Source organism: Umezakia ovalisporum Ak1311, assembly GCF_029891685.1.
Taxonomy (GTDB): Bacteria; Cyanobacteriota; Cyanobacteriia; order Cyanobacteriales; family Nostocaceae; genus Umezakia; species Umezakia ovalisporum.
Window position 1 is genome coordinate 1 of record NZ_JANQDJ010000027.1, and the last position, 57671, is coordinate 57671.

Annotated in this window: 45 protein-coding genes, 1 rRNA gene and 2 pseudogenes (1 of these 48 running past the window's edge); 26 read left to right on the forward strand and 22 right to left on the reverse strand. The window is 41.5% G+C overall.

Annotated elements, in window-relative coordinates; all coding sequences use genetic code 11:
- Positions 1–104 precede the first annotated feature (104 nt).
- Positions 105–222, forward strand: a 5S ribosomal RNA gene (gene rrf / locus NWP25_RS03825).
- 464 nt (positions 223–686) lie between these two features.
- On the forward strand, positions 687–1583 hold the full coding sequence (locus NWP25_RS03830; RefSeq protein ID WP_280649568.1) for a hypothetical protein: 897 nt from the start codon (positions 687–689) through the stop codon (positions 1581–1583).
- 271 nt (positions 1584–1854) lie between these two features.
- Here the strand turns inward: NWP25_RS03830 and NWP25_RS03835 are convergent, their stop codons facing one another.
- The 4 genes from NWP25_RS03835 to NWP25_RS03850 form a co-directional block, all read right to left on the reverse strand.
- Complete coding sequence (locus tag NWP25_RS03835) at positions 1855–3402, reverse strand: mercuric reductase (protein WP_280649569.1); 1548 nt, start codon at positions 3400–3402, stop codon at positions 1855–1857.
- Between the two features lie 68 nt (positions 3403–3470).
- The gene (locus NWP25_RS03840; protein WP_374913240.1) at positions 3471–4172 is read right to left on the reverse strand and encodes a TVP38/TMEM64 family protein; all 702 of its coding nucleotides are present in this window, start codon (positions 4170–4172) and stop codon (positions 3471–3473) included.
- Positions 4173–4629: 457 nt separating this feature from the next.
- Complete coding sequence (locus NWP25_RS03845) at positions 4630–5403, reverse strand: SDR family oxidoreductase (protein ID WP_280649571.1); 774 nt, start codon at positions 5401–5403, stop codon at positions 4630–4632.
- A gap of 69 nt (positions 5404–5472) precedes the next feature.
- Positions 5473–6402 (reverse strand): nuclear transport factor 2 family protein, encoded by a 930-nt coding sequence (locus tag NWP25_RS03850; RefSeq protein ID WP_280649572.1) that lies wholly within the window; start codon positions 6400–6402, stop codon positions 5473–5475.
- Positions 6403–6486: 84 nt separating this feature from the next.
- Between NWP25_RS03850 and murG the strand changes: the two genes are divergently transcribed.
- The 3 genes from murG to NWP25_RS03865 all read left to right on the forward strand — a co-directional run bounded on the left by murG (position 6487) and on the right by NWP25_RS03865 (position 9665).
- On the forward strand, positions 6487–7566 hold the full coding sequence (gene murG / locus NWP25_RS03855; RefSeq protein ID WP_280649573.1) for an undecaprenyldiphospho-muramoylpentapeptide beta-N-acetylglucosaminyltransferase: 1080 nt from the start codon (positions 6487–6489) through the stop codon (positions 7564–7566).
- A gap of 380 nt (positions 7567–7946) precedes the next feature.
- Positions 7947–8396 carry a hypothetical protein gene (locus NWP25_RS03860; RefSeq protein WP_280649574.1) on the forward strand — a complete coding sequence of 150 codons (450 nt, stop codon included), beginning with the start codon at positions 7947–7949 and terminating at the stop codon, positions 8394–8396.
- Between the two features lie 342 nt (positions 8397–8738).
- The gene (locus NWP25_RS03865) at positions 8739–9665 is read left to right on the forward strand and encodes a cobalamin-binding protein (protein WP_280649575.1); all 927 of its coding nucleotides are present in this window, start codon (positions 8739–8741) and stop codon (positions 9663–9665) included.
- A gap of 35 nt (positions 9666–9700) precedes the next feature.
- Here NWP25_RS03865 and NWP25_RS03870 read toward each other — a convergent pair whose 3' ends face one another.
- A complete protein-coding gene (locus NWP25_RS03870; protein ID WP_280649576.1) occupies positions 9701–10417 on the reverse strand; it encodes a class I SAM-dependent methyltransferase in 717 nt (238 codons plus the stop codon).
- Between the two features lie 246 nt (positions 10418–10663).
- Between NWP25_RS03870 and NWP25_RS03875 the strand changes: the two genes are divergently transcribed.
- On the forward strand, positions 10664–11713 hold the full coding sequence (locus NWP25_RS03875; RefSeq protein WP_280649577.1) for a hemolysin family protein: 1050 nt from the start codon (positions 10664–10666) through the stop codon (positions 11711–11713).
- Positions 11714–11998: 285 nt separating this feature from the next.
- Here NWP25_RS03875 and NWP25_RS03880 read toward each other — a convergent pair whose 3' ends face one another.
- Positions 11999–14272: a RelA/SpoT family protein gene (locus NWP25_RS03880; protein WP_280649578.1), complete on the reverse strand. Its 2274-nt coding sequence runs from the start codon at positions 14270–14272 to the stop codon at positions 11999–12001.
- A 454-nt stretch (positions 14273–14726) separates the two neighbouring features.
- Between NWP25_RS03880 and patD the strand changes: the two genes are divergently transcribed.
- The 5 genes and pseudogenes from patD (at position 14727) to NWP25_RS03905 (ending at position 19776) form a co-directional block, all read left to right on the forward strand.
- Positions 14727–15080: a heterocyst frequency control protein PatD gene (gene patD, locus NWP25_RS03885; RefSeq protein ID WP_280649579.1), complete on the forward strand. Its 354-nt coding sequence runs from the start codon at positions 14727–14729 to the stop codon at positions 15078–15080.
- Positions 15081–15279: 199 nt separating this feature from the next.
- Positions 15280–16935 carry a dipeptide ABC transporter ATP-binding protein gene (locus tag NWP25_RS03890; protein WP_280649580.1) on the forward strand — a complete coding sequence of 552 codons (1656 nt, stop codon included), beginning with the start codon at positions 15280–15282 and terminating at the stop codon, positions 16933–16935.
- 346 nt (positions 16936–17281) lie between these two features.
- Positions 17282–17815 (forward strand): annotated as a pseudogene (locus NWP25_RS18785) (IS701 family transposase); the annotation flags it as partial.
- Between the two features lie 457 nt (positions 17816–18272).
- Positions 18273–19409 (forward strand): ParM/StbA family protein, encoded by a 1137-nt coding sequence (locus tag NWP25_RS03900; protein ID WP_280649582.1) that lies wholly within the window; start codon positions 18273–18275, stop codon positions 19407–19409.
- A gap of 1 nt (position 19410) precedes the next feature.
- A complete protein-coding gene (locus tag NWP25_RS03905; RefSeq protein WP_280649583.1) occupies positions 19411–19776 on the forward strand; it encodes a hypothetical protein in 366 nt (121 codons plus the stop codon).
- A 280-nt stretch (positions 19777–20056) separates the two neighbouring features.
- Here NWP25_RS03905 and NWP25_RS03910 read toward each other — a convergent pair whose 3' ends face one another.
- A complete protein-coding gene (locus tag NWP25_RS03910) occupies positions 20057–20956 on the reverse strand; it encodes a hypothetical protein (RefSeq protein ID WP_280649584.1) in 900 nt (299 codons plus the stop codon).
- 825 nt (positions 20957–21781) lie between these two features.
- On the opposite strand from NWP25_RS03910, the gene NWP25_RS03915 reads away from it, so the two are divergent.
- Positions 21782–22270 carry a GNAT family N-acetyltransferase gene (locus NWP25_RS03915; protein ID WP_280649632.1) on the forward strand — a complete coding sequence of 163 codons (489 nt, stop codon included), beginning with the start codon at positions 21782–21784 and terminating at the stop codon, positions 22268–22270.
- A gap of 5 nt (positions 22271–22275) precedes the next feature.
- On the opposite strand, the gene NWP25_RS03920 is transcribed toward NWP25_RS03915, so the two are convergent.
- The 6 genes from NWP25_RS03920 to NWP25_RS03945 form a co-directional block, all read right to left on the reverse strand.
- A complete protein-coding gene (locus NWP25_RS03920) occupies positions 22276–23472 on the reverse strand; it encodes an FtsW/RodA/SpoVE family cell cycle protein (RefSeq protein ID WP_280649633.1) in 1197 nt (398 codons plus the stop codon).
- A 313-nt stretch (positions 23473–23785) separates the two neighbouring features.
- Complete coding sequence (locus NWP25_RS03925; RefSeq protein WP_280649585.1) at positions 23786–23992, reverse strand: phycobilisome linker polypeptide; 207 nt, start codon at positions 23990–23992, stop codon at positions 23786–23788.
- A gap of 228 nt (positions 23993–24220) precedes the next feature.
- Entirely contained in the window at positions 24221–24706 is a 486-nt protein-coding gene (gene apcB, locus NWP25_RS03930; protein ID WP_280649586.1) for an allophycocyanin subunit beta, read from the reverse strand.
- A gap of 68 nt (positions 24707–24774) precedes the next feature.
- Positions 24775–25260: an allophycocyanin subunit alpha gene (gene apcA / locus NWP25_RS03935; RefSeq protein WP_280649587.1), complete on the reverse strand. Its 486-nt coding sequence runs from the start codon at positions 25258–25260 to the stop codon at positions 24775–24777.
- Between the two features lie 353 nt (positions 25261–25613).
- A complete protein-coding gene (locus NWP25_RS03940) occupies positions 25614–29021 on the reverse strand; it encodes a phycobilisome rod-core linker polypeptide (RefSeq protein ID WP_280649588.1) in 3408 nt (1135 codons plus the stop codon).
- 591 nt (positions 29022–29612) lie between these two features.
- On the reverse strand, positions 29613–30752 hold the full coding sequence (locus tag NWP25_RS03945) for a WD40 repeat domain-containing protein (protein ID WP_280698903.1): 1140 nt from the start codon (positions 30750–30752) through the stop codon (positions 29613–29615).
- A gap of 565 nt (positions 30753–31317) precedes the next feature.
- Between NWP25_RS03945 and NWP25_RS03950 the strand changes: the two genes are divergently transcribed.
- The 13 genes from NWP25_RS03950 to NWP25_RS04010 all read left to right on the forward strand — a co-directional run bounded on the left by NWP25_RS03950 (position 31318) and on the right by NWP25_RS04010 (position 45672).
- Positions 31318–32499 carry a class I SAM-dependent methyltransferase gene (locus tag NWP25_RS03950; RefSeq protein ID WP_280698905.1) on the forward strand — a complete coding sequence of 394 codons (1182 nt, stop codon included), beginning with the start codon at positions 31318–31320 and terminating at the stop codon, positions 32497–32499.
- 326 nt (positions 32500–32825) lie between these two features.
- Positions 32826–33266 (forward strand): ATP synthase subunit I, encoded by a 441-nt coding sequence (locus NWP25_RS03955; RefSeq protein WP_280649591.1) that lies wholly within the window; start codon positions 32826–32828, stop codon positions 33264–33266.
- A 116-nt stretch (positions 33267–33382) separates the two neighbouring features.
- Complete coding sequence (gene atpB / locus NWP25_RS03960) at positions 33383–34135, forward strand: F0F1 ATP synthase subunit A (protein WP_280649592.1); 753 nt, start codon at positions 33383–33385, stop codon at positions 34133–34135.
- A gap of 135 nt (positions 34136–34270) precedes the next feature.
- Entirely contained in the window at positions 34271–34516 is a 246-nt protein-coding gene (atpE, locus tag NWP25_RS03965; protein WP_200988381.1) for an ATP synthase F0 subunit C, read from the forward strand.
- Positions 34517–34760: 244 nt separating this feature from the next.
- Positions 34761–35252, forward strand: coding sequence for a F0F1 ATP synthase subunit B' (locus NWP25_RS03970; protein ID WP_280649593.1), 492 nt, complete (start codon positions 34761–34763; stop codon positions 35250–35252).
- Positions 35253–35376: 124 nt separating this feature from the next.
- The gene (locus NWP25_RS03975; protein ID WP_280649634.1) at positions 35377–35940 is read left to right on the forward strand and encodes a F0F1 ATP synthase subunit B; all 564 of its coding nucleotides are present in this window, start codon (positions 35377–35379) and stop codon (positions 35938–35940) included.
- Positions 35937–36494, forward strand: coding sequence for an ATP synthase F1 subunit delta (atpH, locus tag NWP25_RS03980; RefSeq protein WP_280649594.1), 558 nt, complete (start codon positions 35937–35939; stop codon positions 36492–36494). Before NWP25_RS03975 ends, atpH begins: the two co-directional genes overlap by 4 nt.
- Positions 36495–36649: 155 nt before the next feature.
- Complete coding sequence (gene atpA / locus NWP25_RS03985) at positions 36650–38170, forward strand: F0F1 ATP synthase subunit alpha (protein ID WP_280649595.1); 1521 nt, start codon at positions 36650–36652, stop codon at positions 38168–38170.
- A gap of 97 nt (positions 38171–38267) precedes the next feature.
- Positions 38268–39215 (forward strand): F0F1 ATP synthase subunit gamma, encoded by a 948-nt coding sequence (locus tag NWP25_RS03990; protein WP_280649596.1) that lies wholly within the window; start codon positions 38268–38270, stop codon positions 39213–39215.
- Positions 39216–39503: 288 nt separating this feature from the next.
- Positions 39504–40721: an RNA-guided endonuclease InsQ/TnpB family protein gene (locus NWP25_RS03995; protein WP_280649597.1), complete on the forward strand. Its 1218-nt coding sequence runs from the start codon at positions 39504–39506 to the stop codon at positions 40719–40721.
- Positions 40722–40938: 217 nt separating this feature from the next.
- Positions 40939–43134: a PP2C family protein-serine/threonine phosphatase gene (locus tag NWP25_RS04000; RefSeq protein ID WP_280649598.1), complete on the forward strand. Its 2196-nt coding sequence runs from the start codon at positions 40939–40941 to the stop codon at positions 43132–43134.
- 102 nt (positions 43135–43236) lie between these two features.
- Positions 43237–44802, forward strand: a complete 1566-nt coding sequence (locus NWP25_RS04005) for a CHAT domain-containing protein (RefSeq protein WP_280698907.1) — start codon at positions 43237–43239, stop codon at positions 44800–44802.
- A gap of 222 nt (positions 44803–45024) precedes the next feature.
- Complete coding sequence (locus NWP25_RS04010) at positions 45025–45672, forward strand: hypothetical protein (protein WP_280649600.1); 648 nt, start codon at positions 45025–45027, stop codon at positions 45670–45672.
- Between the two features lie 300 nt (positions 45673–45972).
- Here the strand turns inward: NWP25_RS04010 and NWP25_RS04015 are convergent, their stop codons facing one another.
- From NWP25_RS04015 to NWP25_RS04035, 5 genes and pseudogenes are all read right to left on the reverse strand, one after another.
- On the reverse strand, positions 45973–47340 hold the full coding sequence (locus NWP25_RS04015; RefSeq protein ID WP_280649601.1) for a PrsW family glutamic-type intramembrane protease: 1368 nt from the start codon (positions 47338–47340) through the stop codon (positions 45973–45975).
- A gap of 456 nt (positions 47341–47796) precedes the next feature.
- A pseudogene (locus NWP25_RS04020) lies at positions 47797–48342 on the reverse strand (DJ-1/PfpI family protein).
- A 135-nt stretch (positions 48343–48477) separates the two neighbouring features.
- Entirely contained in the window at positions 48478–48933 is a 456-nt protein-coding gene (locus tag NWP25_RS04025) for a nitrate reductase associated protein (protein WP_280649602.1), read from the reverse strand.
- Positions 48934–48982: 49 nt separating this feature from the next.
- On the reverse strand, positions 48983–49435 hold the full coding sequence (locus tag NWP25_RS04030) for a phosphate-starvation-inducible PsiE family protein (protein WP_280649603.1): 453 nt from the start codon (positions 49433–49435) through the stop codon (positions 48983–48985).
- A gap of 546 nt (positions 49436–49981) precedes the next feature.
- On the reverse strand, positions 49982–50962 hold the full coding sequence (locus NWP25_RS04035; RefSeq protein ID WP_280698909.1) for an alpha/beta fold hydrolase: 981 nt from the start codon (positions 50960–50962) through the stop codon (positions 49982–49984).
- A 232-nt stretch (positions 50963–51194) separates the two neighbouring features.
- Here NWP25_RS04035 and trxB point away from each other — a divergent pair, with 232 nt between their 5' ends.
- Entirely contained in the window at positions 51195–52190 is a 996-nt protein-coding gene (gene trxB, locus NWP25_RS04040; protein WP_280649605.1) for a thioredoxin-disulfide reductase, read from the forward strand.
- A gap of 31 nt (positions 52191–52221) precedes the next feature.
- Here the strand turns inward: trxB and NWP25_RS04045 are convergent, their stop codons facing one another.
- The 4 genes from NWP25_RS04045 to ntrB form a co-directional block, all read right to left on the reverse strand.
- Positions 52222–54426, reverse strand: a complete 2205-nt coding sequence (locus NWP25_RS04045; RefSeq protein WP_280649606.1) for a molybdopterin oxidoreductase family protein — start codon at positions 54424–54426, stop codon at positions 52222–52224.
- An 85-nt stretch (positions 54427–54511) separates the two neighbouring features.
- Positions 54512–55351, reverse strand: coding sequence for a nitrate ABC transporter ATP-binding protein (locus NWP25_RS04050; protein ID WP_280649607.1), 840 nt, complete (start codon positions 55349–55351; stop codon positions 54512–54514).
- A gap of 158 nt (positions 55352–55509) precedes the next feature.
- On the reverse strand, positions 55510–57501 hold the full coding sequence (locus NWP25_RS04055) for an ABC transporter ATP-binding/substrate-binding protein (protein WP_280649608.1): 1992 nt from the start codon (positions 57499–57501) through the stop codon (positions 55510–55512).
- Positions 57502–57578: 77 nt separating this feature from the next.
- Positions 57579–57671: the final stretch of a nitrate ABC transporter permease gene (gene ntrB, locus NWP25_RS04060; RefSeq protein ID WP_280649609.1), read on the reverse strand. It continues 747 nt past the right edge of the window; only the last 93 of its 840 coding nucleotides appear in the window; the start codon falls outside the window, past its right edge; its stop codon occupies positions 57579–57581.

Here is a 57671-nt window from a genome sequence, read left to right on the forward strand (position 1 = left end):
CAGTAATGTATGCAGCTGAGGTGTACTAACAGACCGAGGGCTTGACCTCTCATTACATTTTCGCGTTACTTGCAGTCTTCAGGGTCTCTGACTCTACAATCTTTCCTGGTGTCTATGGCACGGTGGAACCACACTGATACCTTCCCGAACTCAGAGGTGAAACGCCGCCGCGGCAACGATAGTTTAGGGGTCGCCCTCTGCAACAATAGCTCGATGCCAGGTCTATTTTTATACGAAAGCCTCTTCTTCTATTGAAGGGGCTTTTGTTTTGGCTGAGTTTTAGCCGACTTAGTAACTGTAACTGACTTGAGGCTTTTGTCGCATAAGCTCTGAAAAAAGCCTGAAAAAAGAAAGAAAGATTAGCAAACCAACAAGCCCAATGATTAGCGGTAAGCTTGAAGAAGCACTTAAGGTCCCTCGGTTTTAAACCTGATCATACTTAGTCAAATTCTCTGATCGCATCACTCATTTACCTGCGTTGAGATAACGACAGGCGATCGCTAAGGGGACAAAATATCATCTTAAATAGGTAAATTGTACACCAACGTGAGTTTTAGCAAATAGTGATAAAACTTGCTGATTAACCAAAAAAAGCCTTAATTTTTATGATTTTATTTGGCAAATCATATTTTTATTTGTAAAATCGAAGACAAAGTTAAAATCAGTAAAATAGAGTCTTTAAATTAATGAGTCAGCTAATAAGTCAGGGTGGAACAACTCGCACCAAATTTGAAACGCTGGATCGGATAAATGATATTGCTTGGCAGGCTCACCAAGGTAGTGTAGCTGCAATCATTCAACTATTGAACGAAAAACTAGCTAAGTTCGGGGTTAGAACCAGAGCTATTTTTGCTGATGGTGTTTTACAAATTCTCTGTGAAGCCCCCAAAGAAGAGGAACTTGAGCAATCTATTCTAGTGGAACAAATCCAGCAAATCCTGAATTCCATCTCACCCCGTAATATTCGTCGAGTGAATATTAATAGTCGAATTGTTCGGGAACAACAACTACTTTGGCTCAAGGAAATTTATCGGGATCATCAATTGCTTTGGTCACAGGAAATTACATTAGTTCAGCCACATATCCTGAAGCAGGTGATTACAGATTTGAAAGAAGCGCAAACTGAATTAGTAAAAATAAATTTACCTAAAACAAAACTTTCTCGTTCTTCAGTATTTGTTAAAAATTCATCCAAAAAAAGAATACTAACAGCAGTTGGTTTATGCTCACTTTTGCTAGTTGCTTTGGTTGTATATGCTCAGTTAGGCAATAAATTAATTAATTTTATGCCATTACAAACCTTTAACTCTTTGATGACACCAACAGAAGAAAGTCCACTTCCTGCTGCTAATGACCCTTTTGCAGAAGCTGTGCGAATTGCCAACCAAGCTTCAAGTAGAGGGAAAATAGCTACAACCTCAACTCAGTGGTTAGAATTAGCTGCTCAGTGGCAAAGAGCTGCTGATTTAATGAGTATGGTAGCACCTGACCACAGCCGCTATCAGGAAGCGAAAATCCGTACACAACTGTATCGAAACTATAGTGAGACAGCACAACAACAGGCAGCAATTACCAAACAGTAAGTTATGTCAACCGCATAAATTTCCTAAAGAATATAAGTAATTGTTACTTGATATAGCTTAAGTAACACAGAATATTTTTGCGTGTAAAAACCCTGCATACTCTATCTGCACAGTCAAGGCGTGATTCATCGGGATATCTCTCTAAATAATATTATTCTCACTAGCAAAACAGGACTCAGTGTATTAATTGACGTGGAGGCGGTTAGATCAGTAATTGTTAATATTGCAACGTCAGGTTTCTTACAACAACCCTCCACTTCTAAAACATTGTCTAAGAGAATTTTGTGAGCAACCCTAGCAGTCGTTTTGAGGTGGGTGTCAGTAGTGTGCGGCGATAAGTATCTGCTGCTTTTTTAATCGCTTCTGATTGAGTTGGGTAGGGATGTATGACCCTAGATAGTTTATTCAAACCAACCTTATTCACAATCGCTGTAGTTAATTCACTGATGGTTTCTCCTGCATGACGAGAAACGATTGTTGCCCCCAAGATTGTATCAGCACCCTTTTTGTAATGGATTTTGACAAAACCATCTTCTTCACCATCTGCCATCGCTCGGTCTACGGTACTCAAGGGAATCTTAATTGTATTGACATCAATACCCTGTTCCCGAGCTTCATGTTCATACATTCCCACATGGGCAATTTCTGGGTCAGTATAAGTTACCCAAGGCATAACTAAATTACTGAGTTTATGTCGCCCCCAACCAAACGGTGAAAAGAAAGTATTTTTAATCACAATCCGCGCTGCTGCATCAGCTGCGTGAGTAAATTTCCAATTCATGCAGATATCACCAGCTGCATAAATCTTTGGGTTAGTTGTTTGCAGGTAGTCATCGACTTTCACTCCCTGAAGGTGATCATACTCTACTCCTACCACTTCTAAATTTAAACCTTCCACATTCGGTGCCCGTCCTACACCAACAAAAATTTCATCAACTGTAATCGACGTTTGTGAGCCATTACTGACAAAGTGGATGACCTTTCCTGTGCTGGTCTTTTCTACATTTTTTACTTGACTATTTAAAATTAAATGTATTTTTTCTTTAATAAAAGTATTTTGTATAATTTGTGCGGCTTCCCCATCTTCTTTATTTAAAATATGGGAATCTTTATGAAATAAAATTACGTCAGATCCCAAACGCTGGAAAGTTTGCGCCAGTTCACAACCAATGGGTCCGCCACCAATTACAGCCAAACGTTGAGGAAGTTCAGTCAGTGAAAATACTGTTTCATTAGTGAGAAAACCAGCTTCTGCCAATCCCTGAATTGATGGACGCACAGGTCTAGCACCTGTAGCAATCACAGCTTTTTTAAAACGCAGTTTTTGATTACCAACTTCAACGGTATTCTGACTCGCAAAACAAGCGTTTCCTAAAAAAACATCAACCCCAAAATTTTGAAAACGCGCCGCAGAGTCATGATGGCTGATATCAGATCTAACCTTCCGCATCCGTTCCATAACTTGAGCAAAATCCACTTCTATCCGTTCTGGGGGATGAATACCAAAAGCTTTTGCGCCCCAAATTTCCCCAATTACACGGGAAGAACGAATCATACATTTTGAGGGAACACAACCAACATTTAAACAATCTCCCCCCATTAAATGCTTTTCAATTAAAGCAACTTTTAGTCCCACATCTAAACCTGCGGCTCCTGCTGCTACAACTAATCCAGCTGTCCCAGCACCAATTACTACTAAGTCGTAACAATGAACAGGTTGAGGATTTACCCAATCAAGAGGATGAACATAAGAAACGAGTTTCTGATTATGCTTATCCATTGGTGAAACATTGACTTTTGGCGGTGTTGAATTTGACACGAATAACTCTACCATTAAGATATTTAACTTGCAGCTATGACTAATAATTTGGTTGTCTTAGCCATAAATTACTTGAAAACTTCATTCTCTAAAGCTTTACGAGCAACTTGAGTTACATAAACCGTTACAGCCACCGTGGACAGGAAGCCAATAATGCGAATTCCCCACTGTAAACCAGGGTGATCAAGTTGAGACTCAGTTCCAATTGTGGCAATATTACCAGCCAAGGAACCAATGTAAACGTACATAATTGTTCCAGGAATCATGCCAATAGAACCAACAATGTAATCTTTCAGTGAAACTCTCGTCACACCATAGGCATAATTCAAGAAATTGAAAGGGAATACAGGAGAAAGTCTGGTTAAAAATACAATTTTCAGTCCTTCTCTACCCACTGCTTCATCAATGGCCCGAAATTTGTTGTTATTCGCAATTTTTTTGGCAGCCCAACCCCTAGCCAAATAACGTCCTATTAAAAAAGCAACTGTAGCCCCTATCGTTGCACCAATGAATACATAAAACGAACCCATCACTACCCCAAACAAAACACCACCACCGAGAGTCAGAATTGAACCTGGCAAAAAAGCGACTGTGGCCACAATATAGAGTAGGATAAACGCCAATCCTCCCAGAGCACCAAGACTATGAATCCACTGCAAACCATTTCGCAACCACAGTTGGGGATTAAGTCCTGAAGCATTTTCAGCCAGTTCATGTGCCCAAGCTGGTCTAGATGCCAATGCTAGGGAAAGGCCAAATGTCAGCCCCATCAAAACAACAACTCTCAAAAGCTTGTACCAGTTTTCTATCAAAATATTTATCTTGGTTTGATGGTAGCTGTGGGGAACTATTAAATTAATGTTTTTTATTGCTAGCATAGTTGACCTTCTAATTGTATTATTTATTAGCTAACAATTATTTTTCTTCCCAATCCAATAGTTTTGGCTTACAGTGAAATTCGCCGAAAAAATCACCTCTAAGCTAGCTATAGCCTAAACTAAAAATAAGTAAATCACCAGGGCGCAGGAAACTACTCATCATCCTTATTGGGGTGATTCCTAATCGCTCTGGTGGTTCTTGAGCGGATAAATCCGCTGTAAGGGTATAAGTAAAGGGTTTTAAAAGACTATAATAGCCTTTGGAAGATTATTGTATCAACCCACACATTTTCATTGTCATTTAACAATTTAGGTGGGTGATTATTCAGCAATGTCCCATTGATGCTTCTTAGCTTTGTCGATGAACCAAAGTAGCGCTAGCTTGGTCAACAGGCATAAGTATCAGTTCGTTAATATTGACATGGGGCGATCGCGTAACGCAGAAAAATATCACATCAGCGACATCATCACCTGTGAGAGGAGTTAAGCCTTGGTAAACTTTGTCAGATCGTTTATGGTCACCATAAAAGCGCACATTGCTAAATTCAGTTTCCACCATCCCAGGATCAATAGAAGTCACCCGTACACGAGTTCCCAACAAATCCTGTTTTAAACCTTCAGAAATTGCCCGCACAGCAGCTTTAGTAGCACAATATACGTTACCACCCGGATAAGTTTGATGTCCAGCAATAGAACCTAAATTCACAATATGACCGCGATCGCGTTTCACCATACCAGGAACAACATAGCGGCTGAGATACAGCAACCCATTAATATTAGTATCAATCATTTCCTCCCACCCTTGAATGTCGCCCTCATACAACTTATCTAAACCGCGACTTAAACCAGCATTATTAATGAGAATATCAATATCACTCCAGCCGGGAGGTAAGTTAGCAATAGCATATTCAACCGCCGAGCGATCGCGCACATCTAAATGTAACAAATAAATCTCAACTCCAAACTCTTCCTTGAGATTATTCGCTAGTTCCTGCAAGCGTTCCCACCGTCGCGCCGCTAAAATTAATTTTGCACCCGCACCGGCAAAAATTCTGGCACAAGCAGCACCAATACCACTACTCGCACCAGTAATTAAAATAATTTGATTTTGTAGAGAAATCATGATTCAAACAAAATATTCTAGAGACAAGGGGAGGAGACAACAGTCCCCAATCCTCATTGTCGCTGATTCCTACTTCACAACTTGCATACGCTGAGTCACCATAGTCATTCCATCGCCCCGGAGAATTACTGCAGAAACCCAGAGGTTACCGGGGGTAGATGGTGCGCGTCCCACTTTAAAGAGTCCGCCAGATGTCAACAAGTTCAACTCTACAGATGTGGGATTGAGATATTTACTGACTTGGACTGGTTCTTCTAGTGCCGTTCCTAACAGAAAATCATCCCCCAATGGTTCTTGGACAATGGCATCAAAATTATACTCCTGACCTACTTTAACCTGCTGTGGTAAAACCACATTAACTTGTGGCGGCTTCTTACCAGAGGTCAATAGGCTACGTTCTGACAAAATTTCTTGATACACTATTTTGCCATCTTCAATCCGTTGTCGAGATTTAATAGTGGCATTAAGACTCAAATTATTACTATTAGCGGAAGGTAAACCAGTAATATTAGTTACCGTTTCGGCAATAATAGCTTTGCCTTGAGTTTTCCAAGATTGCAACTGCGTACTGTATTGCACCCGTGGATATCTTTTCCAGAGTGCGATCAAAGATTTTTCTAGAGATGGGAAATTTAATCCATCTTTACTTGTAAACTTGGGACTATATAACTGCATCAGTGCTTTAAGATCCCCCAAGGTTGCTGCTGCGTCTATTTCCGATAACAGATTTTTTAACTCAGTAGGTGCATTGTTGAGGACACTTTTATCTGTTGACATGGGGAAATAAAAATTATGGGAACGGGATTCGCGAAGTCTTTGCCTTAAAGACATCTGAGAGTCTTTGACAGCAGCAGAAACAGGTTGCACTTGTCCTGGTGTCTTGGCTGCAACTGGTTGCAAATTACTAGTTACACCAAGCATCAGCAGAGATAAAAGCAACCAAATACTATGGGGAAATTTCTGTTGGTGTTTGAGTAGCAAGGCAGTAATGTTAATCATTGGGTAAGAGTTTGCTGATTTGAGTAAGAATGTCAGGAAATTGTTTTATCTTAGATAAGCTAGGCGCTAAACGGTAGAGTTTTGATGGCAAACGCACCGATAAAATTATTAATAGCTGCCAGTGGTACTGGTGGGCACTTGTTTCCGGCGATCGCACTGGCTGAGAAACTGCCAGATTATAAAATAGAATGGCTCGGGGTCTCAAATCGTTTAGAAACTCAACTTGTCCCCAAAGAGTATCCTTTGAATACTATTGCAGTTGAAGGGTTTCAGCAAGGATTTGGATTGTCAACACTACGGATCTTGGGTGGGCTGATAGCTGGGATTCAGAAGGTGAGACATATCCTCAAACAAGGGAATTTTCAGGGTGTAGTCACTACTGGTGGTTATATCGCTGGACCCAGCGTGATTGCGGCGCGTTCCCTGGGTTTACCTGTAATTTTTCATGAATCTAACGCCTTACCCGGTAAAGTCACCCGATTTTTTGGACCTTGGTGCAGTGTGGTTGCTTTAGGATTTGCCGAGGCTGGTAAATATTTACCTCGTGCTAAAAAGGCCTATGTGGGTACTCCCGTACGTTCCCAATTCCTTGACCTGGGAATTGATCCATCACTGGATTTACCCATTCCTGAACATGCGCCTTTAATTGTTGTCTTTGGTGGAAGTCAAGGTGCCGTGGCTGTAAATCAGTTAGTGCGTCAGTCATGTCCTGCTTGGCTTGATGCAGGTGCTTATGTGGTACATTTAACGGGCGATCGCGATCCCGAAACCGATAGTCTTAAACATCCCCAGTACACAGCATTACCATTCTATGACAAAATGGCCGCATTGCTCAGACGAGCCAATTTAGCCATTAGTCGGGCTGGTGCTGGTAGCTTAACAGAATTGGCTGTATGTGGAACGCCAGCTATATTAATACCTTACCCCTTTGCTGCCGAAAATCATCAAACATACAATGCAGACGTATTTACTAAAGCTGGTGCAGCTTTAACTTTTGAGCAATCAAAATTAACAACAAACATATTGCAAACTCAGGTTTTAAATTTATTACAATCCCCCACAGAGTTAGCCAAAATGTCAGAAAATGCCAAAGCGATCGCCATTCCTGATAGTGCCGAAAAGTTAGCTTGTTTAGTACGTGAGATAATTGAGATTTATGGATAGTTAAAAACTACCCGCTCACTAAGATGCGAATCACAATGAATAAAACCCCGCGCATACCTCTTGCCAATCCAGTACATTAGGTATGTCGTAAAAAAACGCGTATCTCCTATGTTGCGGTTCGCGTCAGTATACCATCAGCACAAGTTACCATAATGCTGACTAATGATAAATCTACTAGCTGTGTAGAGACAATAATCCGCCCTGTTGTTAGGTTATTCCGAACAATTAAATTACGCAAAAACTTTAATCAAACTTATTACAGAAAAAACGTGACAAATTGACTTTAACGTTGATTTTGTTACAATTACTACATACACTGATTTATCTTCGTCTAATTTTGTTTTACAATTTGTTACTAATCAATCCTGAGGGTTAGCTTTATGAGGAAATTAATCTGGTTTCCCATCATGGGGACTGTGCTCATAGGATGTGCAGAGAAGTTAACCATTAGCAACAGTTCCCAAAACTATATACAGATGGAGCCAGAGGAATTAGAATCTCTTGCTAGCATCCAAGTTGCCCAAACCGCCAACCAAATTGATGAAAAAACAGCATTCAACCTAGTTTGGCAGCTACCATTAGTACAAAGAAAAGCGCGAGAAATTCAACGACTATCCAAAGGAACTATAAGGGTTGCAGCAATTGTTTATGCTTATCCTGTGGCAAATGATCCCTACTACAAAGTTAGAGTATTCGAGGGTGAACCCAAACACGACAACACAATTTATTGGTTCCGTGTTTTGAACACAGGTGAAGTCATTGAAGTGCTAGATGTTATAGATAACAAATACATTACCTTGGAAGAATGGAGAGTGCAATTAAAACCATAGCCATGGTTATCAAAAAATTGGCTTCAAAAGCTGATCCCTTGTGTGGTTGTGTTCCATTTGTGTAAAATGATGCGTGAACTTTTGTCAGAGCAGCATGGAATAGTAAATTTTGAACCGTCGGTGTCATGACCTATTAATCTGCTTCCTGCCAAAAAATAACAGAGAACAAGCTGCTGAAATCTGTTGTCCAAAAAATTAGACTTATATCTAAGAATAAATGATTACTACTTATCAGTGTAAATACTAACTACCAGAACTCTCGGGCATTCACCTAGAGAAAGATACCCTAATTGTTAAAGTTTGTAAGAATTGGAATAATAACAGACTTATTGAGGTATTTCAATGGCAAATAACAGTGTGAGGATTGTTTCTTTGATTCCCGGTGGAACTGAAATTTTAGCCTCCTTGGGATTGACTAATCAAATTGTTGGACGCTCCCATGAATGTGACCACCCTCCAGAAATTCAAAATCGCCCCGTTTGTACCCAAGCACGCTTAGACTCTCATAGACAAAGCCGCGAAATTCACGATGATGTCAACCATTTGATACAATCAGCCTTAAGCATATATGAAATCAAAACCGATATTTTAGAGAAATTAGAACCTACCCACATTGTCACTCAAGACCAGTGTGATGTCTGTGCAGTCAGCCTGGCAGAAGTGGAAAAAGCTGTTGCTACTCTCGTTCACAGCTCACCTCAAATTATTTCCCTAAAACCCACCATTCTTGAGGATGTTTGGCAAGATATTGAGCGAGTCAGTAATATCTTTAGTGTAGACTCAGTTAAGGTTTTAGAAAATTTAGAAGCTCGTGTGACAATTTGTCGGCGCAAAATCCAAGGGCTTTCCTTAACAGAGTTACCCAGGGTTGCTTGTTTGGAATGGACAGACCCTTTAATGACAGCTGCGAATTGGATTCCCGAACTAGTTAATTTGGCAGGAGGTCAAGCACAGTTTAGTGTGACAGGTCAGCCCTCTAGTACCCTGCAGTGGGAAACACTGTTAAAGAACAATCCAGATATCATCATTTTTATGCCCTGTGGCTTTGATTTAAATCGGACTCGTCAAGAAGCTCAATTATTCAGTCAACGTCCAGATTGGCAAAAACTTCACGCCACCCAAAGTGGCAGAGTTTACATTACTGATGGTAATGCCTACTTTAACCGTCCAGGGCCACGACTAGCAGATTCTCTAGAAATTTTGGCAGAAATTTTGCATCCGGAAATTTTTGATTATGGATATAGAGGAACCGCCTGGGATACTATTTGATATTTTGATTTATGGCTTTTGCCCAGGCGCGCTTTTCAAAGCCAACCAGCAAACACAGCTAAACCGTAATATTTCCAAGGTACTACCACGATCTTAAATCCAGATATGGTCAGCATTTGCAAATGAGCATCTAAAGTAGCAAGTTGGTCTTGGCTAGAGTGTCCTTTTTGACTGCTACTGCCAAGTTTAGCCCGAACCTGTGTTAAAGTAATTCCTTGTTCCATTGCCCATTCCTCTCGTACTGTCTGGTAAACTTCTTTGAGGAGAGGCGATTCCGGTAATATCGGGTCTGCATTGCAAAAATAACCGCCTTGGTTCAGACTCGCAGCAATTCTTTGAAATAACTTCAGCTTCATTTCATCATTGAGGTGATGAATGGCTAAAGATGACACACAAGCATCAAATTCGCCACCAATATCAAACTTGTCTGGAGTTTCTGCCCATTCACCAAAGTCTGCTTGTATACCAGTCCACTGTTGTCGATATCCAGCAGATGTAACTTTTTTACAGGCATGTTCTAACATTCGCGGTGAATAATCTACACTCATAATTTGGGCATGGGGAAAGCGTTGGAAGATTTTGAGAGTCAGTTCTCCTGTGCCGCAGCCTAGTTCTAAAACCCGGCGAGTTGTGGTAGAAAGACATCGGGTAATTGCCTCTAACATTTCATCATATCGGGGTAAAAGTTGACGAATGCCCTTGTCGAAATCCACAGTGTTGGCGAATACTTCTCCGGGAAATATTTCCTGCATAGGAATTGAATAAATAAAATAATTGACATACCTCTAAAGCATAGCTTTAGTGGCTTGTTCCCAGATATTGCTAAAATGGCATAATCGTATATTTTTGTTATCACTAATGCAAGACGGCGGAAGTAAACCACCATAAAAAACTACTCAACAATCGACAAGAGGATTCTTTTGACTTTTGATTTTTGACTTTTAACTTCCATTTAGCCGTACTAACCCAAAATTTTCTTCCCAAATTTGGGAACCTATATGTTTCAGCTTCTGATAATTGTTTTTGTTGTTATCTTAGGTTCAGCGATTTGTTCTAGTACAGAAACAGCTTTATTTTCTGTTTCTCCCGTCAGAGTTAGACAATTAGCCCAATCAAATCACCCCGCAGCCCTTGCACTCTTGGCTATTCGGGAAAATATGAATCGACCTATTGCAACCATTGTAATTATTAACAATATTTTTAATATTGTTGGTAGTATTGTCACAGGCAGTATTGCTAGTCAAGTATTAGGAGATACTTGGCTTGGTATCTTTTCGGGAATGTTTACGTTTTTAATTATCATCTTTGCAGAAATCATTCCTAAAACAGTGGGAGAGCGCTATTCTGAACGAATCGCCATGTTGACGGCTTTACCTGTTACTGGACTTTCTATTGTTTTCACACCCTTAGTTTGGATTATAGAAAACTTGACTGCGCGGTTTTTTAAGACCAAAAAACGACCAACAACTAATGAGGCTGAAATTAAGCTGCTGGCGAACATTGGTCAGCAAGAAGGGATTATTGAAACCGATGAAGCCGAAATGATTCAACGGGTGTTTAGATTAAACGATGTCACAGCAGCAGATTTGATGACACCGCGCATCATGGTAACATATCTACGTGGTAACTTGACTCTCGATGAAGCAAAAAAAGATATTATCTCCTCCCAACATACACGAATCATAGTAGTTGATGAATCCATTGATCAAGTAATTGGATTCGCCTTAAAGCAGAATTTACTCACTGCAATGGTTGAAGGCAAAAATCAAGAAAAAATTGCTAATTTAGCTCGCAAAGTTCACTTTGTTCCGGAGATAATTCGGGCAGATAAATTAATGAAAAACTTCATTGCGGCTCGTGAACATCTAGCTGTAGTAGTTGATGAATATGGCGATGTGGCCGGTGTTATCACCTTGGAAGACGTACTGGAAGTGATCACCGGTGAAATTGTCGATGAAACCGATAGAACAGTTGATTTACAAGAAATTGCCAGGAAAAAGCGAGAAAAAATGTTGCAGTCTATTAGTAATGTTGTTAATACTGGTTGACTAGGGTTTGCTGAAAAAGTCGTTAAAAAACAACGGAAGAGTTGAATAGGCAGTGAGGGAGAAGTAAAGACAAGTTTTGGTTGTTTAAAGTTAACCAAAACATCTCTCTCATCTACAGCACAATCTCAGCTTCAGCGGTATGGTAGCATACCGTGAAGTAGATTAGTAAAGATTTCACTATAAATCTTTAGATGTTCTGTTTACAGATTAAACCCTTGTACAGACGTTCCGAACGTCTCCTACCCCCTCACCCTACCAAAACAGAAACACCGTATTTATCTTTGCCTAGGATTCTTCATCAAGTTGACCAACACGACGGATATTTAAAATGTCACTCATTTTTTTTATTTGAGTAAACACTTGCTCCAATTGCAAGCGATCGCGTATATCTACTCCCAAATCAATCAACGCAGGTTGACCAATAGAAGTTTTCACCTGAGCATGACGCACATTGATCCCCTGGTCACTCAACCGAGATAAAATATCCTTCAATACCCCCACCCGGTCAAGGGCTTCGATTTGCACATTCACCGGGTAAGTCAGAGGACGGCTGATATGTTCTGTGGCTGGGTTCCAACTAACAGGTACTAGGCGCTCAAACTCCACACTTTCTAAGTTATGGCACCCTTGGCGATGGATGGAAATCCCCCTCCCCCGGGTGACCACACCAATAATTGGTTCACCAGGTATGGGAGTACAACACCCAGCTAAGTGGTACACCAATCCTTCCACACCAATAATCGGTGAATCACAAGGACGCAAACTAGCGGGATTTCCATCTCGCAAAACTTTTGATGTAGGTGCTTCTTTCGGGCTAAATAGTGGTATCACATTCGTTGGTTGTTGTTCCTTAGCTACTTCTCGCCAACGATTTAGTACCAAATTGAGAGTAATTTCACCGTAACCCAAATTAGCCAGTAAGTCTTCTACGCCGTGATAATTACATTTTTCCGCTACAGTTTGCATTGCTTCGGATTTCAGCAAATTATCAAAACCAGTTTTACCCAGTTCCTTTTCTAATAACTCTCGTCCACGAGCCACATTTTCATCTCGGCGCGATCGCTTGTACCATTGTTTAATCCGATATTTCGCCGCAGAAGTCCTGGCAAAATTCAACCAATCCAAACTAGGATGGCTATTCTTTTGGGTAAGAATCTCTACAATGGCGCCATTTTGCAACCGAGTTGATAACGGTACCATACGACCATTGACCCGGGCCCCTGCACAGTGGTTACCCACTTCAGTATGAATATGATAAGCAAAATCTATACAGGTAGCACCGGGACTCAAAGGTACAACATCCCCCTTAGGGGTGAAGACATAAACATCATCTTCAAATAAATTATCTTTGACACTATCAAGATACTCTTGAGCGTCCTTGAGATCACTTTGCCATTCCAGTAGATGCCTTAACCAAGTAAATTTTTCATCTGTAGTGGTAAATTGACTAGTAGAACCACCTGTTTCCTTGTACTTCCAATGGGCTGCAATCCCATATTCAGCTACATGATGCATTTCTACAGTACGAATTTGGATCTCCAAAGGACGACCACTCAGCCCAATCACTCCAGTATGCAAGGACTGGTAACGATTAGGCTTGGGCAATCCAATATAATCCTTAAATCTAGAAGGAATCGGGCGAAAAGCATCATGAACCACTGCCAAAGCCCGGTAACATTCCTCATTAGTTTGGACAATAATCCGCAGAGCCGCCAAATCGTAAATTTCATGAAATTCTTTTTGCTGCCTTTGCATTTTTTGATAAATGCTATAAAGGTGCTTGGGGCGACCACTAATATCCTGACAGTGAATCCCCGCTTGCTGCAAACGTTCCCGCAGCATTTCTGTCGTTTTGGCCAATTTTTCTTCCCGCGCCGCCCGCTTTTCAGAAACATACTCTTGTATTTGGCGGAAAGCCTCTGGTTCCAAGTATTTAAAAGACAAATCTTCCAATTCCCACTTTATCCGCCACATTCCCAAGCGGTTTGCTAACGGGGCAAAAATATCCCTAGTTTCCTGGGCGGTGCGGCGGCGGCTAGACTCAGACATATATTGTAGAGTTCGCATATTATGCAAACGATCTGCCAATTTCACCACAATCACCCGAATATCCTGGGCCATGGCCAAAAACATCCGTCGGAAGTTTTCCGCTTGGCTTTCAGTTTTACTAGTGAAATTTATTTTAGACAGCTTGGTAACACCTTCAACCAATTGCCGGACTTCAGCCCCAAAATGTGCTTCTATTTCTTCCCCTGTGACATCTGTATCTTCAATCACATCATGAAGAAATCCAGCTGCTATCATAGCAGGACTCCCTCCCAAATCTCGCAGCAATCCAGCCACCGCCACGGGATGACTAACAAACAATTCTCCCGATTTGCGGTATTGACCCTCATGCAGTTGATAAGCAAATTCAAAGGCCTTACCAATTAATACTTCATCATCGTACCCTCGGTTTTCTTCGGGTTCGCCCTTATAGGCTAATGATTCACGTAAACATTTCTGAAGCCATTCCGGAAGGGCGAGATCAGTTGTGGAATTTACAAGTATGCTGCTCATACAATAGCGATTACAGGTGATTGGTAAATAAGTTAATGATCAAGGGAATAGAGAGCGTCGCGGGCATAAAATCCTACCTGCAAGACACGAGTAAGAAATGAAAATGATTTTATAATTGCCTATGGTAACTATGCATACCAAGATTAAAAAATCATATTATGTTCAGTAAATTACTTGTGATCTGTCAAAAACGAATGGAACAAGGCAGAAATTTCCCCTAGGGTGCCCCAGAGCTTCTAGCAATCGCAATGACTTTGAGATTACTTCACCCTGCTATGGCTAGGTTGGTAATGACAAGTATTTAATCGAACATGATATCATAAGGCGGAAAATCCATTTATTTAAAATTAAACTCCAAACTATGATTTGAGGCTTATGCTTTGAATAAGGAGTTGGGAAAATTTATTGTAAAAGATAATTTTCTTGACATCAATACTATCTTAACTAGTACCGGATGTGTTTAAATCTTGAGAAATATCAGGCTCTAGCGACTTTGCTAGAGCAACTCCATTTTGATCTCAACACTACCGCAGTCAATACACCTGAACTACGAAAAGCTGTAGCCTTCTTGCAGCAATTCTTTCGCGAGCAGATTGTCCCTTTGCCTGATGTAAGTTCCCGTATACAGTCTTATCAGACAGAAATCAGTAAGCATCTACGTTTGTTGGAAATTGATGTCATGTTTCTCCAAGGTTCGCGGCAAGCATCCACTGCCAAACAAAGACTCAAAACCATCAGCCATCGCCTCACAACTCTTATTCAATACTGTCAAGGTATTCTTGAAGAAGAGCCAAAGAACGAAAAATAACAATTGTTACGTTTTGCGTTACTGCTGAGATTGTCTCATTGTTGTCCAGGGAAAACTGTTATTTTTGTAACAACTAAAGCTACAGTATTGAAGCCGCGAGGAAATAGAAATTATGCCGAATTTACCTGTAACATTTTCCTGTCTTTACCAAGGAAAAAATTTAAGGGCGAAGTTCTGATCACAACTAGGCAAATAACATATGAGTCAAGCTTTATTTTGTATAGAGAATCTGCGTGTTGCTTATCCTCAGCCTCACAACGAAACCACAACTTGGGCAATCAATGATGTATCTTTCACCTTACAACCAGGCGAAACAATGGGTTTAGTGGGAGAGTCTGGTTGTGGTAAATCCACCTTAGGAAGAGCTGCTATGCGCTTGTTACCTCCCTTCAGTCGCGTGGAGGGGCAAGTGACATTTCAGGGAGAATCAGTGTTAGATTTAATGCCTCACCAGTTGCGTAAATTTAGAGGGGAAGCCATCGCCTTAATTTTTCAAGATCCCATGACACGCCTTGACCCTTTGATGACTATTGGTCAACACTGCATCGAAACCCTGCAAGCACACTTACCAAAATTATCAACTAAGGAAGCCAAAGTACAAGCGATCGCCACTTTAGAAAAAGTTAATATTCCTGCTAGTCGTTGGTATCAGTATCCTCATGAATTTAGCGGTGGAATGCGCCAACGAGTAGCCATCGCCTTAGCTTTACTTCTCAACCCTAAATTAATCATCGCTGATGAACCCACCACCAGTTTAGATGTCACTGTTTCGGCCCAAATTCTCCAAGAATTAACCCGCCTATGCAGTGAAGAAAATATGGCGCTGCTGTTAATTTCTCACGATTTAGCCATGGTGGGCGAGTATTGCCATCGCATCGGTGTTATGCATCAAGGGAAAATAGTAGAAATGGGTGCAACTAAAACTGTATTGAGACAACCTCAACATGAATACACCCGCTCCCTGTTAAAAGCAGCTTTGCATATTCAAACAGTAGATGAAAAAATTACAGAGTTGGCAGTGGATAATCAGGAACAAAGGTCTTTGTCGCCAATCTTGCGGATTACAGAACTACGACAACACTACACGATAGAAGCGAACTTTATTCAAAAAATCCGGAACAGACAACAGCAAACAATTAAAGCCGTAGATGGCATTAACCTAGAACTGTATCCGGGAGAAATTTTTGGATTAGTTGGCGAATCAGGTTGTGGCAAAAGTACACTTTCCAAAACAATATTACAACTCATTCGTCCCACTGCTGGCAAAGTTGAATTTTTAGGACAAGATTTAACGACTTTATCGCGTCCAGAAATTCGTTCTTGGCGGCGACAAATGCAAATGATTTTTCAAGATCCCCATGCTTGTCTTAACCCTGTGATGACAGTGGGACAAAGTATCGCTGACCCATTATTTATCCATAATCTTGCCGATGCAGAAAAAGCCAAATCAGAAGTTTCGTGGATGCTGGAAAAAGTCGGACTAACACCGCCACAAATTTATTATCAACGGTATCCATCGGATTTATCTGGGGGACAACAGCAACGAGTAGCCATCGCCCGCGCCTTAATTACTCGTCCCAAACTTTTAATCTGCGATGAACCTGTGAGTATGTTGGATGCTAGTGTGCAGTCACAAGTAATTGATTTAATGTTAGCCTTGAAGACGGAATTTGAGTTAACATATCTTTTTATTACCCATGACTTGTGGTTAGCGCGGTTCTTATGCCATCGTATTGCCGTGATGCATAGTGGCAAAATTGTGGAACTAGGTAACACAAAACAAATTTTTACCCATCCTCAACACCCCTACACAAAAACCTTATTAGCAGCAGCCCCCCTACTGGCGCGTGTTTAGAAAATTAATCAACAGATATCTTGCAAAAGTCAGTTAGGCAGATCCAGTTTTGTGCGGATTTATACGAATATGTAATATTTTTCCAGAAGTTAGGACTTACGGAACTGGCACAGGCGATGGAAAAATTAAGGTACATTTGTATTATATAAGTGACGGAAGTAGCACAGGGCAATACCTAGTTTAGTTGATAGTACAAAAGTATGAATAAAACGGGATTCCGATAGCATAGCGTGGAGTTAGGCATAAGCTTTGTCTTGGTAATAGAACGTCGCTGTCTGGAAAAAAGGATTGAAATATTGATGAGAAAATGGGTAGAGGTTGTATGAGATAAATGTTAGTAATAAGCATGAGATTTACAAAATTGAACTACTGCCAATATTTGTTAAGCAGTCAAATTAATTATACAATTACCAATTTAGCAGAGCATTTAGAGCAGATTAGCCATGATGCAATTAATTATTATTTGAGGAGAGAAAACTTAACACCTCGGTTAGTATGGGAAAATGTGAAAGAAATGGTTGAACCAGATGCTAATGGTTACATCATATTTGATGATAGCGTTTTAGACAAAAGATATTCTCAAGAGATAGAGATAGTGAGGAGACAATATAGTGGTAACGAACATGGCCTACTCGAAGAAATTGGTATAGTTAGTCGTGTGTGTGTAAATCCTAAATTTAAAAGATTTTAGGTAATAGATTACCGCATTTTTAATCCTGATGTGGATGGTAAAAACAAGATACATCATGTGAAAGATATGCTGGAAAACCTGGTGTATCAAAAGCTTTTACCGTTCGATACTGTTTTGATGGACACATGGTATGCGGTACACAGTTTAATGATTTATATTAATAGTTTAGAGAAAGTCTATTATTGTCCTTTTATGTAATTATTTAATTCAGCAACTTAAACGACCAAATATTCCCATGTGCTTGGTTTGATTTAAATTTTCGCGTCGCGGGGATATATATGCCCGCTCCCTATTTGTACGAGTTGAGTAAGTCCTGCGGAAGTATATGTATATATATACAATATAGATACATATATATTCACTGAAGCGCATAAGGTAAAAAACCCGATTTGCCTTGACTTGGGTAAGGTAATATGTATTACTGAGAAGGATAGTTACCCAAATATTACCGGGCTCTATTAAAGTATTTGCCAATCCAACTAACCATATTAGATTTGTTTAACTCATGCTAATTTAGGCTTTAGTTGATAGAATTAACGCGGTTAGTAAGGTTACTGATATGCCTTAATTCTGAAATTTAGTTAAGGTTGTTTAAATTTATTGTTTTTTTGCCAACCCGTACAAATATTGAGGTATAAATTAACACATGGCTAGAGATGTCAGCTTCCAAAAGTTCAAACTAGATGAACTTAACGACCAACTTCCTGCAGAATCTGAGTTAGAAGTGCAAACGGAGGCGAATACACGGGCTTCCATTCAAAGTGGCTTGTCAAAAGAAACGGAATTTTTAACCGCTCCTGCTCAAAAAACAGCCATTGAAGTCGTTTTTGACCCTGGTAACCGCTCAATCCTTCTGTTCGATGGTAAGAATATCATCAAGCTAGCATCTTTATATGCTTGGCTATCTGGGAATCGTAAACCAACACGCATGAATGATCAGTCATCTTTTGTAGAGATTCACACATCAGAGGGTAGCCCTGAATACAACGGAATTCGCTATGTTATCGGCGAGGCTGCATCAAGACAACCCAGGTATGAAAGGGTATACAATCGGCCTAAATTTGATGAATGCTTGCTTTATTTGCTGCCATGCATCGGTAAACTTTTTCCCAATGAGAAACAAGTGACCCTAGTAGTGAAAGTCAATGCCACAGAAGCGGAACTTTATCAAAATCTTCTAGAGCGAAAGCTCAAGGGAACTACAGAAGCTACCATTGACGGGCAGGATATCTCAATAAAAGTGCAGTCTGTTACTGTTTTTGAGGAAGGTTTGGGAGCTTGGTATCTGCTCAATGATCGTGAACCTCAAATTAAAGGTCAGTATACGGGAGTTCTGAATTTAGGGGGAGCCACCATTGATTCCATTTTGGTGGAGTATGATGGCTATGTGTTAGCAGAAGCAAGTTTGAGAAGTCCTAAAGGGGGTACATTTGACCTCGCCACAGAAATTAGACGGGTTATTACGGCTGACAGAGCAGATATGGCTTACTTAGAAGCAGATGCCATTATGAATTGCCTAGAGTTTAGGGACTATATCATTGATGGGTATGACTTTTCTGCCATTGTGCGAGATGAAATAGACAATTGGTTTAAGTCGGTGATGGGCAAAACTCAGGCTGTGTGGTCTAGCTACTTTCATAAAATTTCTCGCTATATTCTCACTGGGGGTAGTGCTTATCTAGTTGTTGATAAAGCGTCTCGTTCGTCCAAGTTCCATGTTACTCCTAACCCTGTATATGATAATGTTATAGGTCTGTATGGAAGACAAAAGATTAATAATTAACATGGATTTGGTAAGACAAAAAATTTCCCGGCGTAGGCTGCAAAAACGCCGGGGTTCTAAAAATGTCTGGAGTATGACTGCTACAATCAAGGAAGAAAATTATGAGCTAGTACTAACCGAAGGTGACAGAACCGAAACGGATAGTGTATCCAAAGTCGTTAATCGTGCATTAGTCCTGATGCAGAGACTAATGGACTCCACGCAAACTGATACATTTTCCGCAGCTATGGATAGCGCTCTTCATCTGGTTAAACACGCTAATTTACATACTGTAAAAGAGCCTGAGAAGGTTTTACCTCAACCAAATAACAATTCCCAGGCAAACAGTGATTTTATTGACCCTGATTTTATGAATGTTATGGAGTAGTTTATCACTTAATTCTCACTAATTAGCCAGACTTAATAAGACTACTTATCTGCCGTCACACCTCCTAATTTGGCAAACTTCAAGGAAATAGTTAAAAATAGTGAATGTAGGTGAGCATTACGTTCCAATACATAAGTAAAACTAATTACTAAAATATATTTTAGAAATGACCTTTTCATCACATTTCGTCAAAGGTAAATTGCTGATATTATTTCGACCATCACGGCATAGGCTGAAGTGAGGTTTTATCCAACTTAACAGGTCGCAAATTAACACAAAATTAATTTTTGTCTTCAATTAGGTTAGTTGAATTTCCACTTGTGCCATACAGTTCTACAAATCTTTTAAAGAGTAGCAGACTTGCATTATTAGAAAACTTGCTTAATTTGAATAAACGCTCAATATTTTTGTTAGCTAAATTGCGTAAATAAGGTAAATCTTCAAGCAAAGTCAAACAACAAGCAAAATGTAATACTATTTGCAGCAGTGGTTTAGGCCAATTTAAATCGCTGTAAATATCTATAAATAACTGATGTTCTTTATCAGTTAAAGGAAAAGCTTGAAATATTACAATTATTCTTTTATTATTGTAAACTGGTATACTTAACTCAATGGTATAAGGCGTATGTAAGATTAAATCCACCTCTACAATCGGTTTTCTCCAAATTCTCAAAGGATTAGCCGGAGAATTCAAAATTGTTTTAAATTTAATGATTCCACCAATATTTGTAGGTTGAAAATAACTCACATTGACAACTTTTAAATTATTCAAGCTAAAGTTATGAACTGTTTCTAAATGTTTTAAATTCAACAAATGATAAATTTGGCAAAGGTAAGGAAAAGGTAAAATATACTCTTGGCTGATCATGTGTCGTTTTTTTAAACCAAGTTTATTAACGTGGAATTGATTATCTTTAATTTCAGGTTTTAAATACAGCCAACTCAAAAAAAACAAACTGTTAGTCAAGACATGAAAAACTTCTAAACTAGATAAATATCCATCAGCAAATGCATCTAAACTTTTATCGGCTATTCCCAAAACCCAAGCAGGAATACCTAAAAGCCAAACTCCAGTTTTTAATTTACTGAAAAATAGGGCTACATCCAAGTTTACACTCGAATCTTTCTCACTCTTATGTTCTTCAGAAGTTTCAGGATTTTTGACTAAATTATTAGACATAAAAATCTAGGCGTAAATTTTATAGACTACTAAATTAATCCTAGATATGGCTAATAGAAATAACCTCTACCTTTAGTGCAAATGAGTTATTCAATAGTTTGAAATATCGAGAATTTATTTGTAACTATAGTTACAAAAATTTAGCCCCAAATTTAATTCTAAGAAAATCCTAAATTTTGATGTTGTAGACATATTCTGAGAACAAGTTATAGCTAGTATAACCCAGGGAAATATAGATTTTTGCTGGGTTATGGACATTAGCTCTCACAAACCATAGATATTACCTTTATGAGGTTCAGCTACTTACAAGTGCTACCCACATTTGTAAGTACTAAGAAAGAATTAACCTCAGATCAATTTGTACCTACCAGACTGGGAAACTCCATAACAGCGGTATATATAATTGGGAAAAAATATTTATTATTCCTGCTATCACAGATTTATCTGTTTCTCTTGGATGAATTATCCACAAATCAAAACTTCAGTTTCTCCAAGAAGCAAAGGCAAATTTGACTTACATCTTGCACCTGAGCCAAGGAAGGCATAATTAGAATTTTTGAGTCTGGAGAGGTAAACATATTCTTACACAATCGCACTTGAAACTAAAAAAGCGGTTTTTCACTGTTTTAGCATCTGTAATTGAGGTTTCTAATTCAATACAAACTACATCAAGAAAATGCACCAGATTTTTATTTTCATGAGCATATTTCAGTAATGTTCCCTATATCTTCTCCATTTATTCTGATTACAAATAATTTATGCTTTTGGTATTACTTTTGGTATTATTTTATGTGTTTTCTCAAATTTCATCCCCAAGAGCAGCTAATGACCATCCGCAATGCGAACGAAACTGATTTACCGGCAATAGTGGCAATTTATAATGCAGCAATTCCCAGCCGTAAAGCAACAGCAGATTTAGAACCTGTCTCTGTACAAAGTCGCCTGGCTTGGTTTCAAGGGCGAGGGCCTTTACAAAGACCAATTTGGGTGATAGAAAAGGAACATATAGTTGTTGGGTGGCTGAGTTTTAAATCATTTTATGGCCGGCCAGCCTATGGTGCCACTGCCGAAGTTAGTATTTATATTGCCCCTTCTGTCCATCAATGTGGTTTAGGAAGCCGACTTCTCGCCCAGGCAATTAAAGCAAGTCCCAATTTAAGAATAAAAACACTTTTGGGCTTTATTTTTGCCCACAATCAACCGAGTCTAAAGCTATTTGCCAAATTCGGGTTTCAACAATGGGGACATTTGCCACAAGTGGCAGAACTTGACGGCGTAGAAAGAGATTTAATAATTATGGGACTGCGAATTTAGGATTTTTATCTTTTTTGAAACATCCTATGCCGACGAAAGTTTTCAGACTGGGGTTTTCGTAGTGGTACAACCTCTGCTTCACTACTCTCACGGGCTACCCGAATCAACAAACCTGCGCCGAATAAGCTAGAAATCATGGAATTACCACCATAGCTAAACATGGGCAAAGGTAAGCCTGTGGTGGGTAATGCACCTGTAGCAACAGCAATATGCAGTAATGATTGTCCTATAATTACAATTGTAATTCCCATCGCTACTAAGCGATTAACTATGGTCTTGGCCTTTAATGCCACAACTAATCCTAGGGTAGCGAACAAAGCCAAAAGAAACAACAACACAATACTCCCCACAAAGCCAAATTCTTCAGCGAAGACAGCAAAAATAAAATCAGTGTCTTGAATTGGCAAATAAAACAGCTTTTGCTGGGACAGTCCAAACCCAGCGCCCCAAGTTTGACCAGAACCCACTGCTAACAAACTTTGTACTAATTGGTACCCATCACCTGTAGGGTCAGCCCAAGGATTAAGGAATGACATCACACGTTTGCGCTGATACTCTTTCAGGCTAATACTAATTAACGCTAACATTACCCCACCAAATGCCGTTCCTGCCAAATATTTGTAAGGTAATCCAGCGGCCAAAGCAATTAACCAAATAGTCATCCCACACAATGCAGCTGTACTTAAGTTAGGCTGTGCCAAAATTCCCAACAACACTACACCAAAAATACCCAACCAAGTTAAACGCACCGCCCAACTCAACCGATTCCACTGGCTGAACAGTCGCGCACTTTGCAATACCAAAAACGGTTTAATTAACTCTGAAGGTTGCAAGGGAACTGGCCCAATAGCTATCCAACGTGCTGCATCAAAAGCTTTTTTACCTACTCCTGGCACTAATGTAGCGAATATTAACAGCAAAAACACCGCTATAAACCAATGAGTCTTAGCCAAAACTTTCCGTAAAGGAAGATGGACAATTATATTAAACCCTATCAGGGCAAAGAATACCCAAATAAGTTGCCGCTTAAAATAGTAAAGTCCATCACCTTGACGCCCATCAGCCACAGGATAGGATGCTGAAAACAGCATCACTAATCCCACAAACAGCCACGTCAACGTTAGCCAGCGCAGTAACCGCGCCTCTAATGCCCAAGTGGAAACAGAATCATCAAAAACTGGAATCAGGAAACGTAGATTCACCATTAGCTACAAGTAATAACTCACAACTTATAACTCATAATATGATCTACTGTTTGCACAGCACCCTTAAAATCAGGTAACACCAACCGCTTTTTTACTGTTTCTGCCGGTTTTCACAACATTCTCACACCAGCGATCGCTTGTTCAATATCCTTAACATAACTTTTCTCAGTCGTGCAGCAATTCTACCCCAACCACCACCAAAACCCGAAATTAACCAATTTTTATGCACTCCACATTTAACAATCCCCTACAAAAAAGAGGTCTTTCTCGACCTCTTGACAACTCCCTAGAATGATGTCCCTTATATTAACTACATCAACCCAGCGTTAGTACCTTGCTTACCAGTTGCTAATTCTACCTTCACAATTTTGCCTCCCATTTTTTGAATCCGTTGCTGTTCACGGAACCAATTCTCATAAGGAACTAGCTTAGTGAAGTAAGTATTTTGCAACTCTCTTTGGGTACGAATCCGAGTTTGGCTGGGTACACAAGCAGTAATTTTAAATAAACGCCCCATATTTTATATCTCCTATGGTGATTGTGAAAACTTTTTTTATTTCAAAAAAAAATGGGAGTGCATATTTTATCAAAGTATTTAAATTAACCACTCCAAGTCCGGAAATTAACTATCAACACCAGACCGCTAGCACTCATTGAAAACATAAGCAGTAGAACGTTCTAGCACTCACAATTAATTTCCAGACCTCAATCAAGCCACACCTAATTTCTTAAGTGTAAATAGCTTTTAGCTCAAGCCAGAGGAGATATAGTCTAAGTAAACGCCCATTTCTTTGCCAGCATCTGGGCCTACTAAGCTAGCAGTTACTTCTTTGATTGCTTGGATAGCTTGTACAGTAGCACCTACGGGAACACCCAAGGAGTTGTAGGTTTCTTTCAAACCATTCAATACGCGCTCATCTAAGATAGAAGCATCGCCAGCCAGCATAGCGTAGGTAGCGTAACGCAGGTAGTAATCCAAGTCGCGGATGCAAGCAGCATAACGACGAGTGGTGTACATGTTACCACCGGGACGGGTGATATCAGAATATAACAAAGATTTAGCTACTGCTTCTTTAACGATGGCAGCTGCGTTAGCACTGATAGTGGTAGCAGCACGGACACGCAGTTCACCAGTCGCGAAGTAGCCTTTGAGCTTTGCTAGAGCAGCAGTGTCCAAATACTTACCTTGAACATCTGAAGCGTTAATTACAGAGGTAATTGCGTCTTGCATGTTGTTATTTCCTTATTTCCAACCTGATTGCAATACTTATGTTTCAGCAGAAGTAAAAACACTTCAGCTTACTGCATCGCACCAACTAAATAGTCAAAGTAAGCCCCGGCTTCAGCAGAGTCTTCGCCAGACAGCAAGGTAGCAGCAACATTCTTCATAGCGCTAACGCCGCTAGCTACAGCATCAATAGGAGTACCCAGGGACTTGTACATTTCGCGCACACCCACAACACCAATTTCTTCGATGGGGGTAACATCACCAGAAACGATTCCGTAGGTTACAAGGCGGAGGTAGTAATCTAAGTCACGTAGACAAGTAGCTGTCATTTCTTGACCATAAGCGTTACCACCGGGAGAAACAACATCAGGGCGCTTTTGGAACAGCTGATCTCCAGCTTGCTTGACAATGCGTTCGCGGTTTTCGGTCAAAATCTGAGCGATGCGGAGGCGACGCTCACCACCAGAAACAAAGCTTTTGATACGATCCAGTTCGCCAGGGCTAAGATAGCGGGCTTCTGCATCAGCATTCACGATGGACTTCGTGACGATACTCATTAATGGATTCCTCCAGTACTAATGAAACCAGAATTTAATAAACTGGTGCAATTTAAATTTGTTATGGTAGTGGCTTCCTTTGGTCGCGGCTTTAGATATCACAATTAGACAATTGCCATAGCTATCACATAACGAGTTGGCTGGAAAACACAACTACCTTCCGCAAAACATTTTCCGGCATTTCGTTGAGCATTTATGACTCTTCTTAATAGTTTGTAACATTACCTTTCAGATTTATCAGCCAATTGCTACCGGAAAGCTTTGTTACACAAGGAAAACAGCGATTATTGACTATTGAGTATCGGGAATAGAGGATTGAGAAAACTCTGACCTCCATCCCCAATTCCTAAACCTTAGCGATCGCTTGGTCTTCCTGTTAATACAGCAGGTGACAAACTAGACCAAGATTGTTTCACCAAGTCAGCAGCAGCTTTCACACTACCCAAATAATTACCAGCAGGTAATGATGGGTAACGCTGATAAGGCACTACATCCTCACCAAAGAAACGCCCATACTCTTGACTATCTACAATTGCTTCCACAGCAGCCCGTAAACCGCTATCAGCCAGCAACTTGTTATATTGACGGATTTCCCCTTGAGTAGCTGGAGCCCGTCCCAACAAGTGACGGAATAAGAACTCAATCACCTTAGTATTGGGATAAGGCGTATAGAAACGCTTACGGTAGATTTCCGAACTAGCCAATTCCCGGACAAACTCCCGCACAGAAATTTCCCCATTCCGCAGTTTACTATCTAAGTTGGAACGGCGGTATTCTCCAGGAACTTGACCGCTAAACACATCCAAAACTTGGCAGTAAGCAGCATTAATTACCTGTTCTTTCTCTGCTTGGGTAGCATTCACGGTCATGCGGTTAATACGTGCAGGTTTACGGCGACTTGTACCCACACCCACTTCCACAGACTGACCACGACCATCATTGAAGGAGCGACCTAACTCAATGAACAACGGCTTGGTTTTGTCCATTTGCTTGGCTTTAACTGCCAAATCTGCTATTGCCTTCGCTAAAATTGGCGTATTCGCGGAAGCAATGCGCGGCTTCACAGTCTCAAAGCTAGGTACAACCAAATCATTATTTTGCTTAGTCAGTTGATTGTAAAGCTTTTGCGTATTCGGGAAATTAGCCGCAGGTAAAGTGGGGAAACGACGGTAAGGAACCGTATCCTCACCAAAAGCCTCACCATATTCCGCACTTTCCACCATAGCTGTAATAAAAGCACGAATCCCCTGAGTAGCCAAAATTTGGTTATACTTACGGATTTCTCCCTGGTCTATGGGCGCACGTCCCAAGAAATGCTTAGTACCCAACTCAATCACCTTAGTGTTGGGATAAGGTGTATAAAACTCCTTCAAGTACAGGTTTGAGTAACCCAAACCTGTAATAAATTCCTTAACGCTGATTTCACCGTTACCCAGCTTACTTTCTAAAGCTGTAAATTCATTTTTGACAATGTAAGGTGCAATGTCACGCTCAAAAATCTGACGGTAAGCAGCACTAATCAAAGTTTTCACTGCTACTTTATCGCCAGTGTTTGCCACCAACTTAAAGACTTTGGTTTGTTCGCGCTTCTTAGTAACACCTTGATTAATGCGGAATTGGATATCTGGTTCTGTGCGTTTTTCAGCAACCTCACCCAACTCCACAAACCGGGGTGTTTCCACCTTCTCAACCTTCGCACCCACATCTTCGCGAATACTACCAACCCGCAGATGACGCAAAGATACACCAGCCGCAGTCAAATACCGTTCATAAGGAACTGTATCCTCACCAAAGGCCTCGCTGTATTCTTGAGTATCAAGAATAGCATCTACCACTGCATAGAAGCCCTTCTTGGCCGCAATATCAAAATACTTGTTGTTTTCTTGACGGCCATAGGTAGGACGACCCAACAAGCGGCGATGAATGTACTCAATCGCCTTACAAACATACAGCGATGTCCAGTACATCTTGCGGAATAAATCCGACTTAGCCAACATCCGCACAAACTCGCGCACAGAAATATCGCCATTTTCCAGCTTAATTTCTGCCACCTTCAGGCGTTGACCTTCGTAAACATCACGACCAAAAACTTGCAAATAAGCAGCTTTGATTACAGCTTGGGTAGAGCTTTCAGAGAACTTAACACTCACACCCTTACCGGCTTTCTTGCTCATAGTAGCAGGAATTTGATCCAGCTTAAACACCTTGCGTCCCAGAGTTCTTGGAGCTTCACCCCGCGCCTGAGGATTACTCAATTGGTTATTAATACCGGGTCCTTGGTGAATCAAGATACGTCGGGTATCCTTGCCAAAGGGAGCCGGACTGCTACTGGGGTTGCGAGTTTCTTTCGGGAAAATAGCCCCAAATTGAATTTCCAACGGATCATTACCAGAACCATAAGGATGCTGGTCAGGTAATGGCTGCTCGTAAGCAGCAAAAGTAGTAATAAACTGAGGTACTTTCCGGAAAGGCGCACTGTACTTAAACAAGTCTTGTTGCAGTCCCCAGTTACGACATTCTTGGGCTTCTTGACCCAAACCACGCAAATAGGGTACTGTTTCCTCGCCAAAGTAATCGCCATACTCCTGAGAATCCACCAAAGCATCAACTAAAGCTGGTAGACCGCCATTAGAAATAATTGCAAAGTATTTTTGTACCTCTTCCCGACTACTTGGCCCCCGTCCCAAAATGTGACGGAAAGCCAGTTCAATAACTCGGCTGTTAATAAAAGGCTGGTAAAACTGTTTTTGGTAAAGCGGAGATTTAGCAAGACGGCGGATAAACTCCTTCATAGAGATATCGCCATTCTTCACTTTAGATTCCAGGTCAGATATAGACAAACTATAAGCACGAGTAATGTCTCGCTCAAAAATTTGCCGATAAGCTGCTTTCACAACCTGGATTTTTTCACTAGCAGACAAACCAGGCTTCATCACAAACTTAGGCCGCCGTTCTGCGGAATTAAAGTAAATTTGTGGCAGTTGTAAACCTTGTTGGTCGCCAGAGGGACGTTGACGGAGTTTGTTAGAAGGTGTAGGTGCTTTGAACTCAGTCAGTAACACATCCATATACTGAGACACAATGGCTGTAGCCTCAGCATCTTTACGAAAATAAGAAAGAGATGCTGCTTTAATTTCCTGCAAAGCTACTAATGTTGCTTCCCCAGAGCAAGCATTTTCGATTATTTCCCGTAAACCCCGTGTATTCACGCTGATAATATTCGGGTCACCAGCCACAATGGCGTAGGTAGCATAGCGGAGGAACCAGGATAAATCCCGTAAGCTCTTAGCCATGTTGCTTGGGCCATAACGGGCAACATTAATTGGTCGAAAACCCGGAGGAATAGGGCCGCTAGGAGAAGAGTTGAATATGGAACGGAGATTTTCTAAAAAACCGCCACGAGTTTCCACATAGGTGACAGTCCCCAGTTTCATCCCTTCTGTGACACTCATCTCAGCACCACCGCCAGCCGTAGCCATAGCTAGTTCTTGTTCTTTAGGCTTTTCTAAAAAAGCCATGGGGGAACCACCCACAAAAATGCGGTTAGCAGCCCGAGAGACGATAATCTCAGAATTCTCCGTCAGCGTCTGGGCAATTTCCAGACGTTTTGCACCAGAGGCAAAATAACTTGCCAGTTCGCCTAGTTCCCCGCTACCCAAAAAGCGGTCTTGCTGTTCGGCTTGGGAAATTGTGGCCACAGTTAGAGTTTGATATAGTTGCGGACGCGCAACCGAGCTTCCACCACTTGCCTTAACACTCATCGAATTTGTAAAACTCCTTTAATTTATGTATGTGTTAAGTCTGGGTTGTTTTGAGGCTTGACATATCGGTGTGATTATAGACTAGATTGCTGCCTGCAAAACTGCCAGTAAATTAACCCAGTTAGCTTTAGATTAGAACGTTTTGCGTTTGCTCTGGTGATTTATTAAGAAGTATGTACAATCTGTAATCAAAATTCCTGAGCCAGAATAACTACATATTCCAGCTTGCCCAAAATCAACTATTTTTTTGTGTATTATGTGGGGGCACTGTAGATACCATAATTTATTACAGAAAATTTTTATTTTATAAAAATTTAATAATTACTTGAACAAGAATCAACCCAACCATGTCATTCCCAACAGGTCTAGTAGGTTCAGTTCAAAGCCATGAAAGCAAACAAAAACCAGATTATTGGCCTTAGATAATTAGTATTTATTCCTGCTGGCGTGTCAAGCTTAAAATAAAGCTTAAAATATTGCATTAACTTCAAGATCAAAAACCTTGGTTCGTGGTTGTACGGCTACTGGTTCCACTGTTGTAGTCATGCCTTATTTAAAGTCTGTTGAGGTTAAATTAAGTACATTTTTATTTTACCGTATCCGCCATATCTTGATGGTGTTGTCCCCACTCCCACTGGCTAAAGTTTGACCATCACTGCTGTATGCTACTGACCAAACCCAGTCACAATGACCACTGAAGTTTTGCAGTAGCTGTCCTGTGTTCACATTCCATATCTTGATGGTGTTGTCCACACTCCCACTGGCTAAAGTTTGACCATCACTGCTGTATGCTAGTGAGGTAACCAAGCTAGAATGACCACTGAGGGTTTGCAGTAGCTGTCCTGTGTTCACATTCCATATCTTGATGGTTTTGTCCACACTCCCACTGGCTAAAGTTTGACCATCACTGCTGTATGCTACTGACCGAACCCAGTCACAATGACCACTGAGGGTTTTTTCTGACAAAACACTCCTACTGACTTGAGAAAATATTGGACGGGCTGGAGTTGTTACGGGCTGATTTTGAGGTGTAGAAACTGCTGCTTGCTGTGATTGATTGGTTTGGACTGAAGATGACCTAGTGGTAAATGCTGCAATTTGCCATATCTTGATGGTGTTGTCACTACTCCCACTGGCTAAAGTTTGACCATCACTGCTGTATGCTAGTGAGGTAATGGAGTCAGAATGACCACTGAGGGTTTGCAGTAGCTGTCCTGTGTTCACATTCCATATCTTGATGGTGTTGTCACTACTCCCACTGGCTAAAGTTTGACCATCACTGCTGTATGCTACCGAGTAAACCGAGTCAGAATGACCACTGAGGGTTTGCAGTAGCTGTCCTGTGTTCACATTCCATATCTTGATGGTTTTGTCCCTACTCCCACTGGCTAAAGTTTGACCATCACTGCTGTATGGTACTGAGGTAACCGAGTCGGAATGACCACTGAGGGTTTGCAGTAGCTGTCCTGTGTTCACATTCCATATCTTGATGCTCTTGTCCACACTCCCACTGGCTAAAGTTTGACCATCACTGCTGTATGCTACTGAGTAAACCGAGTCAGAATGACCACTGAGGGTTTGCAGTAGCTGTCCTGTGTTCACATTCCATATCTTGATGGTCTTGTCCCAACTCCCACTGGCTAAAGTTTGACCATCATTGCTGTATGCTACTGAGGTAACCAAGCTAGAATCACCACTAAGGGTGTGGAGTAGGTTTGCCTTAACACTCATCGAATTTGTAAAACTCCTTTAATTTATGTATGTGTTAAGTCTGGGTTATTTTTAGGCTTGACATATCAATGTGATTATGGAGTAGATTGCTGCCTGCAAAACTGCCAGTAAATTAACCCATTTAGCTTTAGATTAGAACGTTTTGCGTTTGCTCTAGTGATTTATTAAGAAGTATGTACAATCTGTAATCAAAATTCCTGAGCCGGAATAACCACATATTCTAGCTTGCCCAAAATCAACTATTTTGCAGAAAGCTAAACAAACAGAAAGCGAAAATCTAAACCATTTAATTTCACCTGCGGACGCTCTGGACTAATTGTTCTCAAAGTGTCAAAATCAGCACCCTCTACACCAACAGCAAAAAACACAATCTGCGATTAGTCTCAGCTTCCTGCAAAGGTTATGCCGCAGAGTTCCAGTCATCTGTAGAAGATCCGTGTGTAATCAAAAGTACTCAGGGACGATAGTATGAAATGCCATTGTTTTTACATAAAGAATCAGTTTACTGGATGGTGAATAACTCTGCCAATCCGCTAAACTCAGAAGTGCTGCGTTCTACTTGATCATGTCCCACTCCCAAGCTGTAAGTGCTGCTGTTGCCAAACTCTACGATACCTACCCATTCCCCCCAGAACCCCTACTAGATGAGCCGCCCCCTGGGTACAATTGGCGTTGGAATTGGTTAGCTGCTTACAATTTTTGTACTGGACGCAAACCACCACACCAAAATATCCGCATCTTAGATGCGGGTTGTGGTTCCGGTGTGGGTACAGAATATTTAGTCCACCTCAACCCCCAAGCCCGGGTAGTAGGGATTGATTTAAGTGCGGGAACCTTAAAGGTAGCCAAAGAACGCTGTGAACGTTCCCGTGCAGATAGAGTAGAATTTCATCACCTGAGTTTATACGATGTAGAACAGTTAGTCGGTGAGTTTGACTTGATTAACTGTGTCGGTGTCTTGCATCATCTCCCCGACCCTATCCGTGGTATTCAAGCCTTAGCTAAAAAATTAGCTCCCGGTGGAATAATGCACATTTTTGTTTATGGCGAACTCGGTCGGTGGGAAATTCAACTCATGCAAAAAGCGATCGCTCTTCTCCAAGGAGACAAAAAAGGCGATTATCGTGATGGAGTAGAAGTCGGACGACAGATATTCGCATCATTGCCAAAAAATAATCGCATTGTAAAGCGAGACAAAGAACTTTGGTCATTAGAAAACCACAAAGATGAATGTTTTGCTGATATGTACGTTCATCCCCAAGAAATTGACTACAACATTGACACACTGTTTGAATTAATTGACGCTTCAGGCTTAGAATTTCTTGGTTTTTCTAACCCCGATTTTTGGCAATTATCAAGACTTTTAGCCAAAGCACCAGAGTTAATGGCAAAAGCAAAAAATCTGAGCGATCGCCAACGCTACCGCCTGATAGAATTACTGGACCCTGAAGTTACCCATTACGAATTTTTCCTCTGTCGTCCCCCCATAAAAAAAACCAACTGGTCAGCAGATGAAACATTACTAGCAGCCATACCGGAACTGAACCCCTGCATGGATGGGTTCCCCAGTCAATGTGTATTTAATTACAATTACCAAATCGTTAACCTTTCGCTAGCGGAGTTAGAATTTCTGCAAAAATGTGATGGTCAAACCAAGGTAGCAGAAATTTTAGCCAAAGTGCAGCTGGGGTTAGATCAACTCAGAAATCTTGTGCAACTACAAATGATTTTGTTGACACCTAATTAACCTTTTTAGACAACTGCCCAAGAAACCTTCTACAATCCTTGTCAGAGATAGCCAAATGTTTCTGCCAGATTGTCCAACATTCCAGCCCAAATCAAGCTAAACTAAAGCGAACTAGAAACTCGCCCAACCAAAACTGCCGTCGCTAACACCCAACGAGAGGGTGTGGGAAGAGTCAAGCCGTCCATTCCCCCTACCCACGGACAACTAAAAACAAAGAAAAAAGAAGTTAATTGTTTTTTCCTAAAGTATTGTTACCTGATCGTGATATGATTCAGCTGACTGAATGTGCAGTCATCATAAGTTAGGTTGTACCGGTTTCAAGTATCGTGAGCTTGTCAGAAGATTCAATTGACCCCAATCCGACAACACAGCAGGATACTCAATCTGGTTCTGAGGACACAGAATCAGTCAACTTTTCCATGCAAGAGTTCTATCAACTCTACCAAGAGTTGCTGGTAACCACACTTGCTTTGACAGGGATAATTTTTATCTCTGTGTGGATTGCTTACTCTCTAAACATTGCCCTGAATTATTTGTTAGGGGCGTGTGCAGGTGTGCTTTACTTAAAGATGTTGGCAAAAGATGTTGAGCGTTTAGGTAGAGAGAAAAAAAGCCTGAGTAAAACTCGGTTAGCCTTATTAGTAGCGCTGATTTTGCTAGCATCGCAGTGGAATCAACTACAAATATTACCCATATTCTTGGGATTTCTCACCTACAAAGCCACACTCATCGTCTACATAATTAGGATGGCTTTTGTCTCTGACTAGTCAACGCTCCGACAACCTGAAAAAGCTAACCTAAGCTTTGCGTGAGGAATATCCACACCGCAAATTTGCTCCTCTTCTCCAGTTAACATTGGAGAAACGAATGATATAGAAAGAAAATGCTGAATTTTCTGAACGTCTACTCTTTTCCACTTGCCGAATTGGAAGTGGGTAAACATCTGTACTGGCAAATAGGTAACTTGAAGCTGCATGGTCAGGTGTTTCTCACCTCATGGTTTGTTATTGGTGTGCTAGTGCTAGTTTCCTTAGCCGCCAGCAGTAACATCAAAAGAATTCCCAGTGGGTTACAGAACCTGATGGAATACGCCCTGGAATTCATTCGGGATTTGGCTAAAAACCAAATTGGCGAAAAAGAATATCGCCCCTGGGTGCCTTTTGTTGGCACTTTGTTTTTGTTCATTTTTGTGTCAAATTGGTCAGGGGCGCTAGTACCATTTAAGCTGATTCATTTGCCAGAAGGTGAACTAACAGCACCTACAAGTGATATCAACACAACGGTTGCCCTAGCGTTGCTGACATCACTAGCGTATTTTTATGCTGGATTCAGTAAAAAGGGCTTGGGGTATTTTGGTAACTACGTACAGCCAGTGTCGTTCATGTTGCCATTCAAGATTATCGAAGACTTCACCAAGCCTCTTTCCCTAAGTTTCCGTTTATTCGGCAACATTTTGGCTGACGAACTTGTAGTAGGAGTGCTGGTATTACTAGTCCCCTTGTTTGTACCTTTGCCAGTAATGGCTTTGGGACTATTTACCAGCGCCATTCAGGCACTAATTTTTGCCACCTTAGCCGCGGCTTACATCGGTGAAGCGATGGAAGAACATCATGGCGAGGAGCATGGGGGGCATTAAACACCCTCAACAGTCATGAGTCATGAGCCATGACTCATTAGTTTTTCAACAATGAGCAACGGCAAATGGCAAATGGCAACTAACACACCACGACTTCTAGACCCACACAACTCAGTAAAATAAGGAAAGAATATCATGGATCCATTGGTTTCTGCTGCTTCCGTTTTAGCTGCTGCTTTAGCTGTTGGTTTGGCTGCAATCGGCCCTGGTATTGGTCAAGGTAACGCGGCGGGACAAGCTGTGGAAGGTATTGCACGTCAGCCAGAAGCTGAAGGTAAAATTCGCGGTACATTACTCCTAAGCTTGGCATTCATGGAAGCGTTAACCATCTACGGTCTAGTAGTTGCCCTAGTGCTACTGTTTGCTAACCCCTTCTCATAATCAGTGCTAAAACGCGAGTAATCGCGCCTGTACAAACAAGAGAATGCTGAGTGCTGAGTCACCGAAGTTTGCCCGGAGGAAATTTATGCCACTTGCTACACTTGGGAAAACTCAAGAGCGCAGTGGCTCCTCCTTGCAACTTTTCGCTGAGTGAGAAAAAAGTTAAGAGTTGGGCAATTAACTCATAACTTACAACTCATAACTCAGGACTCAGGACTAAAATATTAGATGGAAACTAGCAACCATGACACACTGGATCACCTTATTGGCCGTAGAAGAGGTTGCCAAGGAAGGGGGGCTGTTCGATCTAGATGCTACCCTGCCCTTAATGGCAATTCAGTTTCTAGTTTTAGCTCTGGTATTGAATGCAACACTGTACAAACCACTGGGCAACGCTATTGATGAACGGAACGATTATATCCGGAACAATCAACTAGAAGCACAGGAACGTTTGTCAAAAACACAGAAATTGGCAGAACAATATGAGCAGGAACTAGCAGACGCTAGACGACAAGCCCAAAAAATTATTGCTGATGCTCAAGCCGAGGCGCAAAAAATCGCTGCTGAGAAGATGGCAGCGGCGCAACGAGAAGCCCAGGCAGAAAAAGAAAAAGCTTCCAATGAAATTGAGCAACAAAAACAATCAGCATTGGCTTCATTAGAGCAACAGGTAGATTCCCTCAGTGGCCAAATACTAGAAAAGCTTTTAGGAGCAGATTTAGTAACTCGGCGCTAACGAAAATTTAAGTGGAATCATTAGGTGACATTGTGAAGACGCACTCGCTAAGTAACACCAAGTAACAGTTGTTGCAGGCGTGGGTCGTGTTAATCCTTGGCAGCGCAGTTGTGGATGAAAAATGATGGGGACTTTTTTACTGTTGATGGCGGAAGCCAGCGCCGTCGCAAGTGACTTGGCAGAAGAAGCCGGACATGGTGGTTTTAGTCTAAATACAAATATATTTGACACCAACCTGATCAACCTGTCCATTATTATTACTGTGCTGTTAGTTTTTGGGCGGAAAGTTCTGGGTAATACCCTGAAAACTCGCCGGGATACTATCGAAACAGCAATAAAGAATGCAGAGCAACGTGCGGCTCAAGCTGCACAGCAACTCAAAGAAGCACAGCAAAAGCTAGAACAAGCTACTGCAGAAGCGGAAAGAATCAAAACAGCAGCACAAGAAAATGCCCAAGCTGCACGCCAAGCTATCCTAGCTCAAGCGGCTGTAGATATTGAACGCTTGCAAGCAGCCGGTGCTGCTGACTTAAATGCAGACCTGGATAAAGCGATCGCAAAATTGCGGCAGAGTGTAGTTGCTCAGGCATTGCAAAAAGTGGAATTGGAACTGAAAAGCGGCATAGCCGCCGATGCTCAACAAATTTTAATTGAACGCAGCATCGCACAACTCGGAGGCGAGGTATGACAAGTAACATAGCAACAGCAGAAATAGCTGTGCCTTACGCACAAGCACTGTTGTCCCTCGCGCAATCAAAAAACTTGACAGAAGAGTTTGGCGAAGATGCACGGGTTCTGTTAGGCCTGCTGTCAGCAAATCAGGATCTACAGAACTTTATCGCCAACCCCTTTATTAAAGGTGAGGACAAAAAAGCCGTCATCAGACAAATATTGGCTGAAAGTGGTAACCCTTACCTACGCAATTTTTTGTTGTTGCTGGTAGATAAACGGCGCATCGTTTTTCTAGAACCGGTCTTACAACAATACCTAGCTTTGTTGCGCCAGCTGAATCAAACCGTATTAGCGGAAGTGACTTCAGCAGTTCCCCTTTCAGAAGCTCAACGTCAAGCTGTGGTGGAAAAAGTTCTCGCTATCACCAAAGCTCGCCTGGTGGAACTGGAAACTAAAATAGATGGCGAGTTAATTGGTGGTGTGGTGATTAAAGTCGGCTCCCAAGTAATTGATGCTAGTTTACGCGGTCAGTTGCGCCGCCTTTCCCTGCGCTTAACCAGTAATTCGTAACGGCAATCCTGCCAGAGTTTCCTTGCTGTGCTGATTCTAGGCAAGGTGACTTGGCAGACGACGAAATAATTGAAGAATCAGGGAAAACACCTTGCTGATTCCCTCATCTTCAGAGATTACCTCTTCCGTCTCGAAAGCAAAAAAAACATAGACACATGAGTATTTCCATTAGACCTGACGAAATCAGCAGCATTATTCAACAGCAAATCGAGCAATACGACCAAGAAGTCAAAGTTGCTAACGTTGGTACAGTTCTTCAAGTAGGTGACGGTATTGCCCGGATCTACGGTCTAGAAAAGGCTATGGCCGGGGAACTTGTAGAGTTTGAAGATGGTACAGTAGGCATTCTCCAAAACTTAGAAGAAGATAACGTGGGCGCTGTGCTCATGGGTCAAGGTCTAAATATTCAAGAAGGTAGCTCTGTTACCGCTACTGGTAGAATTGCCCAAGTTTCCGTTGGTGAAGCCTTAATTGGACGCGTGGTTGATGCCTTGGCTCGTCCCCTAGATGGTAAGGGAGAAATTAAAACCACCGACACTCGTTTGATTGAATCCCCAGCCCCCGGTATCATCGCTCGTCGCTCTGTACACGAACCGATGCAAACCGGTATTACAGCTATTGACTCCATGATTCCCATCGGTCGTGGTCAACGGGAATTGATCATTGGTGACCGTCAAACCGGCAAAACCGCCATTGCTATTGACACAATCATCAACCAAAAATCCGAAGATGTAATTTGTGTATACGTAGCCATCGGTCAAAAAGCATCCACCGTTGCTAACGTAGTCCAAACCTTACAAGAAAAAGGCGCTATGGACTACACCATAGTCGTCGCCGCTAACGCCAGTGACCCAGCTACACTACAATTCCTAGCTCCCTACACCGGAGCAACCATCGCTGAGTACTTCATGTACAAAGGCAAAGCTACCTTGGTGGTCTATGATGACCTTTCCAAGCAAGCCCAAGCTTATCGTCAAATGTCCTTGCTGCTACGTCGTCCACCCGGACGGGAAGCATATCCTGGAGATGTATTCTACATCCACTCCCGTTTGTTGGAACGCGCAGCTAAATTAAGTGATGAATTGGGTAAAGGTAGCATGACCGCCTTACCCATCATCGAAACCCAAGCAGGTGACGTTTCAGCTTACATCCCCACCAATGTAATTTCCATCACCGACGGTCAAATCTTCCTTTCTTCTGACCTGTTCAACTCCGGTATTCGTCCCGCAGTAAACCCCGGTATTTCGGTATCTCGCGTGGGTTCGGCCGCGCAAACCAAAGCCATGAAAAAAGTTGCCGGTAAGGTAAAACTAGAACTGGCACAATTTGACGACCTGCAAGCCTTCGCACAATTTGCTTCTGACTTAGATAAAGCCACTCAAGACCAATTGGCACGCGGTCAAAGATTACGCGAACTACTCAAGCAGCCACAAAATCAACCTCTGGCAGTGTATGAGCAAGTAGCAATCTTATATGCTGGTATTAACGGTTACTTAGATGACATAGCTGTAGAAAAAGTAACCAGCTTCACCAAAGGGCTGCGGGAATACTTAAAAACTGGCAAACCTGAATACACCGAGGCAGTACAAACCAAAAAAGTACTGGGTGAGGAAGAAGAAAAAGCTTTGAAGGAAGCACTCGTAGAATACAAAAAAACCTTCCAAGCAACAGCGTAATTAGTTATTAGTCATTAGTCATTAGTCATTGGAAAACACAAAATGGCTATTGACTGTTGACGTTTGACTACTGACTAGGCACCGAGAACTTAAGAATATGCCCAATCTCAAAGCAATACGCGATCGCATTCAGTCGGTCAAAAACACCAAAAAAATTACAGAAGCCATGCGCCTCGTGGCAGCTGCTAGGGTACGTCGCGCCCAAGAACAGGTAACTGCCACCCGTCCCTTTGCTGATCGCCTGGCACAAGTGCTGTATGGTTTGCAAACTCGTCTGCGGTTTGAAGATGTAGACTTACCACTACTCAAACAACGGGAACTTAAAACAGTTGGACTGTTAGTAATTGCCGGCGATAGAGGTTTGTGTGGCGGCTACAACACCAACGTTATCCGTCGTGCAGAAAATCGCGCCAAAGAATTACAAGCAGAAGGCGTAAATTACAAATACGTACTGGTAGGACGTAAAGCCATCCAGTATTTCCAACGTCGTGAACAACCCATTGACGGCACCTACACGGGCTTAGAGCAAATTCCCACCGCCGCAGAGGCTAACGAAATCGCCGATCAACTCCTTTCCCTGTTCCTTTCGGAAAGCGTAGATCGAATTGAGTTAATCTATACCAGATTCGTCTCCTTAGTTAGCTCACGTCCCGTAGTGCAAACTCTGCTGCCTTTAGATCCTCAAGGTCTAGAAGCAGCCGATGATGAAATTTTCCGCCTCACAACCCGTGGCGGTCAATTTGAAGTAGAACGGCAAAAAGTCACCACCACAGTCCGTCCTTTGCCCCGAGACATGATTTTTGAGCAGGACCCTGTGCAAATTCTTGATTCTTTACTACCCCTATATTTGAGTAATCAGCTATTGCGGGCATTACAAGAATCAGCCGCTAGTGAACTAGCAGCACGAATGACAGCTATGAACAACGCCAGTGACAACGCTGGTGAATTGATTAAAACTCTCTCCTTGTCGTACAACAAAGCCAGACAAGCCGCTATCACCCAAGAACTGCTAGAGGTTGTTGGTGGTGCTGAAGCACTCACTTAGAAAACTGCTCATCGCTTACTTATAAATAGCTAATTGCTAGTTGTTGGGAAATTAGCAATTGGCTATTTTTGATATTTGGCATTTTTAACAAGACCGACTGATATCCCCACCTATAAAAATGTTAAGTGGGGATATCAGTCGGGCAATAACGATTCTATCTCCCAACAATATCAACCGCTCTTTGGTTAGTGAGTGGGATACATCAGCAACTGCCAAATATTTTGTCTGGATACTTTACTAGAAAGCTTACCTCGTACTAATATATTCCCATCGAGGAGGTGATATTGAGTGCTACGGAAAGTCGTTCAAGTTCGTCTATATCCAAATCAAGAGCAACAAACACTATTGGCACGGACCTTTGGCTGTTCTCGCTGGTGGTGGAATTACGCTCTCAATAAGTCGATTGAGTCTTACAAAGAGACAGGTAAAGGACTAGGGCAACTAGCACTCAATGCACTACTACCAAAGCTCAAAAAAGAAAAAGATACACAATGGTTAGCTGACTGTTATAGCCAAGTTTTACAAGCTACAACACTCCATCTCACCACTGCATATAAAAACTTTTTTGATCAACGTGCTGGGTTTCCGAAATTCAAATCCAAGCATGGAAAACAGTCAATTCAGTATCCTCAGAATGTCAGGATTGTCGATGGTAATGTTAAACTTCCAGGGAATATCGGCATAGTCAAAGCCAAAATACATAGACCCATAGAAGGGAAAATTAAGACTGTCACCATTAGCAAAACTCCGTCAGGGAAATATTTAGCATCTATCTTGACTGAAGTAGAAGGTGAACACCCGACTGCGACAGAAGGAAAAATTTATGGTCTTGACTTAGGACTTAAACATTTTGCTGTTGTCACCGACGGTGAAAAGACTTCTAAATATGAAAATCCTCAACATATAGCCAAGCACGAGAAAAACCTCAAGCGCAAACAAAAGAAATTAGCACGTAAACAAAAAGGAAGTAATTCCAGAAACAAGTATGCTCAACTGGTTGCCAAAGTGTACGAACGGATTAGTAACTCTAGGCAAGATTTTCTACATAAACTGAGTCATAAGTTGGTCAGCGATAGTCAAGCTGTCATCGTGGAGAATCTTCATGTCAAAGGCATGGTTCGTAATCAAAATTTGGCCAAAGCAATATCTGATTGTGCATGGGGGATGTTCATTAACTTTTTAGCCTACAAGTTAGAGCGTCAGGGTGGGAAGTTGGTAGAAATTGAGAGGTTCTTCCCCAGTTCCCAGATCTGTTCTCATTGTTTCTATCAAGTGAGTAAAATGCCACTAGATGTCAGAGAGTGGACTTGTCCTCACTGTGGCACTCACCATGATAGCGACGGCAACGCAGCCCAAAACATCAGAACAGAGGGAATCAGGATACTGAAGGCGGATGGTTCAGCCGTCTCTGCTGTAGGAGGGGAGGTAAGACCAAAGATGGGGCGAAAGTCTCATTTGAGGCACTCCCCTGTGAGTACAGAAGCTCCAACTAAGCTGAAGCTATAGTTGGAGTAGTTCACATCTTTACTAGATAATGAAGTAAGGAGTAAGTTATTGGCATAGGTAAATTGATGATTAACATCTGCTGGTAATTGCCAGCTATAATTGTGATGCAAAATCGGATATGTCAAATTCAAAAAAAATTAGCGGTCTCAATTACCGCTACCAATATTGCACTTAAATTGCACTTAAAAACTGCCAATCGCTGATCACCGCGAACACTATGGAAAATGATGCGGCAACGCTCTACTGCCCCAATGAAGCTTGTCTGGCTGCCAACCCCTTGTATCACAAATTTTGCCAGCGATGCTCCACACCTCTACCCAGACGTTACCTCTGGGCTGTAGGAGATGGTCTGAGTGTGGGTAGCCCTGGAGATGTCTTAGCCGATCGCTATTTAGTAATTAGTCAATGTGTTGTTTTAGATAGAAAACCAGGATTATTACCTCAATCACCTGATATAGGTAATTTCAAGGGGATTAAACCATATCTCAGACTAATTGCTTATAGATTAAACGTACCACAGGTATATGGAATACTTCCTCTAACTCAGGGGGACTATCCGCGAGAAATATTACTTCTAGAACAGCCACCTTTGTCCACAGATAGTTCAGGACTACAAGTGCAGCTATGTAGTCAGTTAAATATTGCTTGGCGCAATGCTACATCAATGCGTCAACTTAATTGGCTATGGCAGATGGCTAATTTGTGGCAACCCTTGCAAACGGAAGGTGTGGCTATTAGCTTAATAGACCCTCATATAGTGCGCGTAGAAGGATCATTAGTCCGGTTGTTAGAATTACGTTCTGACACTCCCAAATCCCCAGACTTACCCGATTTAGGTAAATTTTGGCAAACATTGCAATTAGACTCCAAACCAGCCATAGCGGAATTTGTTCACCAAATCAGTAACTTGCTTATTGAAGGCAAAATTAATTCTCCAGAAGTCCTCATTGCAGTTTTAGATCAAGGACTGGCAACATTGGCACGCTCACAAACTACCAGTATTAAAATTGTCACGAAAACAGACACAGGTCCTAGTCGTCAACGTAATGAAGATGCTTGTTATCCCGCCAGTGGCACGGTTGTTAGCAAACCACCACAGGTCACTGAATGTTTAGCTATTGTCTGTGATGGCATTGGCGGGCACCAAGGAGGCAACGTCGCCTCTAATTTAGCTATTGAAACAATTCATCAGCAGGTACAAGAACTAACAATACTTCTTGATCAACACATAGAACCTGCACTCGTCCTGGCTGATTTAGATCGTGCAGTAGCAATTGCCAACGACAAAATTAGCCAACGCAACGACAACGAAAATCGTCAAGCCCGTCAACGTATGGGCACAACCGTAGTCATGGCATTGACTATTGCCCACCAAATGTACATTACTCACGTCGGAGATAGTCGCGCCTACTGGATTACACGGCAAGGCTGTTACCAAGTTACCCTTGATGATGATGTCGCCTCTCGTGAAGTCCGACTCGGCTATGCTATCTATCGTGAAGCCGTGCAACAAGGTGGTGCTGGATCTCTTGTACAAGCTTTAGGAATGAGTCCTAGTCACTCATTACATCCCAGTTCCCAAAGGTTTATCCTTGATGAAGATGCCATTTTTTTACTCACATCCGATGGATTAAGTGATTTTGACCGGATAGAAGATTATTGGGAAACAGAAATATTACCAATTCTGACCGGGGAAGATGATATAGTCCAAGTCGCTGATAAATTGGTGGAACTAGCTAATACCAAAAACGGACATGATAATGTCACGTTGGCTTTAATACACTATAAAATCGAATATTATGAACCAAAATCAACCATAACAGCAGTCATCCCCGATATTTCTGCTCTCATATCTGCAAATACTACAACCACAGCATTAACATCAACATTACTAGACGGTAACAATAACCAAAAAACGAAAGTCATGCCCGAAACTCGGCCCACCACAATCAATAAACTGCCTTTCCATTTAATAGTTCCCTTCTTGTTGGTGATCTTAGCTGGTTCAGGGGGATACTTAATGATGCAATGGCGAGAACAACCAACTGCCAGTAATCCAGTGCTAGAGCGATCACTGAAAGACCTCGCCCCTGGGTGGGTAATTAAAACGGAGCGGGAAATTACTGGTGAGAATCAAAAAACTTTGCCCATAAACCGTTTATTACAAGTAATTGACACGAAACCCAACCCTCAACAGAAATCTCAAGACTTATTAGTACACTTGCGACTTTGTACTGCAAAGACCACAAGTCCAGGAGATCAAAACTTCTGGGTAGAATTGTCTAAACTGGAAAAAGTTAAAGTTTCCGTCTTACCACCAAACCCAGAAAATCCTTGTCCCCCTATTTCCAACCCCACAAGGGTACCAAATCAACTGATAGATTCCAACCAAACTCAGTTAAACACTCGTTAAACTTCTAAAAATCTGAAATAATACAGGTAATAATTAAATAAAAAAATTACCAACAAGTAATTGTTATTCTTGTTGTTTCTCCTTACTTAGTTTAGTGAATCCATGCCATCCCTGAACTTGGCGATCGCCCGTCTCATCAACACTGGCACAAATAACTTCGCCATTTGGGTGGTCAAAGCTCCCTATCCCAGTGGTTATGTTTTACATGACTGTGTTTGGCCAGAGGAACTTACTCAAGTGTGGCAAGAATGGCAGCAAATGTTTGCTGGCCACAGTTGTCTATATATTTCTCCAGATTTAAAGCCCCAGTCAGTTCACCTACTTTCTATCAATTTAGCTTCATCTGCTACAGGACAGACAACTGGTTACAGTAGTCGTCTCATGCAATACTTAGGTATTCATCTCTGGCGCTGGATATTCAATGGGCCAATTCTTGGTAGCCTGGAACGTAGTCGGGGCATAGCTATGGGACAGTATACACGCTTGCGTTTTCGATTAGAAATTCGTGACCCGGATCTAATTGCCTTGCCTTGGGAAATTATGCAACGCGAACCGGGTCAATCGGCTATGTCCCTCTCGCCGGATTTGCTATTTAGTCGCACTACCAGTGAAGTTGAACCCCTACCTGATTTGCGAACCAATCAGGCTGTAAACATATTGTTGGTTTTAGGACATGATGAAAATCTGCAATTAGCAAAAGAAGCCGCTATCTTAGAAAAAATTATTGCCAGTAGCAATTCTCATGGGTCCGCACCCTGTACAGTAAAAACACTCCTGCAACCTACACCACAAGAATTGATTCAAGAGTTAGAAACCGCCGTATATAACGTTTTCTTTTACGCTGGTCATGGATTACCAGGGCCAGATGGAGGATTATTCTTTTTGCGTCCGGCGATGACTCTTAATGGTATAGAATTAGCACAGGTATTAACCCGGAATGGTCTCAAATTAGCAGTTTTTAACGCTTGTTGGGGGGCACAACCCGCCGCTATTAATCACCAAGCCGTTCCCGCCAGCAGTTTGGCAGAAGTGTTAATCCGTCATGGTGTACCTGCGGTTTTGGCAATGCGTGATCAAATTGCAGACCACGAAAGCCACAGTTTTATTCAAGCTTTTACCAAAGCTTTGCGAGGGCGCAAGTCAATTGATGAAGCAGTTGCAGAAGCTAGACAAGAACTCTTAACAATATATAAATTTAATCAAATTGCCTGGACTTTACCTGTTCTTTATCTACATCCAGATTTTGACGGTGAACTGATTAAAAGTTTTGATGAAGGAATTACGGAATTACCAAATACTATCATCCCCAACTTCGACTACCAGGCTCCCAGAGCTTGTTTGCGATCGCTTTCATCAGGAGAACAAACTTGGCTACTACAACCTGGAGTCACCCGCATCGGCCGTACAAAAGACAATGATATTGTCATACCAGAACCTTCTGTTTCTAAACGTCACGCCGAAATTCTCTGCCGCATTACCGTAACTGGTAAAACCGCTATCAGAACTTATTATCTGCAAGATTGTTCTACCTACGGTACAACTTGGTGCTTAGGCGCTAATGGGTGGCAACAAATTCTCCGCGGGGAAGTGATCCTACAATCGGGAATGCAATTAAAGTTTGGCAGTTCTCGAGGTAAGATTTGGCAGTTCATTATTGAAGACACTTAGTCATTGGGTACACAAAAGGTCAAGACAACTTTTTTTGTATTTTTGTCAATCATTAATTACTCCTAAGAAAGTGAGTAAATTTAATACTAAGAGTTAAAATAACTTATTTTCTAATTTCGATAAAGTTAAGTATTTTTTCGATAAGACTAGGTGTTTTGCGGAAATATAATTGGCGCAGTTGTATCTGTCAATATTGGTAAATAATTCACCAGGAAGCAACAAATGAATAATGACATTAACGGCTCAGATAGTTTTTTCACCTTAAAATCTCAGATAGAATTAGAATTGTTAGAGACTTTACTCAAACCAGAGGATGGCACCTATCCTTGGAATCCCGCTAGTGTTGAATCTGAAGCTTATTTTAGTGAATTAGAACGAAAGTTTGCCAAGGAGGATTGGTTAGACGAGGTAATAACTGCAAAATCCCCAGAGTTTTATGAAAAATTAGATAGCCTTTGGTCTCAAGCAGTAAGTAACTCAAATTGCAAAATCGATCCAAATCTATCAGGTGTCGAGCGTTTGCAACTATCTTTAAATTCAGCTTTTGGGCACACTGTACCCCAAAACTGGCTCAACGCCATGGCTAAAAAAGCCAGTGAGATTTTTGGCAAACAAAAGTCCATGAGCGAGCAATTAGCGCAGTGTGTTCAATCTGTATTGCCTGCTTGGGATATAGATGATCTGTTTGTTTTGACGCGTCCCTTTGCCCATGCTATGCGTAGTAGCGAACCCCAAGATGTCACCTCGATTATGAATAAAGTTAAAAATCTAGATTGGGTAACACTATCAGAAGTTGAGCAAGCAAAGATTAGTGTAGCAATAGCTGACTATGCTTTCAGGCAATTAAACAGCTTTTACTCCCAAGACTGACCAGAATGTTTCACCTTTGCTGCCATCCCAAGCTTAAGCTTGTTTAAAATTACAAAGCCTTTGCTTTGGCGAGCATAGTATAACCATAGATTGCTTTCCAGATCACTTTCATCTATCGCCAGATAGAGAACAAAATTTCCATCCCTTAAATAGTGTCCCTTGAGATTTTGGTAAAATTTAAAACAGCTTTGCAACAAAGTATAAAAAGTATAAATATATGTAGAGACGCTTGTTTAACGTCTCTACGAGAATTTTCACATGATCCAAAATCCGATTCATACCTCAAATCAGCAACATCCCTTATTTAGGGGCGATAAACCGGGTAGCAAAATTTTGCGATCGCGTTGGTGACAATACCCGTGCTTTGAGGATTGCTGCCATCAAGAAGGCATAAGATACAACACCAACTACAACTAACAGTAAAGCATTAATAGATCCTATAGCATTCCATAAAGCGTGCAACGCCGAAGCACTCAGATAACCAATCGAGAGAATCTGCCAACTCATCCGAGGCTTGAGCACAGCCAACCCGATAAAATACCCCAAATAGCCACTGTAAGCCATATGTCCAGCTACAGATCCTAAAATGCGTGGAATGAGCAATTGAAACCCTGCCAATTGACCAGCAGCCCCTATCCCCACCTGTTGAGTAATTTGTGGCACATATTGTCCCAAAGTTTCCAACAAAGTAAAGCCTATAGCTGAAGCCGTGCCCAAAAGAATACCATCCAAAGGCTCCCAAATGCCGATGCGTTCCCGCCAAGGAGAAGTTAAACTGCGACCGATGAAATATGCGCCGATTAAAGGTAACGCCTTGAGTAATTCCTCCATCAACCCTGCACCAAAGAACATTCTTACCAGCAATTCTGTGAACGTAGTAGGTTCGTTAGGTGCAGGTAAATTACCGGGTAAAATCACCCGAAATAGGAAGATAAGAAAATTCAACAAAGGACTGAGCAAAATCAAGGTTGTACTCAATGCTGTTCCCACTAGCACCCACCAAGGTTTCTCTTTACCGCAAAGTTGGTAAACAAAATAGTAAGCAGCTGATGCTATGTAAGTTGCCACTATCACTTGATTTGCTTGGGGGTGACCGACTGTGGCAAACATTAACACTACAAATATCACAGTCAGTATTCCTGGTATTAGGTAAGCTTTACGAGTTAAATCCTTACCAGTAGAAATAATCGGAAACAGTTGGGTAAAACTCACTGAATCCGGCTGTTTTAAATGAGTATGACCATTATTTTTAGAAGCTGATGGTAGCGGTTTGATTTGTTTTGTCGCCACTGTGGGCTGAGAAATTAAGTCATACTCAAAAATAAATTGCGGCCCATCAGAACCCATAGAAATGCGATCGCCTGCATGCAATTCCTGACATTCAGTCAAGCATTTTCCATTTAAAAAAGTGCCATTGGCGCTATTTAAATCACAAACTATCCAGGTAAATTGGCCATCCTTCGATGAGGAGAGGGGACGAACCACAGCATGACGGCGAGATACCATGCGATATTTCATAGCATCCAAGACAACTTGGCAAGTGGGGTCGCGTCCAATTACTACCTCCTTACTAGTTAGCAGCGAGTACCGAGATTCTGAGCCAAAAGATGCTGCATTACCAGACACTAGCCGCAGGAATGCATTATGTCTTGTGTTTTTGCCTGTCATCGAGTTAGAGTTTCTTTACAAACAAATTCATCAAAAATACTCTGGCATTAGGACTTAACCTGAGCCACACCAACAGCAGCATTGCTAAATACACTATAGCTTTACTTACAGCCAACAAATTTAAAATTTGCTCATTCAGAATTTAATAAACTTACCTAACTTAAGAGTGACAAGTATTCTAGATAGCAAAAAAAATCTTCTGCTTTACCAATCACTCATATTAGTTAGAGTCTATAGTCTGATATTTCTGACAAGTCACAGCAAAATCAAGACACTCTAATTAATTAAATAACAGTAGTATATGCCACATTTACTTCAATTGAACATCTGTACAATTACTTTTTACTGCTGACGATTTTCTAATTCTATATAAACTTTTGTGGAGATACAGCATTAGAAATATTCTAGTTGATGAGTTAATCAATTGGATGCTGTACTTGCAGAAACATTGATTCTTTATCTGAAGGTAGTCAACTCTGGATGTTCAACCTTTGTTCCCAATACTTGCAAAAATTCTGCTAACCACCGGGGATGAGCTGGCCAAGCCGGATCTGTCACCAAGTTACCATCAACTATTGCTTCATCAACAGAAATATTTACGTACACACCGCCAGCAGTACGAATGTCTGGGCTACAAGCATGGTAACTAGTACAGACCTTACCTTGCAAGACATCAGCCGCGGCCAATATTTGTAAACCCTGGCAAATGGCAGCAATAGGCTTATTACCTTGGGCAAAATAACGAGTTATTTCTAACACTCGTTCATTCAAGCGGATATATTCTGGCGCTCGTCCTCCAGGAATCACTAAAGCATCATAGGTTGCAACTTCTACTTCTACAAATGTGGCATTTAACGTAAAGTTATGACCAGGTTTTTAACTGTAAGTCTGGTCACCTTCAAAATCATGAACTGCTGTTCGCACTTGGTCACCAGCTTTCTTGTTTGGGCAAACAGCATCAACAGTGTGTCCCACCATTTGCAAAGCCTGGAAAGGAACCATCACTTCCTAGTCTTCTACATAGTCGCCAACAAGCATCAAAATTTTTTTCGCAGCCATGTTTTGATGTCCTCACATATTGCTTAAATTGTAACTTCGGTAACATTCTTTAGTTTTTTGCTAACCAATAAAATATAATCATGCCAGGAGATGAAATTCTGCTATTGCCCTAGAAAAGTTTTTATTTTCATGTCCTGGACTGCTGAGTTTGATCAAAGCAAAACGTTGTAGGGGAGTTAAAGCAGCCCACTGTTGCAACGTCAGGGTAAAATCCATTTCTTGAGCTTTTTCCTGGACACTAGCTGGCACACTTCCAGAATCCATCCATAAAGGAGCAGGTTCGATGGGTAGTTTTGCAGCTGGGCTACCCGTGCGTTCAAAAATTAGCTGCTGGACATAGTCTTGGTAAGCTTGAATTTCCGTTACCGTCCTACAAGGTAATTCTACTAAAGCTGAACGCTCATCTTGACTCATTTGATGCCAACCAGATAATTTCAACTTAATACCACATGTATCTAACTTGTGGCGCACCTGCATAGGTATACAGCGTAGGGAATCTACAAAATCTGCTTCAAATGCAAAAAAATATGTCATAAAATAAGTTCAATACAAGCTGATGGAAGATTTGGGTCTAACGCTGTAATTAATGTCTGATATTACTGCTACGAATAATCCAATAACTAATGGATAAAGCTAAGACTGCAACTCCTAAACCAATGACATCAACACCATTTGTTTTTCCTAAATCAAGAATAATAATTTTACGCCCTACTGCAATTAAAGCAGTAACAATGACTAACTCAACTTGAACAACGTGTTTTCTCAGATAGGCAGTGATATTTTCTAATATTTCCAAAGCAATTAAAACATTTAAAAATAAGCCAAAAATCGTAAATAATGTTTGATTGAACCTTAAATAAGGACTAGTAAATAGTTCATTAATGAGGTAAAATATTAAATCAAATATAGCAACTATAACTACAATTACCATTGCTACTGACAACAGCTTAGACACAAGCACCTCAAAATTTTCTATGAGGTGCATAAAACCTTCGTCCTTAGCAAATTTGCCGATTTTTCTGAGTAGATGTTTCATTTACTATAATTATCAGAAGATGGAAACTATATCAATTCTTGGGTATTAGCTATTAATATAAACAGGTAATCACCAGTATATAATAAGCGTGGTGGCAAATCATCCAAAAATAATTGCCATATAGACATCAAACCATACACAGTGGCTAACAGCGTAGAACTTTGACATCGTTCCCACCCTATAGAGAAATAGGGATGCCAAGAATTACTCTACTTGGTTGTCTTGGTTTTTCCCGTTGGACTTACGCTCACCGCATCAGATTGAGGGGCTTTCGTGACTTAACATCGCTCCCAAAGCTCTGGTCGCTAAATGTTAAATTTCAAAATCAGATGTCATATTTTAATATATGGAGGCCATCTAAAAATAATTGTCGTCAAAAAAATACCCACCACCAAGTCAAAGTACAGACAATAGGAGCGGAGGGGTTAAAAAAGGTTTAAACCACTTCTCAGGATTTGGGCAAACAAAGAGCTAGAATGTTGTGTAACAAACTTAGTTTCTCAGTCATGCCCAACATAAATAATCGTTTTTAAGCTTTATTTAAAGTTATACCGAAATAGAAATGGTACCTGCTCCATTAACAGTGGCACTTTCAGACTGTTTTGACTCTAGTAAAGGTAAAAACTTACGAATTAGTCCAATGGTGACACCAGGAAGTTCTAGTTGGGGAGTCAAGCCTACATCCTCGAGATGACAGAAAATCCGAACTGCTTGTGGGTTCATTTCCGCCAAGCGTCCACCGACATCTGGCCCGGTATATTCTGATTTTTGTCCCCAGATGATTGCAGTGGGCACAGTCAGCCGAGTAATATATTGGGATAAATCAAAAGCTAAATCTCCACGAACAAAAGCCAAAGCTGCGTACTCTGCATTAAACTGTTGAGCAGATTGTTGATAAGCCTGGACAATTTCAGGATAAACCCGTGAAGCACGAGCAAATTGGCGTTGTTCCAAGAAACTGCGAATTCCAAAACCGCTAGCAACTCCAGACAAATATAATAAGCGGTCAAAAACGGGGACTTTAACTACCTGAGCGGCCATGCTACGACTGTAATCTTGTCCAAATTCTGCCAAGCCTGCTGGCGTGGTTAAAATTAAAGACTTAAACAAATCTGGACGCTCAATGGCGGCGCAAATAGCAAAAGCGGCTGTTAACCCAGAAGCAATGGCAGTTATGGGGAAATTGCAGGTTTTTTCTACAAATTCAATGATGTTGCGAATATAATCCTCAATTCGATAATTACGGGCTGGATGGTCAGACCTTCCCCAACCAATTAAATCTGGTGCAATAATGTGGTAGTCTACGGCAAACGCTGGATAAACTTTAGACCACTCGTAAGCAGAAGACCCACCACCAAAAGCGTGTAGGAATACTAAAGTGCCATTGCCTTGGGCACTGCCATCGGCGCAATTGCTTGATGCTTCAATAGTCAAATTAGACCACGGTTTCCCAACAGGAGCGTAATAAACCACTCTGCCTAATGTGGTCATGACACATTTCTCACCAAACCCTGGGGGTAAAAACATAAAATTTTACCTCATGATGCTTTATTATTTCCATCGTGGTTACTCCATCTAGTAATTAGCATCATTCTCTAGGTGCATATTAGGTAGTGTGAAGTACCCCATACGGATATTAGATACTCTTGCAAAGGAGGGAGGGAAAGCCCGTTGAGTATTGATAGTTTGGAACGGTGACCCTTAAAGAATAAAGTTCAAATTTACTTACTCTCAAAGGTGTTGAGAGAGAAAACTAAAAATGAATGTTGTCAATTCCGAGCATCGTCAAGTAATTATTATCGGTGCTGGTTCAGCAGGATTAACAGGTGCTATTTATGCTGCAAGGGCTAACCTCAACCCACTGGTAATTAGGGGGCCAGAACCGGGGGGTCAACTAGCCACAACCACAGAGGTGGAAAATTATCCGGGTTTTGTCAATGGAATTCTTGGCCCTGAATTGATGCAGCATTTTGAAGCACAAGCATCTCGCTTTGGTGCAGAGTTGCGTTATGGCATGATTACATCTGTAGATTTTTCACAACGACCATTTCAGCTCTTCTTTGATCATGAAAAGACCTTGCTCGCTGATGCTGTGATTGTTGCTACTGGTGCTAGTCCTAACTACCTGGGATTAGATAACGAAAAAAGGCTATTGGGTCATGGTGTGTCATCCTGTGCTACCTGTGATGCAGCTTTTTTTCGAGGACGGGAAGTTGCAATTGTCGGAGGTGGGGATACAGCAATAGAAGATGCGATTTTCTTAACGCGGTTTTGTGCCAAAGTTTATGTCATTCACCGACGGGACAGATTGCGTGCTGCCAAAATTTTACAGGCGCGTGCTTTTGCCAAAGAAAAGATCGGCTTTATTTGGAATACATTGGTGGAAGATATTTTAGGAGAAAACGAAGTAGAGGCAGTACTCCTGAAAAATATAGAAACTCAAGAGATATATACGCTACCCATAGCAGGTTTATTTGTGGCTATCGGTTATCGGCCAAATACAAAAATTTTCCAGGGATGGCTGGATATGGACAGTAAAGGATATATTCGTACTCTTTGTGGTTCAACACATACAAATATTCCTGGTGTGTTTGCTAGTGGTGATGCTCAAGACTATGTGTATAGACAAGCCGCCACTGCTGTAGGAACTGGCTGTATGGCGGCTATTGACGCTGAACGTTGGTTGGAGTCTCAACATCAGGTTTCAGTTTCCCGGGGGGATAAATGGGGTAAATTAGCTGACTCTCAAGAGTAAGGGCCGGAATGACCCAGATGGAAGAAGAAACCTAGGGCATAACAGAGTGATAGGAGGTTTGCAAAACACCTTCTTTTTCTATCAACTCTGGATTGAATGGGGTTAGCTGTACAGCGCAAGCTTTTAATTCTGGTTGCAGAGAATCAGGACAACACTCGCCGTGGGTAAGGCTATTAGCTTCAGCATGATCTGCCCATAAAGCACCCCAATGCATAGGAATAAATACTGTACCGGGTGCGATGGCTTGAGTAATTTTAGCAGGAAAGAAAGCTTGACCACGACGCGATCGCACCTTCACCAACTGATGGTCACCAATACCCAAAGCCCCAGCATCTCGGGGATTAATTTCCATAAAAGGTTCCGGGTGCATAGTGCGTAACTTTTCAATTCGCCCGGTGCGAGTTTGGGTGTGCCAATGTCCGTAAAGTCGCCCAGTAGTCAAAACAAAGGGATAATCAGGATCAGGAGGTTCAGCCAAACCCCGAGAAAAGTAAGCTCCAAATCGCGCTCGTCCGTCTGGAGTGTGGAAGCGTAAATCAGTGTAAAGGCGCTGAGAAGAAAAATTAGACTTTCCAGACCTCACCTGAGGATAAGGCCATTGAGTAGGGCCTTGGATTTGTAATTGTTCGTGACTCATACCAGTCATATCACAAGGGCGATGGCCTGTTAACTTCACAAACTCCGCATAAACTTGAGAAGAATTACTAAAAGTAAATTGTTTCTCAAAACCCAACCTGCAACCAACCTCAGCAAAAATTTCCCAATCCGCCCTTGCTTCCTGGGGAGGTTGACGAAAAGCACGACACAAACTCACTCTTCTTTCCGAATTAGTCATCACCCCAGTTTTCTCACCCCACTGAGCCGCAGGAAGAACAACGTGAGCATAAGCAGAAGTTTCCGTAGGGAAATAAGCATCTTGGTAAATTGTGAAAGGCGATCGCATTAAAGCCTTCTTGGTTCTTTCCAAATCTGGCATACTCACAGCCGGATTAGTAGCCGCAATCCACAGCAAACCCACAGAACCATTTTCCAAACCAGTAATCATATCCCCAGCAGTAAGACCAGGATAGGGAGAAATCTGACCAGGTTTTAGTTTCCAAAAATCCTCAATTTCAGCTCGGTGTTGGGGATTTTTCACCGAGCGATAACCAGGTAATAAATGAGCCAAACCCCCGGCTTCCCTTCCACCCATTGCATTCGGCTGACCCGTGAGAGAAAAAGGCCCATTTCCTGGTTTACCAATTTGTCCAGTCATCAAATGTAAATTAATGATTGTTCTGACCTTAGCTGTACCCTCAGTTGATTGATTAACACCCATTGACCACAAAGAAAGCACACGTTCAGATTCACCCCAATATTTAGCTGCGGTTTCTAAATCTTCAACGCTAATACCACATTGACGAGCCGCAACGTCCGGAGGGTAATGACGAATGACCTCAGCATACTCTGAAAAATTGCTAGTGCAATCATCAATAAAACCGACATCAATATACTGCCAACGCATCAACAAATGAGCGATACCATTCATCAAATCAATATCAGTCCCCGGACGAATAGCCAAATGTAAATCAGCAGCCTCCGCAGTAGGTGTGCGCCGAGGATCTACAACAATCATTTTCACGTGGGAATTTTTCTTATGATATTTTGCTAACCTATTAAAAATGATGGGGTGACATTCCGCAGCATTACTACCAATTAAGAATGCACAATCAGTTAATTCCAAATCTTCATAACAGCAAGGAGGTCCATCCGAGCCAAAACTTTGCACATATCCAGACACGGCGCTAGACATACACAAGCGGGAATTAGCATCAAAATTATTACAACCCAAACAACCCTTCAGCAGTTTTTGGGCTACATAGTAATCTTCAGTGAGAAACTGACCAGAACCATACATACAAATGGCATCAGCGCCTTGGATGCTGCGTACCAATTGAATACGTTGAGTAATTTTCTCCAAAGCTTCATCCCAACTCACCCGACGAAACTCTTGCTCTAAAGAATCTCGCATCATTGGGTAATGTAATCTATTTTTATCTAAAGATTCCGCAACAGTGGCACCCTTAACACAAACCATCCCCTGACTCGATGGATGAGCTTTATCACCCCGTACCCGCCAAATAGGATTTCCTTGATTATCTTGATTAGTTGCTTTTGCCACTTGCGCTGGCGGGGAAACTTCCAGTCCACAGCCCACACCACAATAAGGACAAAGAGTTTTAGTAAATGCACTCATAGTTATTTAATAGAGACTAGAGATTAGTATTAGGAAGCAGTTAAGAAAGAAACTAACTTCCCAATGACCAATGACCAATGACTAATCAATCTTCAGGATGAGCGTAACGACTAAACAAGAAATCTAAAGCATAGTTTCGCAAATCATAGTATTGTGGGTCTTCCATAATCAGACGACGGTTGCGGGGACGGGAGAAGGGAATATTAACGATTTCGCCAATTTTAGCTGCGGGACCATTAGTCATCATTACCAGTCGGTCTGCCAAAAATAGCGCCTCATCAATGTCATGAGTAATCATCAAAACAGTGACTTGATGTTCTTGCCAAATTTGCACTAATTCTTCTTGTAATTCTTCCTTAGTAATAGCATCTAAAGCGCCAAAAGGTTCATCAAGAATTAACATTTGTGGACGAATAGAGAGGGCGCGGGCGATGGCTACTCGTTGTTTCATTCCCCCAGAAATTTGTTTTGGTTTTTTCTCAGCCGCTTCTGTTAATCCCACCATTGCTAAATGTTCTTTAACAATGGCTCGTTTTTCGGCTGTGGTTTTTGTAGGAAATACACAATCGACAGCTAGATAAACATTATCAAACACGCTCAACCAAGGCAGCAAACAGTAATTTTGAAATACCATCATTCTGTCAGGTCCAGGTCCAGTTACTGGTTGATCTTGTAGTAGCACTACACCATCCGTAGGAGTGTTAAACCCAGACACCATATTTAAAAGAGTTGATTTACCGCACCCAGAGTGACCAATTAAGCAAATAAATTCACCTTCACTCACTTTCAGGTCAACACCATCAATTACAGTGTAGGGACCCTGAGGAGTTGGGTAAATTTTACTGACACCATCAATTACTAAAAAGTTATCTGCTTTCGAGTTGGGTAATTTATTGATTTGAGTATTTGTGTTAATTAGTTGCATAGTATAGTTCAAGTTTGGGTAATAATTAATTTGACGATGAAAAGGAAGTTTTTGTTAAACGAACCGCAGAGATACAGAGAGCACTGAGAAGTGAAGAAAGAGGCTTTTGTAATTGTTTACAAGTCTGCTTTTGCGTCTTTCCGACTGGGCGTGAGATATCAGTGAATTAATATCTCGGCAATGCGAAGTTCTCGTTTAATTTCTAAACTATTGAGATATTCTATTGGCTCGGAAGGGTTAAAAATTTTGCCATCGAACAAATGAATAGGGTCATCCCAACCAATATCTAGTAAGCCTAAATCTCTTGCCGCCGCACCAAATAAATCTGTACGACACACTCTTTCAATGATTTGTAGCCAATTTTTAGGAAATGCTACTAAGTCCCAACGCGCTAGTTGAGTCGCCATCCATAAAACTTCTGTCCGGTTGGGATAGTTGGTTTTATTCAGATAAAATTGGTTGTATGTGGTCATTTCTTCCGCTTTTGTACCGTTACCGCGCTCATAAGGACCGATGAAACCAGGACGCACATATACTGGATTGACATTTAGATATTCGGGAAGGCAAATTAAATTAAGAATTTCTTCCCGGTTGCGGAGTTCATCACAGTATCGACAAGCTTCTAACAATGCCTTAATCAAAGCTTGATAAGTGTTGGGGTACTGGTGTGCCCAATCTTCCCTTACTCCTAAAACTTTTTTCGGCTGTCCTGACCAAATTTCTAAAGCCGTCGCCGCCACAAAGCCTAAGTTTTTATGCACAGACATATAATTCCAAGGTTCACCCGCACAGTAACCATCAATATTACCGGCTTTGAGTTGGTTCACCATTTCTGTCGGTGGAATGATGCTTAAGCTAACATCGTTATCAGGATTTATCCCCCCGGCCGCCAGCCAGTAACGCAGAATTAAGTTCTGCATTGATGTGGGATGTACCACTCCCAAGGTAATGATTTGATCAGGAGCACCGTTGATTACTGCTTTGAGATCAGCAGGGTTTCTCACTCCTTGAGTGTATAACTTTTTGCTGAGGATGATAGCATTAGCATTGCGGGAAAGATTTAAAGCATTAACTATGCAAATAGGTGTTTTACCACCAGCGCCTAAAGTCATAGCTAAAGGCATTCCCGCCAGCATTTGGGCAGCATCCAATTTACCAGTAGCAACATTTTTAGCAATTTCGTTCCAGTTAGAAGCGCGAGTAAGGGTCACCTTTTCTAAGCCATATTTGGCAAAGAAACCTTTTTCATAGGCAATAATTAACGGTGCAGCATCAGTTAAAGGCATAAAGCCAAGATCTAAATTCACCTTTTCCAAGCGCCGGTCAGATATGCCCACTGAGACAGGGATTTGTTGTGCCTTGCGTTTTTTGGCTTCCTTTTGTTGGTTGAGAAAATAAATGATTTCGTTCCGCAAATGATAATAGTTGGGATGTTTGACCACTTCTAAACGTTCGCGGGGACGCGGAATTGGTACTTGAAGAATTTGCCCAATATGTGCTTCTGGACCATTGGTGAGCATAACCACGCGATCGCTCAACAAAAGCGCTTCGTCCACATCATGTGTCACCATCACACAAGTAACGTTATGTTCGTTACAAATTTTCATTAATTGTGCTTGCAAACCTCCCCTTGTCAACGCATCCAGCGCCCCAAAGGGTTCATCTAGCAGCAACAATTTAGGACGAGTGGCTAAAGCCCGGGCGATGGCTACTCGTTGTTTCATCCCCCCAGATAATTCATGAGGACGTTTATTCACCGCTAGCCGCAGTCCCACCATGTCAATATGTTCTTCCACAATGCTCCGGCGTTGAGCTTGTGCTTGATTGTGATACACTTGGTCCACAGCCAGGGCAATATTTTCCCTAACTGTTAACCAAGGCAGCAATGAGTAGTTTTGAAACACCACCATTCTATCCGGACTAGGATCTCTAATTTCTCGCCCTTCTAAGGTCACACCCCCAATACTGGCTTTATCTAAACCTGCAATAATGTTTAGCAGGGTGGATTTGCCACAGCCTGAATGTCCAATTAAAGAAATAAATTCTCCTTGTTTAATCTTTAATTGAATATTTTTGAGAGCAATATACTTGCCACCACTGGGTAAATCAAAAACACGGTCAATATGATCAATTTCAACAAAAGTAGTCATATTTAATTCGTAATTCGTAATTTTTAATTCCTATTGGGGAGAAGTCTTCTTGGCAGTTTATTTACAGTTATAAATTTCTACCTTTGTTCTGCTACAACTTTGCTAGCGATGAAAGTAACTATTTTATCTAGCAGCAAGCCAACCAAACCGACATATATTAAAGCGATGAT

Excerpts from the sequence above, each read along its gene's own strand:
- NWP25_RS03845 (WP_280649571.1), bottom strand. The coding sequence starts at position 5,403 with ATGATTTCTCTACAAAATCAAATTATTTTAATTACTGGTGCGAGTAGT.
- trxB (WP_280649605.1), top strand. The coding sequence starts at position 51,195 with ATGAATGTTGTCAATTCCGAGCATCGTCAAGTAATTATTATCGGTGCT.
- NWP25_RS03900 (WP_280649582.1), top strand. The coding sequence starts at position 18,273 with ATGGCTAGAGATGTCAGCTTCCAAAAGTTCAAACTAGATGAACTTAAC.
- atpE (WP_200988381.1), top strand. The coding sequence starts at position 34,271 with ATGGATCCATTGGTTTCTGCTGCTTCCGTTTTAGCTGCTGCTTTAGCT.
- patD (WP_280649579.1), top strand. The coding sequence starts at position 14,727 with ATGTGTTTAAATCTTGAGAAATATCAGGCTCTAGCGACTTTGCTAGAG.
- NWP25_RS04000 (WP_280649598.1), top strand. The coding sequence starts at position 40,939 with ATGGAAAATGATGCGGCAACGCTCTACTGCCCCAATGAAGCTTGTCTG.
- NWP25_RS03875 (WP_280649577.1), top strand. The coding sequence starts at position 10,664 with ATGTTTCAGCTTCTGATAATTGTTTTTGTTGTTATCTTAGGTTCAGCG.
- apcB (WP_280649586.1), bottom strand. The coding sequence starts at position 24,706 with ATGCAAGACGCAATTACCTCTGTAATTAACGCTTCAGATGTTCAAGGT.
- NWP25_RS04035 (WP_280698909.1), bottom strand. The coding sequence starts at position 50,962 with ATGTTTTTACCCCCAGGGTTTGGTGAGAAATGTGTCATGACCACATTA.
- NWP25_RS03970 (WP_280649593.1), top strand. The coding sequence starts at position 34,761 with ATGACACACTGGATCACCTTATTGGCCGTAGAAGAGGTTGCCAAGGAA.
- NWP25_RS03860 (WP_280649574.1), top strand. The coding sequence starts at position 7,947 with ATGAGGAAATTAATCTGGTTTCCCATCATGGGGACTGTGCTCATAGGA.
- NWP25_RS03865 (WP_280649575.1), top strand. The coding sequence starts at position 8,739 with ATGGCAAATAACAGTGTGAGGATTGTTTCTTTGATTCCCGGTGGAACT.
- atpB (WP_280649592.1), top strand. The coding sequence starts at position 33,383 with ATGCTGAATTTTCTGAACGTCTACTCTTTTCCACTTGCCGAATTGGAA.
- NWP25_RS03975 (WP_280649634.1), top strand. The coding sequence starts at position 35,377 with ATGGGGACTTTTTTACTGTTGATGGCGGAAGCCAGCGCCGTCGCAAGT.
- NWP25_RS03940 (WP_280649588.1), bottom strand. The coding sequence starts at position 29,021 with ATGAGTGTTAAGGCAAGTGGTGGAAGCTCGGTTGCGCGTCCGCAACTA.
- NWP25_RS03880 (WP_280649578.1), bottom strand. The coding sequence starts at position 14,272 with ATGAGCAGCATACTTGTAAATTCCACAACTGATCTCGCCCTTCCGGAA.
- NWP25_RS03905 (WP_280649583.1), top strand. The coding sequence starts at position 19,411 with ATGGATTTGGTAAGACAAAAAATTTCCCGGCGTAGGCTGCAAAAACGC.
- NWP25_RS04010 (WP_280649600.1), top strand. The coding sequence starts at position 45,025 with ATGAATAATGACATTAACGGCTCAGATAGTTTTTTCACCTTAAAATCT.
- NWP25_RS04030 (WP_280649603.1), bottom strand. The coding sequence starts at position 49,435 with ATGAAACATCTACTCAGAAAAATCGGCAAATTTGCTAAGGACGAAGGT.
- NWP25_RS03870 (WP_280649576.1), bottom strand. The coding sequence starts at position 10,417 with ATGCAGGAAATATTTCCCGGAGAAGTATTCGCCAACACTGTGGATTTC.
- NWP25_RS04005 (WP_280698907.1), top strand. The coding sequence starts at position 43,237 with ATGCCATCCCTGAACTTGGCGATCGCCCGTCTCATCAACACTGGCACA.
- NWP25_RS03840 (WP_374913240.1), bottom strand. The coding sequence starts at position 4,172 with ATGGGGCTGACATTTGGCCTTTCCCTAGCATTGGCATCTAGACCAGCT.
- atpH (WP_280649594.1), top strand. The coding sequence starts at position 35,937 with ATGACAAGTAACATAGCAACAGCAGAAATAGCTGTGCCTTACGCACAA.
- apcA (WP_280649587.1), bottom strand. The coding sequence starts at position 25,260 with ATGAGTATCGTCACGAAGTCCATCGTGAATGCTGATGCAGAAGCCCGC.
- NWP25_RS04045 (WP_280649606.1), bottom strand. The coding sequence starts at position 54,426 with ATGAGTGCATTTACTAAAACTCTTTGTCCTTATTGTGGTGTGGGCTGT.
- NWP25_RS03915 (WP_280649632.1), top strand. The coding sequence starts at position 21,782 with ATGACCATCCGCAATGCGAACGAAACTGATTTACCGGCAATAGTGGCA.
- NWP25_RS03945 (WP_280698903.1), bottom strand. The coding sequence starts at position 30,752 with ATGAGTGTTAAGGCAAACCTACTCCACACCCTTAGTGGTGATTCTAGC.
- NWP25_RS03890 (WP_280649580.1), top strand. The coding sequence starts at position 15,280 with ATGAGTCAAGCTTTATTTTGTATAGAGAATCTGCGTGTTGCTTATCCT.
- NWP25_RS04025 (WP_280649602.1), bottom strand. The coding sequence starts at position 48,933 with ATGACATATTTTTTTGCATTTGAAGCAGATTTTGTAGATTCCCTACGC.
- NWP25_RS03990 (WP_280649596.1), top strand. The coding sequence starts at position 38,268 with ATGCCCAATCTCAAAGCAATACGCGATCGCATTCAGTCGGTCAAAAAC.
- NWP25_RS03830 (WP_280649568.1), top strand. The coding sequence starts at position 687 with ATGAGTCAGCTAATAAGTCAGGGTGGAACAACTCGCACCAAATTTGAA.
- NWP25_RS04015 (WP_280649601.1), bottom strand. The coding sequence starts at position 47,340 with ATGACAGGCAAAAACACAAGACATAATGCATTCCTGCGGCTAGTGTCT.
- NWP25_RS03910 (WP_280649584.1), bottom strand. The coding sequence starts at position 20,956 with ATGTCTAATAATTTAGTCAAAAATCCTGAAACTTCTGAAGAACATAAG.
- murG (WP_280649573.1), top strand. The coding sequence starts at position 6,487 with ATGGCAAACGCACCGATAAAATTATTAATAGCTGCCAGTGGTACTGGT.
- atpA (WP_280649595.1), top strand. The coding sequence starts at position 36,650 with ATGAGTATTTCCATTAGACCTGACGAAATCAGCAGCATTATTCAACAG.
- NWP25_RS03925 (WP_280649585.1), bottom strand. The coding sequence starts at position 23,992 with ATGGGGCGTTTATTTAAAATTACTGCTTGTGTACCCAGCCAAACTCGG.
- NWP25_RS03850 (WP_280649572.1), bottom strand. The coding sequence starts at position 6,402 with ATGATTAACATTACTGCCTTGCTACTCAAACACCAACAGAAATTTCCC.
- NWP25_RS04055 (WP_280649608.1), bottom strand. The coding sequence starts at position 57,501 with ATGACTACTTTTGTTGAAATTGATCATATTGACCGTGTTTTTGATTTA.
- NWP25_RS03950 (WP_280698905.1), top strand. The coding sequence starts at position 31,318 with ATGTCCCACTCCCAAGCTGTAAGTGCTGCTGTTGCCAAACTCTACGAT.
- NWP25_RS04050 (WP_280649607.1), bottom strand. The coding sequence starts at position 55,351 with ATGCAACTAATTAACACAAATACTCAAATCAATAAATTACCCAACTCG.